Source organism: Anaerolineae bacterium (genome assembly GCA_025062375.1).
In the GTDB taxonomy this organism is placed as follows: Bacteria; Chloroflexota; Anaerolineae; order SpSt-600; family SpSt-600; genus SpSt-600.
In genome coordinates this window covers 1-57488 of the sequence record JANXAG010000005.1, presented here as the reverse complement: position 1 = coordinate 57488, position 57488 = coordinate 1, and the positions used below count along the sequence as shown (strand labels likewise).

Below are 57488 nucleotides of genomic sequence, written 5' to 3'. Positions count from 1 at the left end.
CCTCCTCGCAGGAAAGAGGATAACATGGGGCGGTTACAAAAAAGTTACAAAATGGTTACTTAAGGCGGTCATTGCGGATTTCTTCGTAAAGCTGAATAGTGGCGGGAGAAGGGTCTACCTGAAGTTCTTTCTGGAGTATTTCTGCGCATTGTCTGAAAGTTTTGAGGGCTTGAGCCTTGCGGCCTGTTCGAGCGTAGGCTAACATTGTCCAGCGATAGGCCTGCTCCCAGCAAGGATCACGAGCTAATATAGCCCGACAAACCGTTAAAACCTCTTCCCAGGCCTCTTTCTGAGCCAAAAGTTCGACCACTTTATCGGCAGTGCGCAGGTAAAGGATAAGAATTCTTTCTCTTTCTTCGCTGCACCAGGCTTCGTAAAGGCAATCCTCCAGATAATTTCCCTGATAAAGGGCTAAGGCCCGCTGGTAATGTTCTAGGGCTTTGCTGGGGTCTTGCTTGAAGAGTTTATCTCCGCAAGCTATTTCCTTTTCCATTTCCTCCACATCCAGCCATATATCGGCACCAGGCCTCAACCCATAATGAGAGCCGTCCCGAAGGACATAGGCGGAAGGCGCCCCTTCTGAACGTTCGGGCTCCAAAACCTTACAGAGAGTGCTCAAGGCTACCTTAAAATCTCGTTTAGCTGTTTCAGGCTCCAAGCCGGGCCAGAGCATCTCCAGGATCTGGTCCCGATCCAGCATGGTGTGCCGGTAAGTCAGGAGAAGTTGAAAGAGTCTTCTGGCCTTTTCACGGCGCCATTCCAGCGGGAGTATTTCCTTGTTCCCCCGCCATACTCTGAACGGCCCCAAAGTCTGGATTTTTAACTGATATCCCGGGTGGAATTCCACCTTCTCCAAGCCCATAGTCCGAAGGAGGCGCTCTACGCAGGCAGGATGCAGACCAGAACTGCGGGCATAAAGCAGAATCGGAACCACCATGCGGGGGTCAGGAGGCCCTAAGAGGGTGCGTTTGGTGAGAAGGTAATCATAGCCATGGTTGTGGACCAGGCGAAGGAGTTCTTCGGCATCTCGCCTCAGCCGAGCTTTGTCGTTTTTGTGCCACCATATGAGAGAAAGCCAAAGCCGGGCAACGGCTTCCCCATAGGGGTCACTGCACTCTCTGAAAGCTGTGAGGGCCTGCGTAAGCCAGTCCAACGCCAGGCTATATTCGCCAGCCAGGACATATCCTGCTCCCATAGAAACCCGGATCAGGGCCGTTATCCATTCATCTCCTGCCTGTTGTGCGATCTCTATTCCTTGACGGGCCGCCTCTAAAGCGGCTTCCAGTTCTCCCTGAAAGCCATGAGCTCGGCAGAGGCCCCAGAAAGCTTCTACCTTAAGGCGTGGCACTGCCAAATCTTCGCCTAAAGCGATGGCTTCCTGATAACAGCGATAGGCATGAGAGTAACCATCCGGATTATCCCGGATAAGCCAGGAATGCCCCTGCCGCATATACCCCACAGCGGTCACAAAGGGGGAGTGAAGAAGTTGACCTCTCTTAGTGCCCTCTACAGCGCACTGATATGCAGCTTCAGGTTCTCCTTGGAAAGCTAAAATCAGGGATAAAAGGAGCAGCGTCTCCCGGTGAGCCCGTGGTCTGAGAATAGGCTCCCGACGCTCTCTTTCCGCCTGCTCTTCCAGCAAACGACGGGCTTCATTGAGCCGACCTGTGCGCAGAAGCACCCGGATGGCTAATTCGGCTTCGCCTGGTCCTTCTTCCCGAAGGGTGCGAGCCTGTGCTCGCAGGCGCTCAGCCTCCTCCGGACGGCCCAGATTTAACTGATTTTCTGCTAAGAGTTCCAGAAGACGAGCAAAGCTCTCCCGGTCTTCTTGCCCATCAGCAAGGCGCAAAGCTTCTTGGAGGTATCGCTCTGCCTGGACAGGGTTGACAGTGTCCAGATAAACACGAGCTTTACCCCGCAGTGCCTGGCCAACACCTCTGTTATCACCTCTGAGGCGGTAGCGTTCTTCGGCTTGCTGATACCAGCCGAGAGCTTCATGGAAGCGGCTTCGGAGGCGAGCGATGTCTCCCAGATATATGAGCAGGGCCGGATGAGATGCCAGAACCTTAGGTGGAAGCATTCCGAGCCAATTGGAGAGGACTTCAAGACGCCCAGCCTGCACCATATCTCGGCCCAGGCTTTCCAAGATCGCAGCGGCTTCCTCCCAAGCCTGGGCAGCAAGAAAGTGGTGGACAGCTCTTGCTTCGTCGCCCCTCTGAACAAAGCACCTGGCAGCTCGCATGTGGGCCTGTTGTGCTTCCTGAGGTGATAATTGGTGGTAAAGAAATTCCCGGAACAAATGGTGGTAGCGGAAGAGCCCTTCGCCTAAACTTACAATAAAAAGGCCATTTTCTACAAGGTAGTTTATTATAGAAGCGCTATCATCAGCCTCGCGCAAACAATCGCAAATGGCAGGCGATAAATCCTGCAGCACGGCCGTCTTGAGGAGGAAATCCTGCATTCTCGGTTCTAATTGCTCTAAAACCTCCCGAGCCAGATATGAAAAGAGGCTTTCACTTGGGCCAGTCACCTGCTTAAGGGCTTCGGAAAGGCTGGAAGCGCTGTGCCTCTGAAGAGCCTTTCCAATTAACTGCAGTGCAATAGGCCATCCTTCCGTTCGCTCCGCTAAAAAAGCAATCTCGGAAGAGGTTAGAAAAAGCCTGTATTTTTGAGCAAAAAGAGCCCCTATTTCCTCAGGTTTAAAGGCCAAATCCTCCTGGTGAATCTCTAAAACTTCCCCATGGGCTTTCCACCGGACTAGGGTTGGGAGGTTAAGCACATAGCGGGTTGAGAGGATCGTGTGCAAATCTGGTGGGGAATGAGCGATAAAGCGGTCCAGAAGGCTTAAAGTTTCTGAAGAACCTTTAAGGAAATGGGCGTCATCCAGAATGAGCAGGTGAGGAGAAGCAATCTTTGCCGCCAGCTCATCCAGTAAAATGTCCACAAGCTGAACCAGGGGGAAGTGTCCGCTACTTTCTTCCAGGAAAGCCAGGGCCAGCTCCAGGCTATCGGGGAAAAGGGAGCGGAAGCCGTGAGCCAGGTAAGTTAAAAAAGTTACAGGGTCGCTGTCCTCTCGCTCCAACTGATACCACACGTAAGGGATCCCTTGCCCGGCTAAGCTGGCTAAGGCCGTGCTCTTGCCGTATCCGGCTCCTGCCCGGAGGATGGTTAGGCGGTAATTTAAGGCTTCAAGAAGTTGCTGGGTAAGACGCGGGCGGGCCAGCACCCGTTCTGATAGACGCGGAGGCAATAACTTTACCCTGAGCAGTACTTTTTCCATAACTATTCCCGCCTCCTTATTATCATTATACCACACAATAAAGAGGTGCACGCTTGCCTGCGGTGGGGGCGATATACTATAATTTCTCCGATTTCCAGACAAGGTTGGGCCTATGCACAAAGATTGGGCCATAAAAACTGAAAACCTGTGGCGAATCTTCACAGTGCAGGAAAAGCGCCAGAAACGCCGGAAAGAGGTCATTGCCCTAAGAGAAGTCAACCTGGAAATAGCTAAGGGCGAGCTTTTCGGCCTCCTGGGCCCCAATGGCGCCGGAAAAACTACTTTGATAAAAATCCTCACTACTCTACTGGCACCAAGTTCCGGAAAAGCAATAGTCGCAGGCTTTGATGTGGTCCAGGAGCCCCACAAGATACGCCCAATAATCAACATGGTGTCCGGAGGGGAAACCTCGGGCTACGGGCTGCTTACGGTGAAGGAGAATCTCTGGATGTTCGCTCAGTTCTACGGGATGCCTACATCCGAAGCCAACCGCCGGATTGAGGAACTCCTGCGGCATGTAGGTCTTGCTGAATGGATGCATGTTAAGGTCTCCCAGCTTTCTACCGGAATGCGCCAGAAAATGAACCTCGTCCGGGGCTTTCTTACGGACCCTGAAATCCTCTTTTTGGATGAACCAACCCTCGGGCTTGATGTAAACGCCGCGCGGCAGATCCGGCAGTTCATAAAGGAGTGGCTGCAGGAACATCCCAACCGCACTGTTTTCCTGACTACCCACTATATGCATGAGGCGGAGGAATTATGCGACCGGGTGGCTATAATTGATCAGGGCAGGGTTGTGGCCTGCGATTCTCCAGCGGCATTGAAGCAGCGCCTCCGCCATGAAGCCCTATTCGAATTGGACATAACTTACCCAAACGATTTGACCTCCGACGCACTGGAAGCTATCCCTGGCGTTCGTCGTGCCATATTCTGCGAAATTGATAGTGGGGCAAAACTGGACTTAGTTTTAGAGGAAGATTCAGCTTTAGCTGGGGTAATCCACAAATTGACCGCACACTCCGTTCAGGTGCGCCGTCTAACCAAACGGGAACCCACATTGGAGGATGTTTTTGTGGAACTTGTGGGCCGGCCCTTCAAAGAGGCGGAAGGAAGTGAGAGCTAAAGCCACAGGTTGGAGGCTTTTCCTGAAAACAGTGGTGGCCAGAGCCTATCCGAGGATTATAGGTCAGCAGAGGGAAAAATCCTGGCTTTTCTTTGATGTTTTCCTACCAATGCTGGCAGTTTCAGCTTATGTTTTCATTTACCGCGCTATCGGAGCACCGGAAGAATACGTGGGCTTTGTGGTGCTGGGCGGAGCAATGACTGCCTTCTGGCTCAATGTCCTCTGGAGCATGTCCACCCAATTTTACTGGGAAAAAGAAACGGGCAACCTCTCTCTCTTCATAATGGCTCCGGCCCCCAAGATGGCGATTCTCCTGGGGATGGCCTTGGGAGGTATGTTAGCTACATCCCTCCGGGCCGGAACGATAATTGTCATAGGAAGCTTTCTGTTCAAGGTCCATTATTCTATCTCCAGCCTCCCCCTTCTTCTGGTCGTCTTTTTCCTAACCCTTGTAGCTTTGTACGGCCTTGGGATGATGAATGCTTCCCTTTTCCTCCTGTGGGGACGAGAGGCCTGGCACCTGGCCAGCTTAGCCCAGGAGCCCATTTACCTTCTATCCGGGTTTTACTTCCCCATTAAAAGTTTAGGATTCTGGGTAGCAGTGGTGGCTTCCCTGATGCCTCTCACCCTCGGCCTTGATGCAATGCGCCAGCTTCTTTTTCCATCCGGTGCCTCTTTGGGCTTTCTAAATGTTTACATAGAAGTGGCAGCTCTCGTTTTTTTGAGCGTAATTTTCATTATAGCTGCCCGGCTGTTGCTGGATTATATGGAGAAAAAAGCCATCCGTGAAGGAAGATTGCTGGAGATCCAGCGATGAAGGCCCGACTGCTTTCAGCTTGGCGTTCCTTTTTTATAGCAACGTGGCTTGGCTGGCAGATAGAATCCAACTGGACAGATCCCCTGCTTTTCGCCATTTACTCCATAATCAAGCCCCTGGCCTCCGCTGCTATCCTGGTGGTAATGTATGGGGTAATAACCGGTGGCCAATTCAGAGAGCCCATCTTCCCCTACATTTACTTGGGCAACGCCTTTTACATCTACGTAGGTTCGGTTATGGTGGGAATTTCCTGGGCAGTGATAGATGATCGGGAACACTACCGCACTCTAAAGTATATCTACGTTGCTCCTGTGCGTCTTCCCTTTTACTGGCTTGGGCGCGGTGTGGCCCGCTTCCTGATAGGGTCCTTCGCTGTTCTTGTAACCCTCCTTTCTGGTGTCCTTTTCCTGCATTTGCCCATTAACCCCGCCCAAGTAAACTGGCCTCTTTTCTTCCTGTCATGGGGATTGGGCATAATAATGCTAGCTTTCATGGGGCTTATCCTGGCTAATATAAGCCTCCTTGTGGCCCATCATTTTTTCCTGATCGGCGAAGCAGTGGCGGGAGCCCTGTACCTTTTCAGCGGAGCGGTTTTCCCCTTAGAAGTTTTACCCGCCTGGCTTCGACCCTTAGGGTTCATCATGCCCATAACTTACTGGCTGGAGCTAATTCGTCGGTCTCTTCTCGGAGAAGGGGTGAGGGCTTTTCCAACCCTCGCCTCTTTCAGCAATGGTGAACTCTTGGGAATAATGCTGGGCCTTTCGGGCCTTTTTGGAGCAACAGCTTTCCTTTCCTTCAAAGCTTGTGATTTCCTGGCCCGCGAGCGCGGTCTCATTGACCGCACCACAAACTATTGATAGATTGCCCTTGGGTTTAGCTCCATCCCCGCTTCGTTTGCCACCCGACAAGGTTGATGGTATTATAGGTCTGTAAAAGCTCAGGGAGAAACAAACGATGAAGGCACTGGTTCCCGTGCTCTTGCTTGTTCTAACTCTCATCCTTACCTACCCTCTGCCTCTCCACATGACCACTCACGTTCCAGGGAGCAATATCTGGGCGTTTGACGAATACACTTTTATCTGGAACATCTGGTGGTTCAAACGTTCCCTTCTGGAATTTCGCACCTCTCCGCTTCATACCGATTACATTTTCTTCCCGGTAGGGACAAAGCTGATCCTTTACACCTACAATCTCTTCAACTGCGCCCTGGCCCTTCCTCTGACCTTCTTCCTGCCGCTGCCCTTAGCGAGCAATCTGGTATTGATTTTTACCTGGGTTGTAAGTGGGTGGGGAGCTTACCTTCTGGCCCTCTACCTTCTGCGCCGCTGTGGTCTTAAAGAGTACGCCCGGACTGCAGCTATCTTGGCCGGGGTGTTTTATGCCTTTGCCTCCAACCGGCATATTTACGCGGCCCTCGGCCATTACGACATGGTTAGCACTCAGTGGATTCCATTTTATGCCCTTTTTTTCATCCGCGCTGTAGAGGAGCCAGGGCTAAAAAATTCCTTCATGGCTGGCCTCTTCGCCACCTTGGCCATGCTCTGCGAGATGATTTTCGGCACCTTTTTGTTCATCTTCTCCCTCTTTTACCTGTTTCTGCGTCGGAAGGAGCTCTACCGCCCAGGGCTATTCCCAAGGATGGCTCTCCTGGCCCTGGTGGTGTTGCTTACTTACTGGCCTGTGCTGATACCGGTCCTTCGGGAATTCGTTCAAGGAGAATACGAACTGAAAGGGTGGGGAGATGCCCTGAAATTATCCACTGACCTTGTGGGGTTCTTCACCCCTACAGCCCTCCACCCCGGGCTGGGCTCCGGGTGGGAAAAGGAGCTCAGGTCAGTAATAGAGGGCACCTCTCGTTTCGCTGATGTGAACACGGTTTTCCTGGGTTATTTTTCCCTGGTCCTGGCCACCATGGCTGTACTGAAGATTTCCACCAGGATGGCCAGAGCCTGGGCTGCTGAAAGTTTACTGTTTGCCTCTTTCTGCCTGGGCCCTGTCCTCCAGATTAATAAGCGCTACGTTTTTGATATGGATGGCATCCCCATAACCATACCCATGCCCTTTGCCCTCCTTCATTACATACCCATTTTCCGAGCGAACCGTGTTCCGAACCGCTTCAGTGTTATCTTAACCCTCTGCCTTTCCGTTCTAATAGCCTTTGGAGGGCAGAAGTTCCTGAGCCTTCTCAGGAATCGCTTTTCTCATGAGTTTTCCAGAGCAGCTGGAGGGGTGCTCGCCATCTTGATAATTGTAGAGCATCTGGCTATACCTATGCCCCTGACCGATGCCAGAATCCCTGCGCCGCTTCTGGTGATAGGGCAGGAAAAGGAAGAGTTTACCGTTCTGCAGCTGCCCCTTGGGTGGCGCAACAGTTTCGGGATGGCAGGAGCTGAAAGCACCCAGGCTCAGTATTACCAGACAGCCCACGGCAAAAAGCTTCTGGCTGGGAACATTTCCCGTAACCCTCCTTTCCAGTTTGAGTATTTCTTGCGTTTGCCATTTTTCCAGGCCATCGTTTCCGCCGAAACCTACAGGGAAGTCCCTCCTGAGCTTGAGGCTAAAGCCAGAGCCCAGGCCCCGGAACTCGCCCGCCTCTACGATATACGCTACCTGGTGGTTTTACCCCCCACTCCTGGAAGACCTCCTTACTCTGATACCTACACCAGGACTCTGGAGCTTATGGAAAGGATTTTGCCAACCGAGCTCTATCTGAAAGGCGATGGGGTAAGGGTGTATAAAGTAAAAGCTCCTCTGCTCGCTTCCTCTCTAAAGATAGACTTTGGGACGGAGGAAGCTCTGCCTTACCTTGGGGAAGGGTGGGACAGGAACGAGGAGATTGCAGGCACGACTGCCGTCTGGGCTGTTTCAGAGCGGGCTGTGGTCTTTTTGCCTCCGATGGAGAAGGCCTCTTACGGCCTTAACCTCAGGATCGCTCCTTTCACTTACCCCGCTTCCCCTGAACAAACTGTCAGGGTTTCCCTCAATGGTGTAGCTCTGGGCGAGGCGAGGCTTTCTCCAGGGTGGAATGAGATTTCTTTTGCCGTTCCGGAAGGATCTCTTCTCCCCCGGCTCAACAGGCTTGAATTGCAATTTTCCCACCTGGCTTCTCCCCGCAGGGTCTTCCCCCCCGAGTTCGCTATAGGTTCAACCGGAGTGAATTCCCCCGTTGAGTTAGAAATCCACTCCAGCAAAGGTTTCGCTTTCATAACTGTGGGGGGGAAAAATGCTTCCCTCAACAAGCCCGGGCTTAACATTGCGGTTTTAGATCAAAAGGAAGGGAAAATTCTGGCAATGGGGGTTTTCGGGCCGGGAGATGAGGAAAGCTTTCTCTCCTTTGCGGAAAGAATAGCTCAAGGAAGCATTGTGGTGGGGGCGGTTTGTGAGGGTCTTTGGCCTGCAAATGCCCTGGATGTCCTTCAATCCTTCGGGCTCAGAGGGCCATCAAAAGGTCCTGGCTACGCCTTGGTGGGGGTCAAGGGAAGCCCTTCTGGTTCTGGGCTGGAAAGAGAAGGAGAGGATGCTTACATCAAGCTCGGATACAATCCTGACACCCGCACTCTGGCCGCAGCTGTGGATTTTATCCGTCTGGAAAGGAGGTAACTGGTGAAGCCCCTTTTCTGGATATGGAAGTGGCCTGTTATGCCTTACTCCCTGCTTATGGCACTGGGGTTTCTGGTGAGTTTAGCTTTTTTCATTTGGTCTGGAAAAAGGCGCTGGGGTATTGAAAAGGCTTTAGATGCCTTTATATGGAGCATGTTTGGAGGAGTTATGCTGGGAAGGGCGGGATTTGTGGTTATCAATTGGGAGTATTTTTCGGAAAGTCCTGGGGAGGCCTGGCAGTTCTGGAGAGGGGGACTTGCCTTTCCCTTTGCTCTGGCCGGAGGACTTCTGGCCCTGGCCCTTTTTGCTCGTCTTCAAAGGTTGAATTTAGCAGAGCTTTTGGACATTGCTTCTTTGTCCCTTGCCCCGGCTCAGGCTTTTGGGTGGTGGGCATGCTATGCGGCTGGATTTGCCTATGGAAAAGAGTGGAAAGGCTTTCCTGCCCTTTTCCTGCCCGATGTTTACGGTGTAAAAGCTTATCGCTTCCCGGTTCAGCTTGCGGGGGCCTTCTGGAGTGCCCTGATTTTCGCCTTTTTGCTGGCCATTTACCTGAAGGCGTGTAAAACCGGGAGCGTTTTTCTGATTTATGCTTTCGGGTATTTGCCCTTTGATTTCTCCCTTCGTTTTTTCCGAGGGGATGTCACCAGGATACTGGGGCCTTTGGAGCTGGGTCAGCTGGTTCTGGCTTTTGTGCTCGGCTTTTCCCTAACGCTTTACTTTACTTTCCCCAGATCATCTTCAAAGCTATGAGCAGCAAGGCAAATCCGAAGACTCTCTTCAGAACCTCTTCCGGGAGGTGCACGGCCAGTCTGGCTCCAAGCGGACCGCCAGCTAAGAAGCCCAGGGCCAGGAGGAAAGCGAATTTTAAATTCACAAAGCCCTGCTGATAGTAAGTGTAGGCTGCCAGAATTCCTGCGGGAAGGACAAACATGGCCAGGGTAGTACCCTGAGCGTAATGTTGAGGCATTTTGAACATGTAAACGAGGGCAGGTATTGTTATAACTCCACCTCCTATCCCTATGAGACCGCTGAGGACACCAGCGCCGAATCCTACCGCAAGGCATAGAAGGATGGTAAACATGGAGGTTCCTCCATATAGTTTAACTTCGTGTGAGTTTGTCCAGACATTCTTTCATCCTTTGCCAGTGGCTGCCTCTCCAGTAAATCCGGTGGCAGGTTGGGCATGCGCTGAAGTGTTCGTGGGTTTGAAATACATAGAGAGGGACCTTTTCACGGACGCTCTCTTTGTTAACTGGATTGAGGGGCTCATTGCATATTGGGCAGCGAGAGAAGCTATTTCTTGTTTCAAGTCCGAGTTCTTTGAACACCTGAAGGAGCTGTTCCTCCAGGGAGGAGCTTTTTATAAGGAGAGCCCTTACCCCCCTCCTGCGGGCGAGTTCCTGGTCCCGGGTGAGAAGCACTCTCTCTTCCGCCATAGCCCGGTAAGCCAGCTCATCGTCGTCCAGGTGGGGGAAATAGAGGGTATCGTAGCCCAGGATGCGGAGCCATTTGGCAAGGGAGCCTAACATGCTATCGGCTATAAACTTCATGGTTCTCTCCTCAGGCAAAATTTCCAAAAGGAGGTTGCACTATGTTGAGCCTTTTGAGCCTGCTTCTCCCGCTGGGTTTCGCCCTCGTGGCCATAGGGGGGAGGAAACCACAAGAGGCTAAAGATATTGTTTACATCTTTTTCCTTTCCCTGGCCCTTGGGACCCTTGGCTATTTTGTAAGCGGCTTTGCCCTGGAATTCGGGGGCATAGGCCTCGTCCACAGGGACATAAAGGGACTCGATGGCCTTATCTGGGAATGGTCTCCCTTGGATGTGCGGTGGGGGCCAGGCTGGGGAGCAATAGGCCTTTACGGTTTCTTTCTCAGGGGTGAGGAGCTTTCTCCTGAAGCTTTCGCCCTCTTCCTCCATGGGCTCTCCCTCGTTTCTCTGGCTGTATTTCTCCCCCTGGCTAACCTTTGGGGCAGGGTTAACCGCTTTATACTTTTGTTCATAGGACTGATTATTGCCTTTTTCCTTCACCCTGTCGTAGGGAACTGGGTTTGGGGTGGTGGGTGGCTTTATCACCTGGGGAAAAATGTAGGGCTTGGCCATGGTTTCATTGATGTGCTGGGGGCCTCTTCCCCGCACCTTATGGGGGCCTTTGTCTCTTTCCTGGGAGCAGCTATCCTGGGCTTCCGCCAGAAGCCCGCTCCAGTTCCTGTCATGCCTCCCGTTCATCTTCCTCTTCTGGCAGGCACTGGCCTCGTTCTGGCTGTCATAGGGGCTGGAGCTTTTCTCGCCGGTCACCCTGTGTATTCTGTTTACCCTACCATTTGTGTAAACGTGGGAATGGTGAACGTTCTGCTGGCAACGATGGGAGGAATCCTGGGAGCCTCCATTTATTCTTTCCTTGTCACCGGTTCCGGGGACTTTCTCATGGCCGTTAGGGGAGGGGTGGCGGGTCTCATAGCCGGAGGGACCTGTTCCTTCTTTATCCCTTTCTGGGCTGGATGGCTCGCGGGTCTCATGGTAGGATTCCTCATTCCATTTGTGGTCTACCTCTGGGAGGAAGTTTTCAGGTTTGGGGACCCCTCGGGGGTGATGGCCACAAGCGGTTTGGGAGGAATTGTAGGAATTCTGCTTCCCGCTTTCCTGGCCGATGGCAGGTATGGCGAAGGCTGGAACGGTATTCCAGGAAACTACTTGGGGGTTTCTGGCCAGGGGGTGAGTGGGCTTCTGGTTTTGCAAGGCTTTATCCCGGACTTTCCCCATCAGCTTTATGCTCAGCTAATAGGCCTTGCCGCAGTATTGTTATGGACCACCATAACGGTAATGCCCCTTTTTCTTATCACTCGATATTATACATCAAAGGGGCAGAAAGCAACAACTTAAAACACTGATTTGGAGTTTCAAGCAAAAGTAGCTTCAGGCGCATGAGAATAGCTTGCCTGCGTTTGAGAGGTTCTGTCAGGGCATCATGGGAACTTGGGTTATGAGTTTACCTCTTATGCGTTCAAAGATTTCGTCCAGGCTTCGTCCGGTTATGGTCAGACCGTGGTTCTTTAGCCCCACTATGGCTCTGGAGGGGTCTTGAGCTTGTTTGAGGACGTTAACCACTTCCTGGGCCAGTTCCCTTGTCCCGCAGGGGTAGTTCTGACGGGTGGGGACCACTCCCTCCATCCAGGCATGAGCGTGGACAATGGCTCTCACTTCAGGAAAAGTTGAATAGATGAGGTAATGCTCAATGGCATCAACCGAGGCCCGAACCGTGGGGTCATGATCTGGTGGAACGCTTACTAATATGGTGTTCTTTTCGGGGTTAAAGCCTTTTATCAGGACAATATCTTTCCCGATTCTGGAGAGCTTTGCCTTGTTAACCCCCCTGGCTGTCATCCAGAAAGTAGTTCCTCCAAGTTCCGGGATGTCCTCGCGAGCGCTCAAGTTGCCATAGCTTAAGCCCGTTATGCCGTAGAGGAGGTAGACGTGCCGCAGATCCCGCTCTGATAGGAGTTCGTGGATCGGGAAGGGGGCTGGCAGGATGCCCATTCTGTCCATCTCTCGCCCGTAATGAATGAGCTTTTCCGTCACAGGGGTGCCGTTCCAGTAAGCGGGAGGCAAGTCAGGGATAATTTCGTTCTCTATCACCAGGACGGAGCAGGCCAGAGGCATTAAGTGGCTGTAAACCTCTTCGGGGTCCCAAGGGACTTTGTAGAACCCGGCTTCCAGGGTTGTAAAGTAGATATCGGTGTTTTCGCCCCTGACGTGAGCGTAAAGCACGAGGTTGGAAAGGCTCCGGACCAGCACGGTGTAAGCGGCCCGGTGGGCATTCTCCGGAAGTTCTTCCACCGTGGCCAGGCTTGCCACGAACACCCCTTTTGATTTACGACGATAGGGCCGGGGCTCATTAGCATCCGTCAGATTAAGGATTAATCCGACCTCTGGGTCGTCCTCATGGGAAAGTATATGCCCCTTTGATTGCAAAATGGCCACAATTTTCTCAGCCAGCGCATCTCTAACAGGTTGCTTGTCTCTGGCTACTACCGCAAATTTCATCTCTTCCCCCTTGCTGAGGTTTTTAATTTAAAAAACACTTGAAGGTGCCCTGAGATTTTTGGTATAATTAGGCCACACTCCGCAAGGAGGTGAAAGATGCGAAAATTTAATGCCCGGATTCTGCAGTATTTTACCCCCGATGGCCTCAGAAAAGAGCTGGAAAAAATAGGAGTGGACCAGGAAGGCCTTCAGCTTATGCTTCCCAAAGGTTTCTTCAGGGCTGTGAAGCTGGAAAACGTCAATTACGATATTGCTCACATCCTCAAGCAGGAAATGCTCAGGCTCGGAGGGGAAGGGGCTATATCGGCGGCGGTGTATTTCGGAGCTGCTGCCCCCACCGATGTCATTCTGATGGGAACGGTGGCTCAGCTGGAGGCTCTGGTTTCCTTCCTACGCCAGTTCCCCGATGATACCATAAGAGCCATCGCTGAAGAAATAGAAGGAGCCCTGAAGAATTACCACGGGGGAAGCTTAAAGCCGATGGAGATCGGGGGTAAAAGTTTTGTATGGGGCGAGCGCACCTACGTTATGGGAATAATTAACGTTACGCCCGATTCTTTCTCCGGAGATGGCCTTGCCGGAGACGTGGAAAAGGCCGTAGAGCAGGCTCTCCGTTTTGTAGAGGAGGGAGCCGATATCTTAGACATAGGAGGGGAGTCAACCCGACCCGGTTCTCAGCCCATTTCAGAGGAAGAAGAGTTAAATCGGGTCATGCCGGTTCTCAAGCGGCTGGTCAGGGAGGTAGATGTGCCCATTTCTATTGATACTTACAAAGCCAGAGTAGCACAGGAAGCCCTTGAAGCTGGGGCCAGCATGGTTAATGATGTGTGGGGGTTGAGGATGGACCCCGATATGGCCAGGGTTGTGGCTAAATACAGGGTCCCGGTTGTGATAATGCACAACCGCTCTCAGCCGAAAAATGCTGTTCAAGAGGAACGTCTCGGGGGCCGTTATGTAGGGATAGAGTACCGCGATCTTATGGCAGATATCATCCAGGAACTTGAGTACAGCATAAACCTTGCCCTTGAAGCTGGTGTGGATTTTGACAAGATTATAGTGGACCCGGGTATAGGCTTCGGAAAGACGGTGGAGCAGAATCTGGAAATCCTCCAGCGTCTTGGGGAGCTCAAAGTTTTGGGGAGGCCCATCCTTCTGGGGACTTCCAGAAAATCGGTGATAGGATATGTCCTCAATCTTCCTCCGAGCGAAAGGTTGGAGGGGACCGCAGCTACGGTAGCCCTCGGTATAGCTGCCGGAGCAGATATAGTGAGGGTGCACGATGTAAAAGCGATGGTTCGGGTCGCCAGAATGACTGATGCAATTGTAAGAGGAAGCTTTCGTGAGGCTTAGAGAAACGTTTCTGGCCCTGGCGACAGGGCTGGTTATTTTGTTTTTGCCTGTAAAGTGGTCCGCAGCTCTGCTGGGAGCGACAACGGTAAGCATAATCGTGCTTTTACATCCGGTGGCAGTTTTCCCTCTTTTAGCTCTGAGCATACCCCTGGGCTCTATCCGGGAAATTTCCATAGGCCCGGCCCGGGTTGGGCTAACTGAATTAACGGTAGCGCTGGCAGCAGGGGTATGGCTGGCGAGAAAATCGGTATTGAGGGAAAACTGGCGTGGCTTTGGCCCCTTCTTTCTACCAGCCCTTATCCTCTACGGGGTAATGGCCGTTTCCGTTCTCCAAGCCACTTCTCTCGAATACTCTCTGAAAGAGCTCCTCAAATGGGGTGAAGTCCTTATGGTCTACCTCATTATTTCCACAGCCATTGAAGAGAAAGGTATTCCCTGGATCGTCGGAGGGCTTCTTCTGGCAGGTTTTGTGGAAGGCTCCTTCGGGGTTTATCAGTTTTTGACCCGCTCTGGTCCCGAGCACTTTGTGGTAATGGGGAAATTCGTTCGGGCTTATGGGCATTTCATGCAGCCTAACCCCTTCGGTGGATACATGGGTCTTGTTATGCCTCTGGCTCTGGCGGCAGGCCTGGGTCTGATTCTTGATAGGGGAATTTCCTGGCGGCTGCGCTTGAGTCTGGGATCGGCCTGTCTTGCTGTGGCGGGGGTGACAGGAATGGCTCTGATTATGAGCTGGTCAAGGGGGGCATGGCTGGGGGCAATGGCGGCTCTGGCGGTTTTAGCGGCGCTTATGGATAAGAGGGTCTCCATCGGTTTGGGTCTATTGTTCCTGATTCTGGCTTTGCTTATAAGGCCTCCACTGGAGCCGTTTTTGGCGAGGTTCCGGGATTTGTCCATTTCACCCGGCCTGGAGGATTTGAGGACTGCCGAGATAACCGATGAAAACTATGCCATCATAGAAAGGCTTGCCCACTGGGATGCTGCCCTTAGGATGTGGGGGGACCATTTCTGGTTTGGGGTGGGAATAGGAAACTACGAGCCAGTTTATCACGCCTATGCTTTACCACGCTGGCCTGAACCCTTAGGCCATGCTCATAATTACTACTTGAACATCGCCGCTGAGACCGGATTTATCGGGTTACTGGCTTACCTATTCTTTTGGGGATGGGTCTTTGTTCAAACCCTGCGAGCCCTCAGGTGGATTGCCGGGTGGAAGAGGGCTCTTATGGTTGGCGCCATCGGCAGTTTCATCCACCTGACGGTCCACAATTTCTTTGACAATCTTTACGTCCATGGGATGTACCTTCATGTGGCTGCTGTTTTAGGCGTTGTCTCCCTGCTTATAATGGGCCAGGATGCGGTGCGAGGAAAGAGGAGTGGTTGAAAGGGTGAAAAAGTTACAGGGGTAGTGTTTCCTAAAGGTGGACGGCTTCCACGAGGGCGCGGCGCACAAGAACTTTAACCATGTCTTTGCGGTATTCAGCTGAGCCTCGCAGGAGGCTGGAACGGGGTTGAGCCTCTTCCTGGGCCAGGCGAGCGGCTTCTTCTATATTTTCCAGCGATATTGGAGAACCTTTGAGGAACTCTTCAGCTTTCCGGGCTCTGAAGGGAACCGGGGCCACAGGCCCTATGGCGATGGCAACTCTGGAAAATCGGCCTTCGTCCCAGCCCGCTACCACTCCGACGTTAAGGATTGGAAGTATCAGAGCACGACGGCGGGCAAGCCTCTGGAAAGACGAGCCTTCATTTTCTCCCAGCGGGCGAAATCGCACCCCTTTGACCAGCTCAATGCACGGATTTATACAGCATTCCCCTACGTTTCTGTGGAATTCGGTTATTGGTACCCAGCGGGTGCCGTCCTTAGAGGCTATTTCCACCTCTGCGTCCAAGGCCAAAAGGGCTATGACGGAATCGGCTGCGGGCATAGCGTTAACGAGGTTGCCTCCGATGGTCCCCACATTTCGGATCTGAAGGGAACCAATGCTCCGGCAAGCCCTGGCTAAGAGGCTGGCCCTGGCCTGGATAAGGGGAGATTCCGCCACTTCCTGGTGAGTGGTTGTTGCACCAATCCAGATGTAACCGTCTTCTTCCCTTATGCCTCTGATTTCGGGGATACGGGTTATATCCACAAGAACTCCAGCGCTTACTTCGCCCCTTTTGAGCTGGAGGACCAGGTCTGTCCCCCCGGCGATTATGCGTGCTTCTCCGCCGTAGCGCTCCAGAAGCTCCAGGGCTTCTTCTACACTGCGGGGAAAAAGGTACTCTTTTATCATTGGCTACCTCCTCGTTCCGAGCCTCAGGTTTGGGATCACATCAAGGTCCCAACTGCTTCTCAGCCCTTTTATAAGGTTAAAGTAACCTGCCGCAGCCACCATAGCGGCGTTGTCGGTGCAGAGCTCCGGAGGTGGCCAGCGGACCGGGACGGGGACTAAGGCTTTCATCTTTTCCCGCAGAAGAGAGTTGGCTGCCACCCCTCCTGCCAGAAGGACTTCTTTGACTTTGTAGTTCATAGCCGCCTGGCGTGTTTTTTCCACCAGAACTTCCACCACTGCTTCCTGGAAAGAGGCTGCGAGGTCTGCAACAGGTATGTGAGCTGGAATTTTAACCTCCGGCTTTAGAGATATGTCTTCTCCGTAGCGCTGGATTTCTCTCAGGACGGCGGTTTTGAGGCCGCTGAAGCTGAAATTGTATGTCCCTTTAAGCCAGGCTCTCGGGAACTTGAAGGCCTCGGGGTTCCCACGCTTTGCTTCCCGCTCTATCGCTGGGCCTCCAGGAAAGCCAAGGCCCAGCAGTCTGGCTATTTTATCAAAAGCTTCTCCAGCCGCATCGTCCAGGGTGTGGCCCAGCTCTTGATATTCTCCATGGTCTTTCATGATGAAAAGGGAGGTGTGGCCTCCCGAAACTACCAGGCACAGCAGTGGAAATTCAGAAGGCGGTTCATCTGTGAGCCAGTTGGCATAAATGTGAGCCTCAATGTGGTTTATTCCGATGAGGGGAAGGCCCCTGGCCCACGCAATGGCCTTGGCCACGTTCACTCCCACAAGGAGAGAACCTGCCAGTCCTGGCCCGTAAGTGACCGCTACGCCGTTGAGGTCTTCCCATGTAACCTGAGCTTTCTTGAGGGCTTCTTCTATCACCGGGACTATGGAGAGGATGTGCTGGCGGGAGGCTATTTCAGGGAAGACTCCACCGTAGCGGCGGTGGATTTCAATCTGGGAGGCCACCACGTTGGAGAGGATGAAGCGGCCATCTCTCACCACCGCAGCCGAAGTTTCGTCGCAAGAAGTTTCAATCCCCAGGATCAGCATCTTGCCTTCAATCCTTTACCCCTTCTTTTACCAGACTGGATACTCTCCCCGGGAAAGGGCAGCCGTAAAGTTATAGATGTTAGCCAGTTCCTCCTCTATTATAGCAACAACTTCTCCTCTTATGGCCTCAAGCTCTACTCCAGGCTTGAGGATAAGCTGGGCTGAGGCGATAAGAGGCTGATCTATGGGCCGCCCTATCTGTGAACAAAGCCATACATACACCTCTCTTATCCCCTCTACTCGATGGTAAAGCTGGTCGGCAATGCGGTGGGTTAGGAGATTGTAGATTTTGCCCACATGGCTTACGGGGTTTTTACCAGCAGCAGCTTCAGTGCTCATGGGCCGGTTCAGGGCGATGACTCCGTTCACTTTGTTTCCGCGCCCTACCTGGCCGCAATCGCCTCCTTCTGCGCTGGTGCCCAGGACTGTCAGATACATTCCGGCTTCGCCTCGCCCCGGGACATCAAGGGTGTTGAGGTCAATGATGATGTGGTCAAAATTGAGGTTTCTGCTTTCTACAAAGGCCTTTACAGCTTCCCTTATCTCTTCCTTGCGGGCAAAATACTGGGCTTCGCTTTCCACGAAGCGGTCTACGAAAGCCATGGCGATAGTCAGGGTGAGATGGCGGTTGTAACGGTAGCCCATAACTTTTATGTCCTCTCCGGATTCAGGGAAGCGGGCTTTGAATTCAGGGGAGTTAAGGAACCGCTCCACTTCGTAAACAATGCGTTCGGTCTGGGTCAGGGGAGCATAACCAACGGCAGCAGAGGTATCGTTGGCGCCAATCACTTCCCGGGCAAAGATGTCCACCAGTTCTGGAGAGCCGGGCTTTATTTCATTCTGGTAAACTACATGCTTTTCAGGATCCACAAAGCGCAGGTTCCTGCGGATCCAATTTTTGGCCGTCTCAATGGCTATTTCCCCCACAGGGACTTTCTTCCCCTGAAATTCGTAGATGGCCCTATCACCGAAGATGAGCTTCATTGGCTCTATTACCCTGCCTCCGCCGAGCTTGGGCTCGGTGATTCCGGCCACCAGAAAGCCCTTATCTATGTTGTGGTGAAGGATTTTCCCGAAGGTTTCAGTGTAGGCTTTACACAATGCTACTGAAACTTCCTCCATTATGGCATCGCAGATGGAATCGGGATGTCCTGTTCCTTTGCGTTCCACGAGTTCCACCTGTTGCTCTTCCACTGGGACTGATTTAAGGGCTTCTATCAGGATATTTCTCATTTTTGCACCTCCTTAAGGTATTTATCCTGAAGCCTCCTGGCCACCTCCGCAGCCATCCCGATGACTTTCCCGGCAGTTTCAAGGCTCAAGGAGCCCGTCCCGCAGGAAGGGGTTATCATGGAGGCGTTGATGAGCATCTCCTGGGGGATGCCTTTCTTTATCAAGAGGGACATCGCTTGCTCCAGCTTGGCCACCAGGCTCTCGGGAGTTTCGCGGTTTATTTCCTCGCCAGCGGGGACAATCCCCCAGGCGATTATCCCCCCTCGTTCCAGGAACCGCTTTACCTCTTCCGGATAGAGGGCCAGGTTTTCTGCGTACCCGTAGGCGTCAAAGTTGAGGATATCAATAGAGGTCTCCAGAAGGATGGACCAATCGGTATTGGCGCAGCAGTGAACACCTTTGAGGCCCTTTATCCCCGAAAGGACTTCTTCCACCAGGGATATAACTTGTTCGCGGCTCAGGGGGACAAAGGCCGAACCGAAGGCAGCCATGTAAGGCTCATCCACAAAGATTATGGTGCTGGAGGAAATTTTCCTGAGCTCCTTCTCCTGCCAGGCAGCTTTCAAGCGCAGGTGCTTGGCCACCGCCTCTGCAAGGACTTCGTCGTAAAGGATCGGACGCCGCTCCTGATCCACTACGCTTAGCCCCCAGCTCACAGGGCCTGTAACCTGACCCTTTACCGCTACTACCGGATGGCCCGAAAGGTACTGGTGAGCAGTGGCCAGGCCCTGAGCGTAATCGGGACTTATGGCGCCGTGTTCCAGTTTGTTCTCAAGGTAGGCAATATACAGGGCTTCCAGCTCAGGCTCCAGGTCCCGGGTTTTGTCAACATAAATTCGCCTGTTTTCCAGGTCCAGGACCAAGCCCGGGAATTTTTCCGAGAACTGGACGTACATGTTTTCCAAAAAGCTGCGGCGGGGCAGTTGAGGCCAGTTGGGGACTACAGGGACTTTTTCCAGGATGATGGCCCAGGCTTCCCCGGCACTGGTATGGGGCAGGCTACCTACCGTTGTGAGTTGCCATAAGAGTTTTCTTCTATCCATAAAGGCCTCCCATTAAACCCTTCGCCATAGAAGGTTGTTTCCTTCCACAAAAGCCTCTACCACCCCTTCTTTCTCCAGAGAGGTAAGAGCAGCGTATATAGTGGTTCGGCAGAGGTAGTAATGGGTAAGGTCACGGTAAGCGAAGTTCAGGGCTTGAGCTACCCCTCGCATGAGAGCCGTTTCGTCGCTGGGGGAGCGGAGGAGGTCCATCACTTTTCCCCTTATTTCTTCAAGGCGCCTGCGGTTGGCTTCGGCCAGAGGCGCCGGGTTCTGAAGAGCCTCCCCGTGGCCCGGGATGAAGTATTCGCAGGACCAGAAACTTTCTTCAAATTTCTTAAGGGTGGCGATGGCTGAATCCATATCGGTACAGTAAGGGATGCCGTGTTTGGCCAGGGTTTCCAGGGGAAAAAAGGAATCAGCGCAGAAAAAAGTGTCTTCAAAGATCAGGCCTATCTGCCCCGGGGAATGACCAGGAAGGGGCTGGATTTTGATTTCAAGTTCTTCCAGTTTCACAGTTTTTTCGTTTATAAGTTCATCCACCCGGCATGGTCTGGCAAGGGTGAATTTCCCCTGCAGAGCTTTTACTGGCCACGCCCCACCGAAAAGCCAGAGGGGCTCAAGGATCGGGTTTTCCACTACGGCTGTTTCAAATTCAGGAGCAAAGACTTTAACTCCAAACCTTTCCTTCAAAGCTGCTGCGCCTCCGAAATGGTCAGCGTGAGCGTGGGTTATGATGAGGGCACAGGCTTTAGCTCCAAGTCCTTCCAGCGCTCTTGCCACCTGCCTGGCGGAGTCTCTGTCCAGGCCGCTATCTACCACAATGGCTTTCCCTTCCACAACTGCGAAGCCTACGTTGGAGCCACCGGAAAGAAGCCAGGTGCTTTTCCCCACTTTTTTTAAAGCCATTCAGCTTTCCTCCATAATGCGGCGCAGGTTTAAATCAAAGGGGGGATAGACAATTCCCTTTTCTGTTACAATCCCCGTGATGAAACGATGAGGGGTTACATCGAAGGCTGGGTTGTAGACCGGGAAGCCCTTCGGGGCTACCGGGATGCTTTCTATGTGGGTGACTTCCGTTGAGTCCCTTTCTTCAATGGGAATGTGCTCTCCGGAAGGGATGGAAAGGTCAATGGTGGAGGTGGGAGCCACGGAGTAGAAGGGGATCCCGTGATAGTGGGCCAAAACTGCCAGGTTGTAGGTTCCGATTTTGTTAGCCAAATCGCCATTGGCGGCGATACGGTCTGCTCCCACCAGGACGATGTCCACCTTCCCCTGTCTCATGAGCAGGCCAGCGACATTGTCGGCTATCAGGGTGGCTGGTATGCCAAGTTGCTGGAGCTCCCAGGCTGTGAGGCGAGCTCCTTGAAGGCGCGGGCGGGTTTCGTCTACCCAGACGTGGAGGCGTTTCCCTTGCTCCCAAGCAGTTCTTATGACTCCGAGGGCGGTGCCGTAATCCACCGTAGCCAGAGCTCCGGTGTTGCAGTGAGTGAGGATATTGTAACCGTCTTTTATCAATGTAGCTCCATATGCCCCCATTTTCTTGTTAGTTTCTACGTCCTCTTCGGCAATGAGCAGGGCTTCCGCGATCACAGCGTTTTTTAGGGAGGGCACATCTCCCTGGTGGGAGCGAGCTTTTGCCATCACCCTTTCCAGTGCCCAAAACAGATTAACTGCAGTTGGGCGGGTGTTGCGTAGGACGACGGCGGCTTCTTCCAGCTCCTGGAGAAGTTCTTCGGAGGAAGAAGCGTTGGAGTGAAAGGCCACCAAGGCCAGGCCGAAAGCGGCAGCCACTCCTATGGCGGGTGCTCCGCGGATGTGCATTTCTTTTATCGCCACGGCGAGCTGATGGTGGTCTTGGCATTCTTCCACCACCAGGCGGTGAGGCAATTGCCTCTGGTCTATCAGTTTGACAGTGCCTTCGTGCCATTCAATGGTGCGCAATTTCCCCTCCACCCATGGATAAAAATTAAAGGCACCCTGTTTTTGGGCGCCCAAAGGAACAAAATTCCCTCCACTGGGAGGGAAATCCTGCCGGATTCCACTCTTATCTCCCAGTAATGCCTGGAGGGCATACTGCCGGAATTGGCACCTGGAACCGGCTTTTACCGGTTCTGGTTGCCGGGGCTTCACAGGGCCGGTCCCTCCACCCCTCTTGATAAGAGCGCCCGGATCTTTTCAGTTTTAAAGGAATTTAGCCCAAATTTCGGGGGAATATTAGCACAGGTAACCCCTTTTGTCAAGCTACGCTCCCGCCCTTTGGACTTACGCTCTTCGGCCCCCTCGTGGCCAGGAGCAGGTGATTGTGAGCTCCCCGACGCCTGCATCCGGGCATTCGCTTTTTGAAATGAGACTTCAGCATCGGAAACAGCACCCTTTCCCTTGTTCCCATGGGCCTGGAGGGTTCTATCCTGAGACTCAGGGCGATATGGAGGCGTGGATGAAAGCGATCTCTCCTCCGATCACGGTCCCCAGCACCTCGGTCGCAGGGATTTTTTCAGGGGGTATCCGGAATATATCTTCCGAGAGGATGGAGATGTCGGCTAACATGTTAGGGGCGAGGGTTCCGCGCTTTTTCTCCTCTCCGGCGGCGAAGGCATTGCCCCAGGTATAGGCTCTCACTGCTTCTTCAACTTTTAACCGCTGCTCCGGAAACCATCCTTCAGGCCCTGGCGAGCCGTCAAGACGGCGTCTGGTTACGGCTGCATGAATGCCCAGTAATGGGTCAGGAGGTTCCACGGGGCAATCGGAGCCGAAAGCCAGAATTGTGCCCTCTTCAAGCAGGCTTCGCCAGGCATAGGCCCAGCGGCACCGCTCCTTACCCCAGTACCGCTCGGCCATCTCCATATCTGAAGTGGCGTGGATAGGTTGCATGGAGGCAACAATTCCCAGCTTTGCCAGGCGCGGCATATCTTCAGGGGCAAGGAGCTGGACGTGTTCAATGCGGTGGCGAAGGCGCGGGGCTTTCTCCAGCACATCCAGAACAACCCGGTTAGCTCTATCGCCTATGGCATGGATAGCCACCGAAAGACCGGCTTCTCCCGCTTTCAAAACGAGTGCCTCAAGTTCTTCCCTGGTCAGGATTAAGATGCCAAGATTTTCTGGTTCTTCAAGATAGGGCTCAAGCATAGCGGCCGTCCGAGAGCCGAGGGAGCCGTCGGCGAAGATCTTGACCCCTCCGATACGGAGGTAATCGTCTCCGAAGCCGCTTTTTATCCCTAACTTCACAGCTGCTTCTAAGTTTTCGGCCGGGATGTGGTGGAGGATGCGCATTTTGAGCTTGCCCTGATTCTTCATTTCCTGAAGCAGGGCCAAGGCTCTTTCATCTTCGCAATTGTGGAGTCCCACCAGGCCTTTGCGGATCAGGCTCTCAAGAGCTTCCTCAACTGCCTGCTGGAGGAGAGGGGAGGAGGGAGCTTCCATAGCCTGTCGCACCATCTTCACAGCTTTTTCCTTGAGGATCCCAGTGGGCTGACCATGAGGATCTCGCTCAATTACCCCGCCCGGGGGATCTGGCGTTGAAGGAGTTATCCCAAGTTCCCTGAGGGCGAGGGAATTGAGCCAGATGGTATGGCCGTCCTTGCTGTAAAGGGCCACAGGATTATGAGGGGAAACCCGATCCAGGTCTTTGCAGGTTGGAAAAGATGGGTCAGGCCAGAGGTTCCTATCCCAGCCTCCACCGGTTATCCATTGGCCCGGGGGCGTTGAGAAGGCTTTGGCTGCTACTTTTTCCAGCACTTTCTCCTTGGAATCAAGTCCTGAAAGGTCCAGGCTGATGAGGCGCATGGCATAGCCAAGGAGGTGAAAGTGCCCATCCACGAGGCCTGGAATGGCAGTGGCGCCTTTGAGATCGATAGCTAAACCTTCGGGGCCCAGCAGGGAAAGGATTTCCTGGTTTGATCCTATCCTGAGCACTTTCCCAGCCCTTATGGCAATAGCCTTTCCCGGTGAAGGGCTTACCATATCGTAGACAACGCCGTTGTAAAGGACAAGATCTGCTTCCATATGGCCTCTCCTCAAAGGCGAGCTTTAAGGATTAAAAGGCAGCGGGGGCAAAACTCTGCCTTCTTTACGTCTGTATCCCGAAGGGAATTGGAAAAATGCATCACGCATAGGGGATCTGGGCAGTGAGTGAGTCCCCAGGTGTGGCCTAATTCGTGAACAGCTTCCTTGAGGGCTCGCTCCAGCAGGAGCTGTTCGTCCTCCGGTAAGCCGTAAAAGCTCTGGCGCAGCCTTGCCAGGGATATAACTGCTTCCCTGCCTCCAAGCCTAGCTTGCCCGAAGACAAAATTGAGGCCTCTTGTATAGAGGTCAACCTCTGTAATCCCCAGCACCTTTATCGCCTTCTTGACCTCAAGTTTGCTCAAGTATTCCAGAAAGAAATCGGAAAAGTACTGGCGGCGGGAAGGATTGAAAGCCTCGGCTGGAGTGGGAATTGAGGGTAAAATTTCGCACTCCTTCCCGAAAGTTTTCTTCAAAGCCTCTTTCAGGTGTTCCAGAACCTTTAGCTCCACCTGGCCGAAGGGGACAAGGGCTATCGTCATTTTGTTCCATCCACCTCTTGAAGGGACCTGAGGAGCTCTTGGACTTCAGGGGATGGGTCCCAGGGCGGAAGCTCAAGGGCTGGTTGATGCCTCAGGATCAATTCCACTGTGAGGGGGCTGCAGCCGAGCTTCTGGGCTATCTTGGCTCCCAGGATAGGGTGATAGTAATGGATGTAAAAGGGGCGACGCCACCCATCGGGGACGGCAAGCCATTTGAGAGCTCTGGGGAAGAAAGCTCTGACCAGCACTATGGTCACTCTGTGCCAGAGGCGAATTTCCCCTTCGCCCTTGCCGATATCGTGAAGGAGGGCTGCTTTTAGAAGATCGGGGTGGGTTTTTCCCCTACGCACGAGGGTGTAATAAACATCAAGGCTGTGGCGCTGATCGGCCTGAGGCATGCGGGTAAAGGCCGCCAGCTCCTCAAGGGTCAGATTTTCCCTCAAGACCTTCAGGTCCTCTTCGCCTAAATAGGCTGAAAGAGCCTGGAAGAACTGCCAGGTCCGGTATAAAGCCTGCCTGATGATCCTGACCATGAGGATAACCTCACCTCAGGAGCAGTGAGGTGATGAAGCGGAAGGGTGGGCCCAGGATGCTTCCCAAAATGTTTACGGGGAAGAGGTAATCGATGGCCAGAAGGGCAAAAAGGAGTATAGAGCCATGGACTTCCAGGCGGGCAAGCCGGCGGAGGAGGTTATAAGCAGTGCGTCCCCTGAAGGATCCGACAACCCCCATAACGACATCAAACCCATCGAGAGGAGGCAGGGGCAGAAGGTTAAAAAGAGCCAGGCCGACGTTAGCGAAAACCCCCGCCATAAGGAAAGGGGAAAGATTGAAGGGCACGGGCAGGTGCAGGATTAGAGCCAGGATAGAGGCCAGGAGGAGGTTGGAGAGGGGGCCTGCAAAGGCAATCAGACCCATCCCTGTGACCACAGGTAACTTTCGGATGTTGCGTGGGTTCACAGGGACTGGCTTCCCCCAACCGATACCAAAACCGTAAACGATGGAGACCAAGAACATTAAGGTCCCCAGTGGATCTAGATGAGCCAATGGGTTAAGGGTAAGCCTCCCCAGATAGCGAGCCGTGGGATCGCCGAGCTTGTCGGCGGCCCAGGCATGAGCAAACTCGTGCACTGTGATGCCCAACACAACGAAGAAGAGCAATCCCACTATGTCGACCATGGCTTTTACCTCCCGGGTTAATTTTACAACTTCATTCTCAATTTAGCAATTCAGAGCGTGTAAAAGCTGGTGTCCGCAAGAGGGCCAGGTGGTCTGTTACCTTAAAATTTGACAAAAATCTACCCCCAGTGGCTGGCGTTTTTTAGAGGGTTGTAGTAAAATAGTGGTAATTAGTGGATGATAGTGGTGGATTCCCAGGGCAAATGTTCTCAGGAGAATCAAGGCATTCCATTGATGAAAAAGGCAGGATCATAATACCGGCTAAGTTTCGTCCTTTCCTGCAGGATGGCATGTTCTTGACCCGAGGGCTGGACGGGTGCCTCTTTCTGTTCCCCCTTTCCATCTGGAATGAGATAGTCCAGAAGGTTGAGGAGCTACCCCTTACGAATCCCACAGCCAGGGCTTTCAGCCGCCTTTTGCTTTCAGGAGAAGAATGCCAGATGGATAAGCTCGGCCGAATTCTGATCCCATCCCATCTGAGGGAATTCGCTGGCCTCAATGACGTTGTGGTCATCATAGGGCAGGGAAAAAGAATTGAAATCTGGAGCGAAAAGCGCTGGAACGAACTGGTAGAGCGTTTCCGGAAGGAAGAAATCCCCTTCGCCGAGCAATTCAGGGAACTGGGAATTTAGATGTCACACATTCCAGTGCTTCTGGAAGAGGTGGTAAAAGGGCTGGCTGTAAAACCGGGAGGCCTGTATATAGATGCTACTGTGGGAGAAGGAGGCCACGCTGAAGCCATTCTGGAAGCCTCTTCTCCCGATGGTTGCCTTTTGGGGATTGATGCGGACGATAAAGCTCTGGAAAAGGCTTCAGAAAAGCTGGCCCGTTTCAGAGGGAGGGTAGCTCTGGTCAAAGCCAACTACAGGGATCTGGCCATCACAGCCAGGAGGGAGGGTTTCTTCCAGGTGGATGGAATTCTCTTTGACCTTGGCTTTGCCTTCTTTCAGGTGGAAGATCCCCAAAGAGGCTTTTCCTTTTACCTCAACGGCCCCTTAGATATGCGCTACGATCGGAGCAGTAAGCTCTCGGCTTACCACATTGTCAACCGCACTCCGGAAGAAGAGCTGGCAGATATAATCTGGAGATACGGAGAAGAACCCAGAGCTCGTCGTATTGCCAGGGCTATAGTCCAGGCAAGGCCCATTCGTTCAACCCTGGAACTGGCCAAAGTGGTGGAGCAGGTGGTGGGTTCGGGGAGGAAAATTCATCCCGCCACGCGGGTTTTCCAGGCTATCCGGATAGCGGTTAACCAGGAGTTGGACAACCTTAAGGAAGCTTTGCCTCAGACTATAGAGCTCTTGAAACCAGGAGGCCGGCTTGCGGTGATTTCTTTCCACTCCCTGGAGGATCGCATCGTTAAAGAGTTTTTCCGGCAGGAATCCAGGGACTGCATATGCCCCCCTGAGATGCCTGTGTGTGTCTGCGGACACAGAGCAACCCTGAAGGTCATTACCGCAAAACCGGTGAAGCCTTCTCCGGAAGAGGTAAAAGCTAATCCCAGAAGTCGCAGTGCTAAACTCCGGATAGCTGAAAGGAGGCCGTAGATGAGGAACGAGGCTTTCTCTCTATCGGAGGCCAGGGTTCAAATTACAGGTATTGCCAGGATTGCTGAAAAGACAGGCCTTTTTCTGCTGCTCATTTCAGCTCTGGTGGTGATGGTGACCTGGTTGAGCTTTGCTGCTCGCGCTCAGACGGAAGCTCTGCAGATCGAAGTCCAGGCCCTGGAAAAACAGGTTTTTCTCCTTAAGAAGGAGAACATCGCCCTCCTGGAGCAGGTTACTGAAGCGTGCTTCCTGGCAGACGTTGCTGGCTTTTTCCGTCCCAAGGATTGGGAAGTGCTAGTCCGTGGGCCTTAGGAAGCAAAATGGCTAAGAGGTCACTGCTCCCCGGATTTAAACCAGAACAGCGGATAAAAATCAGCGGTTTAGTTATGGCTTTTATCGCGATCCTCTCCCTGTCCAAATTGGCTCAATTGATGATAAATCCCGCCTCACAAATCCAGAGGGAGGTGGAAAACCTCGTTTATGCTCTGGAAGAACACCCGCCCTCGCCCATCACCAGGGGGCTTATCTTTGACCGCAAGGGTTACCCCCTGGTCCTAAACACCTTGCATTATCGGCTCGCGGCCTACGTGGACCGCATAAGGGCTGAAGGGGCTGAGAGGGATATGATTGCCAGGAAACTGGCTTACATCCTGAACCAGAGCGAGGAGAAGTTGAGGGAATGCCTGGATAAGTATAAAATCAAAGAGGACGGCTCTGTCACGCTAAACTACTACTGTCTTCTGGCCCAGGGGCTTGATAGGGCCCGCAAGAGGGAACTGGAATTGGCTCTGATAGAGGCTTTCGGTGAAGGTGATAAGCTTCCGGGCTGGCTTGGCTTTGAAGCTTTCCCTGCCCGCTTTCACCCCGAAGGGAAGCTGGCTTCTCATGTTCTGGGCACTTACCTACCCGAGGGGGATGTGAAGCTCGGCTTAGAAGCCTCTTACAACGCTTACCTCTCGGGCCAGGAGAAGCCATCCTCGGCCTTGCTGGCAGGGGATGTCCATCTGCCCCTGGCCTCCACAAGCGATGGATGCAGTCTCATCCTTACCCTTGATCGGGATATACAGGAGGCAGCAGAGGAAATCCTGAGGGAGACCATATTCAGCTCTGGGGCTCAAAGCGGATCAATAATCGTTCTTGATGTGGCTACAGGAGAGGTGCTGGCCATGGCTGGCTACCCCGATTTCAACCCCGATTCCCCGGCCGAAGTGCCAGAGAGCTTTCTGGTAAATCCGGCTATAAGCTCCCTGTATGAACCGGGTTCAGTCTTTAAGCTGGTAACCTACGCCGCTGCCCTTGACTCTGGCCTCATAAACCCAAATTCACCCTTCTATGATGAGGGGTTCATAAACGTCGGCGGCCATACCATCAAAAATTTCGGAGGAGTCAGCTATGGAAACGTGGATGCTACAAAGGCTCTGGCTCTATCCATAAACGTGATATCGGTCAAAATAAACCTTGCCCTTGGCCCTCAAGTTTACTATAATTACCTCCGCCGTTTTGGTTTTGACACGCGGACCGGGATAGACCTGCCAGGGGAGAGCAACCCGATAGTTAAGTTCCCCGGGGAGGCAGGCTGGACCTATGTAGAATTAGGGACCAATTCCTTTGGACAAGGGGTGTCTGTTACGCCCATTCAGATGGCAGCAGCCATCGCAGCTATCGCTAACGAGGGCCTCCTCATGCGACCCAGAGTGGTTTCAGGGATGGTTTGTGGCGGGAAGCTCTACCGGATCCCGGTGGAGAAGTATGTGGTGCGAAGGGCTATATCACCGGAAAGCGCGGCCCTCTTAGCTCGCATGATGGAGGGAGTGGTGAAGTACTGGAAAAACTACGCTGATGTTCCGGGCTATTCCGCTGCAGGTAAAAGTGGGACTGCGGAAATTCCCACCCCTTACGGTTACGATAAAACTCAGCCTTCTATCGGCTCCTTCGGAGGGTTTGTCCCGGCCCGGAACCCCAAAGTAGCCATTCTGGTCAGGATTGACAAACCATCGGTTAAGGAGACCGGCATAATGGTGGCTGCCCCGGCCTTCACCAGGCTTGCTTACCGAACTATGAGGATCCTGGGGGTTCCGCCCGATGAGCCGGAAGAGCTTGTAAATAGGTAGCAGGAATGATTGGACTAAGGGAGCTTGTGGAAGCTTTGACAAAAGAAAAGCCCCCGGAAGAAACAGTGCCCGCCTTCCGTTTCTCTGGGGTGGTGATCGATTCCCGCTTGGCCCGAGAGGGTTTCCTCTTCATCGCCCTCAAGGGAGAAAATACCGATGGGCACTTTTTCGTCAAGGAAGCTTTTGACCGGGGAGCGGTTGCGGCTTTGGTAGAAAGGGAACCAGAATTCCCTTGCAGCCTTCTGGACCTCAGAACCAGGCCAGTTCAGTGGCTTGAAAGGAAAGTGGAATTTCCTGTTTGCCTTTTGGTTTCTGAAACCCTCAGAGCCCTTCAGGAAGCGGCCGCCTTCTGGCGGCGTCGGAATGTCATCAGAGTTGTGGGAGTGACAGGGAGCATCGGCAAGACCACCACCAAAGAGCTCATAGCTTCGGTCCTTTCCAGGCGTTTCCGAACCCTTAAGAGCTACGGCAATTACAATAACGAAATCGGCTTACCTTTGACCCTCCTCCACCTGGGCCCTGAACATGAAAGAGCGGTCTTGGAGATGGGAATGCACGCTCTGGGGGATATAGCGTTGCTGGCGGATATAGCCCTTCCGGCCGTAGGAGTTGTAACCTGTGTGGAACCGGTGCACCTTGAAAGACTGGGCACAATAGAAAGGATAGCTCAGGCCAAAGCCGAACTGGTGGAAGCTCTCCCCCCCGATGGAGTTGCTGTCCTCAACTACGATGATGAAAGAGTCCGGGCTATGAAGGATAAGACCAAAGCGAGGGTTTTCTACTACGGCCTTGACCCCCGTGCTGATCTGTGGGCCGATGAAATTCAGAGCGAGGGACTGGCAGGGGTTCGCTTCCGCTTCCGCTATGGAAAGGAAATCCTTCACGCTCGCATTCCCCTGCTGGGAAGGCACAGTGTTCACACTGCTCTGGCAGCAGCTGCTGTGGGACTTGTGGAAGGGCTCTCCTGGGGGGAAATAATGGCGGGCCTTAAGGATACATCAGCGCAGGTGAGGCTTATGGCGGTAAGGGGAATTCGGGATTCTACCATCCTGGATGATACCTATAATGCCAGTCCACCCTCCACCCTTGCGGCTTTGAGTGTCCTTGGGGAACTTGCCGGGAGGCGCATCGCAGTTCTCGGGGATATGCTGGAACTGGGCTCTTACGAGGAAGAAGGCCACCGAAAGGTGGGGAGGAAAGCCGTAGAAGTGGCCTCAATTTTAATCACCGTTGGGCCCAGGGCCAGGATGATAGCTCAGGAAGCTCTGGCCTGTGGCATGCCTCCCGAAAAGGTTCACAGTTTTGATTCCAGAGAGGAGGCAGTGGCTTTGCTCCTGGAGCTCCTGGAACCCGGCGATGTAGTGTTGGTCAAGGGTTCAAGGGGTATGAGGATGGAAGAAATTGTAAAAGCTATCATGGCGAGGGATTGACGAAATGTCCTACGCTCTGGCTCTTGGAACGGTCTCTTTCCTTCTGGCCTTTATCTGGGGAAGGCCCCTGATTGAGCTTTTGAAGAAGTACGGGATGGGGAAAATGATAAAAGTGGACGGCCCCAGCTCCCACATGAGCAAAATGGGCACCCCCACCATGGGGGGGATAATGATTATTGTCCCCGTCCTTCTTATCACCATAATGCTTAACCTTTTCAGCCTTCTAGGCATGACCCTCCTGGGGCGTTCAATCCTGGTGCCCCTGGGCGTTATGGTGGGCTACGGAATATTGGGTGCCATTGATGATTGGGAAGGGATAAAGGGTCGGAGGAAGGGGGAAGGATTGAGGGCCAGGGTCAAGTTTCTGGGCCAGGTAATATTGGCCTTTTTCACAGCCCTCATGATCTACTATGGCCTCGGCCTCAGGGTTGTAGCCATCCCCACAGTGCCCAGGATGATAGACCTCGGGCTCTGGTATATACCCATAGCCATGTTCATCATAGTGGGGACATCCAACGCCGTTAACCTTACAGATGGGCTTGACGGGCTGGCGGGAAGCGTGGCGGCTGTGGCCTTCGCCGCTTACGGAGTTATAGCCTATCTCCAGGGACAAATATATCTGACAAGGTTTTGCTTCACGGTCGTGGGAGCTCTGCTGGCCTTCCTGTGGTATAACTCATACCCCGCTGAACTTTTCATGGGAGATACCGGTTCCTTGTCTATAGGCGCAACTCTGGCAGTGGTGGCTCTGATGACTGGCCAGTGGCTCCTTCTGCCGATAATAGGTTTTATTTTCGTGGCTGAAGTCCTTTCAGACATAATCCAGGTGGCCTATTTCAAGTACACAAAATCCCGGTATGGCCAGGGCCGAAGAGTTTTCAAAATGGCCCCCCTCCATCACCACTTTGAGCTTCTGGGATGGTCCGAAACTCACATAACCCAGCGTTTCTGGCTCATAGCCGTTTTAATGGCCATGCTGGGGATAGCTCTGGCTTTGATTTGAGGGGAGGAATTTATGGAATTTGAGGGCTTGAAGGCTACTGTAATAGGCCTGGCAAGGGAAGGGACCGCCCTCGCTCGCTTCCTGGCAGAAAGAGGTGCCGAAGTAACCGTAAGCGACTTGAAAGGGGAAGAAGAGCTTAAGGATAGAATGATATCCCTTGCTCACCTTCCGATCCGCTTTGTTCTGGGAGGCCATCCTCTGGACCTCCTGGAAGAGACCGAGGTGCTTTTCGTAAGCCCCGGAGTGCCCCTGGAAATCCCTATCGTCCAGGAAGCCAGGAGACGAGGGATTCCTGTAAGCGGGGAGGCAAGACTTTTCTGTGAGCTTTGTCCTGCTACCATAATTGGCATAACTGGCTCCAGTGGCAAGACTACCACCACCGCGGTAACGGGGGAAATGCTGAAAGAGGCCGGAATCCCCACCTGGGTCGGTGGGAACATTGGAAGACCCCTTATAGAACACCTCGGGGAGATCCGGCCTCAGGACCGGATTGTAATGGAGCTATCAAGCTTTCAGCTCAAACTCTTCGGGTCCGATTTTGGCCTTAAGCCGATAAGTCCGCCGGTGGCGGCTGTGCTCAATATAACTCCCAACCACCTGGACCGCCATCCCTCCATGGAAGATTACATAGGAGCCAAAAAGAACATTTTCCTGCATCAGAAAGAGGAGGGGGTGGCCGTTTTCGGCTACGATAATGCCATTTCGCGGGAGCTGGCTTCTGAAGCCAGGGGTAAGGTCTGGTTCTTCAGCCTCAGAGAGCTACCAGAAGGTGCTTTCCTGCGGGATGAAAGGCTTTTTCTCAAAATAGGTGAAACTGAGCTGGAAATCTGTCAGGCCAGGGAAATCAGGATGCTGGGGAGGCACAACGTGGCCAATGTCCTGGCCGCTTCTCTTCTGGCATTCATAGGCGGTGCTGATATTGAGGCCATAAGGTCTGTGGCCACAACCTTCAAAGGGGTTGAACATCGCCTGGAATTTGTGCGAGAAGTCCGGGGCGTTCGCTATTACAACGACTCTATCGCTACCTCTCCTGAAAGGGTGGTGGCGGCCTTGAATTCCTTTGATGGCTCCATAATCCTCCTGGCTGGGGGGAAGGATAAAAACCTGCCCTGGGATGAGATGGCAGAGCTTACAGTGAAGAAAGTCCGGCATTTGGTCATCTTCGGAGAAGCAGCCCCTAAAATTGAGCGAGCTGTGCGGGAAGCTCGCCTTCGCCTCGGCAGTGATAATCCTGAAATCTCCATTTGCACAACCCTTGAGGAGGCCGTTGAAGAAGCCTCTAAAGTGGCGAGGCCCGGGGAAATTGTGCTCTTATCACCTGGGGGGACAAGCTTTGACGCTTTCAGAGATTTCGCTCACAGGGGTGAACGCTTTAAAGAGCTCGTATCCACGCTCTAGAAGGTTGCGAGGATGAGGCATAGGTTCCATTTGGATTACATACTGCTATCAGCGGTGGTGTTGCTGGCCATCATCAGTTTGATGATGATGCACAGCGCTGGTATTCACCTTTTTGCCATTAGAGGCTCTGGGAATCCCGAACGCTTCTTAATCCAGCAGCTTTTAGGACTGCTGACGGGCCTTGGAGCCATGGTGGTGACATCCCTTATGGATTACCGGCTGCTAAAACGTTTCTCAATCCCTATTATGCTGGCGGTCCTTTCCCTCCTGATCCTCGTAAACCTGAGAGGGACAGGGCGCTGGCTCTTTCAGACCCAGGCGGGATTTTCCCTTCAGCCCAGCGAGTTTGCCCGGCTTGGCACCATTATATATGCTGCTCACTGGCTTTCTTCCCGGCGCGAAAGCCTTTCCTCCCTTACCAGAGGCCTTATCCCGTTCGCTGTGATCGTGGGGAGTGTCACGGGCCTTGTTGTCCTCCAGCCCGATTTATCAATGGCAGCGCTCATAGCCATTACGGGAGTAATCATGTTCTTCATAGCGGGCGCCAGTTTCTTCCAGTGGGCCGGTAGTCTCCTTATGGGAGGGGCTGCCGCCATCACAGTAATCCAGATGGGTATCTTCCACTATGCTCAGAAGAGGATTCTCCTCTGGGAGCAGATACAGCGTTTCTTGAGAGGTGAACCCGTTTCCCCTGAATACATGAATGAGCAACCCTTCTACGCTCTTGGAGCTTTTATAAGAGGTGGGCTTTGGGGAAAAGGGCTCGGGCAGGCTTCCATAGCCCCGATTTTAAGGGAAACCCTTCCATCCGACGGCGTCATGTGTCTTGTGGCGGAGGAGCTGGGATTTGTGGGTTGTCTGGCGGTGATAGCTCTGCTGAGCCTTGTGATTTTCAGAGGCCTTTCCATAGCCTCCAGAACGGAGGATCACTTTGGCAAACTCGTAGCTTCAGGTTTTTGCTGGGGGCTTGCCCTCCAGGCTTTTATCCACATGGCAAGCCTTATCGGCCTCATGCCTATGACCGGTATGGGGTTTCCTTTCGTGAGCCTGGGGGGATCTTCCATGGTTGCTTCCATGGCGGGAATTGGCCTTCTCATGAGCATCTCAGCGGGAGAGAAAATAGGAGGAAAGAATGCGGTTTATAATTACCGGAGGGGGGACAGGAGGCCACGTCTATCCCGCCCTCGCTGTGGCCGAAAGGCTAAAAGATAGCCAGATCCTGTATGTGGGGACCGCATCGGGCCTCGAGCAAAAGATAGTTTCCCGGTGGGGCTTGCCCTTCCGGGAAGTTTCATCAGCCCCTTTCCGGGGAATGAACCCGCTGCGCCAGGTCTTGAACCTCATGAAAGTTATGAGAGGTATTTGGGAGGCCTGGAAAATCTTAAGAGAATTTTCACCTCATGCAATTTTCGCTACGGGAGGGTATGTTTCTGTGCCAGTAGTTCTGGCCGGAAGGCTTCAGGGAATCCCTTCCCTTATATACCTTCCGGACCTGGAACCTGGCCTAGCAGTGCGGTTTCTTTCCTTCCTGGCATCCAGGGTAGCTGTCACTTTCCCGGAAGTGCTGAGGTTTTTCCCACCGGAAAAAGCAGTGGTGACGGGATATCCGGTGCGGAAGGAATTGCTGGAGGCTACCGTAGAGGAAGGCAGGAGGTTTTTCGGCCTGGAAAATGGGCTGAAAACAGTGTTGGTTTTCGGAGGGAGCAGAGGGGCCAGAAGCATAAACAGGGCGCTGGTTAATTCCCTTGAGGCTCTCCTGGACTTTTGTCAGGTCCTTCACATTTCGGGCTATCAGGATTACGAAGAGATGAGGGCTGTTGAAAGCTCCCTTCCACCTCACAAAAGGAAGCGCTACAAAGTTTTCCCATACCTTCATCAGGAAATGGGTTTAGCCCTTACTGTGGCTGACCTGGTGGTTTCGAGGGCAGGAGCCGCCACTCTTGGAGAATTTCCAGCTCTGGGCAAGCCAGCTGTGCTGATCCCTTACCCCTACGCAGGTGCTCATCAGGAAAAGAACGCCAGGTTCCTGGAGGAGAAGGGAGCCGCTTTAGTGATCCCGGATTCCGAACTGGGGAAAGCTTTTCTTCCCGCAATCCTAAGCATATTGAAGGACGATGAGCGGCTCAGGATGATGAGGGAAAAAGCTCAGGCCCTCGCTTCGCCCAGAGCTGCGGAGAAACTGACTGAACTTTTGAGGGCAATGGCCTTAGCAGCTTCCCAGAAAAGGCGCAGGCAAGATGATTGCAATTGAAGTTATATTCATAAGTCTGATTTTCTTGTTCGGAATAATAGGGATGGCCCGGGGCTGGATGAGAGAACTTGTTGCTACCGCCAGCATAATAGTAGCCATCTTCATCATTAACAACCTGGTTATAACGCCCCCGGGAGCTCCACCCGAAACCAAGGTCTTTATCCTGACGCAATTTGTAGCCCAGTTATACCGGCGACCGGCTACTGATCCTGTCATTCAACTGGTAGTGAACTTATCCGTCCTGGGGATGGTTACCTTCTTCGGCTATTACGGGCCCACTGCTATGAGGGGTATGGTGCAGGCCAGAGGTTTATTTCAGAGAGCCAGAGTTGGGTGTCAGGAAGCTATTTTGGGTTTCCTGGTAGGGCTTTTTAACGGTTACCTCATAGCTGGCACCATATGGTATTACTTGCACCAGGCCAATTACCCGCTCCCACCGGGCATGTGGAGCGGGCCATTAAGCAGCACAGCGGAACAAATGATTAAATATCTTCCAGCTAACTTTTTCAAAGGCCTGGTGCTTTACGGTATTATGGCCATTTTGCTCATCTTTATCTTCGTGGCGTTCACATGAGGATACATCTGGTGGGAATTGGAGGAGCTGGCCTTTCGGCCATAGCCAGGGTTTTAAAGGGGCGGGGCTACGAGGTTTCCGGCTCCGATAGAACTTTCTCGCCCCTCATGGAAGAACTGGCGAGGGAAGGGATTGTGGTTTTCGCAGGCCATAAAAGGGAAAATGTTTACGGAGCGGGCATGGTCCTTATTTCTTCGGCCGTGCCGGCGGATAACCCCGAGGTTCAGGAAGCATTGGAGCAGGGGATCCCGGTGCTGAAACGACGGGAATTTTTGGGCTGGCTCACTCAGGGCTACAAGGTGGTGGCTGTGGCTGGAACCCACGGCAAAAGCACCACTACCGCCATGATCGCTCAAATCCTGGAAAAGGCCGGGCTCTCCCCCTCCTTCATAGTAGGAGGCATCCTCGCCGGCTCTAACCTTAACGCCCGGCATGGCCAGGGCCAGTACTTCGTCATTGAAGCCGATGAATACGACCATACCTTCCTCGGGCTTAAGCCCTTCTTGGCTTTGATTACGGCTGTGGAGATGGATCATCCCGATTGCTACCCCAGCTTTGATTCCATGAAGGAAGCTTATGTGGAATTTCTCAACCGGGTGGAAGCCGGGGGGTTCATTCTGGGGTGCGGAGATGAGGAAAATGTAATGGAGATCCTGGTTAAAGCAAAGAAACCTGCTATTACCTACGGCTTTAAAGCCAGCAACCTGTGGCAGGCGGAACCCCTGAGCTTAAGCGAAAGCGGTGGTCGCAGCTATGTGGTTAAGACAGGCGATAAAAAGTGGGGGCCTTTCAGCCTGGCGATACCTGGCCTGCAGAACGTTAAAAATGCTCTGGGTGCCATCGCTGCCTGCCATTATCTGGGGGTAGACCCGGAACTATCCGGGTTAGCTTTAAGCTCCTTCCAGGGCTTGAAGAGACGTTTTGAAATTAAAGGCCAGGAGAAAGGCATCATCGTGGTGGACGATTATGCCCATCACCCAACCGAGATTCAGGTCACTCTGGCTGCAGCCAGGGAACGGTTCCCCGGGAGAGAACTCTGGGCAGTCTTCCAGCCGCACACTTATTCCCGGACCAAAGCGCTATTGGAAGAATTTGCTGTCAGCTTCTCTCAGGCCGATCACGTTATCCTCTGCGACATTTACGCCGCCCGGGAAAAAGACGACCTGGGGATATCTTCCAGAGATATTCTGGTTTTAATGGACCATCCCGACGCCCGATACATCGGTTCGCTGGAAGCGGCAGTCTATTACCTTCAAGAACACCTCAAACCGGGCTCTGTGCTTATAACCCTTGGGGCTGGAGATGTTTACCAGGTTGGAGAAAGGATTCTGGAGTGGCTGCGGGGAGCGGGAAGAAATGAGGGTTCTGGATAAAATTATAAAAAACGAACCGCTGGCCCGTTACACTTCCTTCCGCATAGGAGGACCAGCCAGCTTCCTCCTCAGAGCTGAAAGCCTGAGGGAGCTTGAAGAAGGGGTGCGCTTGGCTGAGGAGAGGGAAATACCCTGGGTAATCCTGGGCGGGGGGACCAACGTTCTCGTGGCCGATGAAGGGTTCCCGGGCCTTGTGATAATCAACGCCTGCGATAGTTTTGAGCTGGAGGAAGTAGGCGAGAAGGCCGTCCTCAAGGCCGAAGGGGGAGCTCCTCTGGCCCGCCTTGCTCGTTTGACTGCCAGGAAAGGCTGGGGAGGTCTGGAATGGGCTGAAGGGATTCCGGGAACGATAGGAGGAGCGATCGCAGGGAATGCTGGGGCTTTCGGAGGATGCATGGCGGAAGTACTGAAAGGGGTAACAGTGCTTCTGAAAGGGGGTGAGAAGGCCTTTTTCCAGCCGGAGGAACTGGACTTCAGTTACCGGCACAGTGCCTTCAAGGGGCCTCTCAGGGGAAGCGTTATCCTTGAGGCCCAGTTGAGCCTGAGCAGGGCAGAGGCAAGCGATCTTGAAAAGAAGATGCTTCAATACCATCGGGAGAGAAAGGCAAAGCAGCCTTCGGAACCCAGCGCCGGCTCCGTTTTTAAGAACCCGCCAGGGCACTACGCCGCCAAACTCATTGAAGAAGTGGGCCTGAAAGGCTTCAGGATAGGAGACGCTTGCTTTTCCCCGGTCCATGCCAATTTCATCGTAAACCTTGGCCGGGCCAGAGCCTGTGATGTCCTGCGCCTTATGGAGCTGGCGGTGGAAAGAGTTTACAAAGAAGCTGGTATAAAGCTTGAGCCCGAGTTAGAATTCATCGGGCTTAACTTCCCCTGGAGCTAAGCAGGAGGCAGAAAATGACCCGAAAGCTAAGGGTAGGAGTAATCTTTGGGGGAAGAAGCGGGGAGCACGAAGTTTCCCTCGCCTCAGCCCAATCGGTCATCGCTGCCCTGGACAAGACCAAATACGAAATTATCCCGATAGGTATAACCAAGGAAGGCAGATGGATCGCCTTTGGCGACCCCCTTCAGGCCCTCAAGGCCAATGCTCTTGAAAGCAGCGTCCCAGTGGCTCTTTTGGGAGACCCAACTCAAAAGGCCATCATGAGGTTAGACCTTTCAGAACAAAGCTCAAGCATTAAAACCCTGAAACTTCAGGAGCTGGATGTGGTTTTTCCTGTCCTTCATGGCCCTTACGGTGAAGATGGCACGGTTCAGGGGCTTCTGGAGCTTGCCGGGATACCGTATGTAGGAGCGGGGGTTCTGGCCTCGGCAGTGGGGATGGATAAGCCCACCATGAAGGCCGTTTTCAGGGCCCACGGCCTGCCGGTGGTAAAGCATCTGGTAATAAAGCGCAAGCACTGGGAGAAGGATCCCTACCCCATCCTGGAGCGGGTGGAAGAGGAAATAGGTTACCCCTGCTTCGTTAAACCTGCCAATCTGGGTTCCAGTGTAGGGGTTTCCAAGGCCAAGAACAGGGAAGAGCTGGAAAGAGCCCTCAAAACTGCCGCTCGGTACGACCGCAAGATGCTGGTGGAGGTGGCGATAAATGCCCGGGAAATTGAGTGTAGCGTCCTGGGCAATGACGACCCCATCGCCTCCATACCGGGAGAAGTGGTTCCTCATCGGGAATTTTACGATTACAAAGCCAAGTACATTCCGGGGGAAAGCGATCTTATCATCCCCGCCCCCATTCCCCAAGACCTCGCCCGTTACATACAGGAACTGGCCATAAAAGCCTTTATTGCAGTGGATTGTGCTGGAATGGCCAGAGTAGATTTCTTCCTGGATCGGGATACCGGTGAGGTTTACGTGAACGAAATAAACACAATTCCTGGTTTTACGGCTACCAGCATGTATCCCAAGATGTGGGAGGCCAGCGGAATACCTTACCCTGAGCTTCTGGACAGGCTCATTGAGCTGGCTCTGGAAAGATTTGAAGACAAAAGCCGTTGCGAAACTTCCTACACGCCGGAGGAAGAATGAGGAGGGCTCCCCGCTCGGTGAGGAGGCGTCAACGACGACACTTCCTTTACCGCAATGTTATCCGTCCGATAGCTCTTGCTCCTGCCAGGCTCAAAGCTTTTTCTCCCCATCGGTGGGCGGCGGTGGGAATTATACTTTCCATTATGGCCTTTTTCTTCTATTCAGGCCTCGCCTGGGAATTCTACGATTACCCCGTGATAATCAGAGGTGGAAAAGTTGTAACCTCCGATGTGGTTAAAGCCCTGTGTGGGCTTGAATACTATCACATTTTCTTTGTGGATTCGGACCAATGTCAGAGAAAGCTTGAAGGTATTACGGAAGTTAAAAGGGCCTACGTATCAGTCCACTTTCCCCCGAAAGTGGTGGTGACCGTTGAGGAGCGGGAGCCAGTGATGGAGCTTATAAGCGGGGGCAGATCTTTCCTGGTGGACCGGGAAGGGGTTATTATGGAAAACAGGGTGGGGCCAACGGGCCTCTTCCGCCTTGTGGATGACTCCGGAGGGCCTGTGCGCCCGGGCGATAGGCTCTCCTGGGTGGTTCTTAAAGTGGCCCTGAAGCTTAAAGAGCTTGGGGTGGAAAGAGAAGGGGAATTGCACTATCACCCCAATGAAGGTTTCATCCTCATGGCTAGGGCAGGCTATCCGGTATATTTAGGCTTGGACTTATCCCTCATGCCACTGCGCCTTGAAGCCTTCCGCTATACTTTGGAACACCTTGAAGCCGAGGGGATAAGGCCTGTCTATATAGATGTTAGAGCACCTGATGCACCCGTTTACCTGCGATGAAGTGAGGGGAAGAAGTGGCCAGAATAACTGCAGCCATTGACGTGGGCACGACGAAAGTTTGCACCCTCATAGCGGAGGTAGAAGAGAAAGAGGAGGAAGCCATTATCCAAATCATAGGATTTGGAAATGCCCCTTCCAGGGGTATGAAGAAGGGGAGTGTGGTTAATATTTCTCAGCTGGCTCAATCTGTAATGGAATCAGTGGAGCAAGCAGAGAAACTGGCGGGGCTAACAGTTTCCCGGGCCTACGTGAGCCTGACGGGCTCCCACATCTTTTCCATGAGCAGCCGGGGGATGATAGCTTTACACCGGCGTCCTGGGGGCATAACGGCGGAGGACGTGGCCAGGGTTATAGAGGCCGCCAGCGCTATTTCCATTCCGTATAGCCAGGAGATAATCCACGTTATCCCACGACATTTTACCGTGGATGGTCAGCCGGGAATCCAGGACCCTACAGGCATGGAGGGCTCAAGGCTTGAAGCCGAAGTGCTCATTGTGACCGCTTCGGGGCATGCAGTTAATAACCTGAGAAAATGCCTTAAAGAAGTGGGTATAGAGCCGGAAAAATTCATCCTGGCAGCCCTGGCTTCGGGAGAGGCAGTTCTTACTCCCTCGGAAAAAGAGATGGGAGTAATTTTAGCCGATATCGGGGGAGGCACGACTGACATTGCTATCTATATGGATGGGAGCGTGCTTTTCACCAGTTCTCTGGAAATCGGCGGGAACATGATTACCAGCGATATAGCCTTTGGCCTTCGGATGCCTTTTTCCTCGGCTGAAGAGATAAAGAAAAAATACGGGTGCGCTCTGGCAGAAGAGGTTGGGGAAGACGAAGGGATAGAAGCTATGGTTTTCGGGAGTCCCAAGAAGGAACTTATATCTCGCCGTTTCATGGCTGAAATAATCCAGGCCAGGGTGGAGGAAATGTTTGATTTTTTATATCGCGAAGCCCAGAAAACAGGTTACGCTGGCCTTTTGCCGGCGGGGCTTGTCCTATGCGGGGGCACCGCTGAAATAAAGGGAATTGATGAACTGGGGAAGCGATACCTGGAGATGCCAGTGCGAGTGGGTAAACCTTCAGGGGTCCAGGGTCTTGTGGAAATGCTGGGAAGTCCTGCCTATGCTACGGCTGTTGGGCTTCTGCTCTGGCCAGTTCGCCAGAGAATCCTTAAGATCAGGGGAACCCGTAAATCTTGGAAGGAAAGGGCCATTGAATGGCTAAAGACTCTCTTACCTTACTAAAGGGGGAGGCCTATGGAAAGGATAGGAGAAAGCGGAGAAAACTTCGCCCGAATAAAAGTTATAGGGGTCGGTGGAGGCGGCTGCAACGCTATAAACCGGATGATAGATGTGGGGATTGCAGGTGTTGAGTTCATCGCCGTCAACACCGACAGTCAAGTTCTTCTGCTATCCAGGGCTCCCAACCGGATTCAGATAGGAGAAAAACTTACCAAAGGCCTCGGAGCAGGAGGCGACCCCGAAATAGGTCGCAGGGCAGCTGAAGAATCCATAGAAGAACTCTCCCAGGCAGTAGAAGGAGCCGACATGATTTTCATCACGGCTGGGATGGGAGGCGGAACAGGCACCGGAGCAGCCCCCATTATCGGGAAACTGGCCAAGGAGGCAGAAGCCTTAGTAGTAGGAGTTGTAACCAAGCCCTTTTCCTTTGAAGGCAAAAAGAGAGCCCTCGTAGCCCAGAAAGGGATAGAAGAGCTGGAAAAGGCCGTGGATACCCTTATAGTAATCCCCAACGACCGCCTCCTGGAAGTGGCCGATAAGAAGGTCTCTTTCCGGGAAGCCTTTGCCCTCGCCGATGAAGTTCTCCGCCAGGCAGTTCAGGGGATTTCGGAACTCATAACTAAACCAGGGCTTATAAACCTGGACTTTGCCGACGTTAGAGCGGTTATGAAGGACGGCGGTAACGCTCTTATGGCGATGGGAAAGGCTTCGGGGGAAAATGGGCCTGTAAAAGCTGTCCAGGCGGCCATAAGCAATCAGCTTCTGGATGTGAGCATAGATGGAGCAAGAGGTGTTCTCCTGAACTTTACCGGAGGCCTTGACCTTTCCCTCCATGAGGTCTATGAAGCGGCTGCCCTGGTTAAGAGCAAAGCCCATCCCGATGCCGAGATTTTCTTCGGAGTTGTTCTGGAGCCGGAGATGAGGGATGAGGTTCAGGTAACCATCATTGCCACTGGATTCCACCGGGAAATCAGAGCCGCAGCCCCTCAGGAAAGACCCAAAATTATAAAGTTCCCGGTGCCCGAAAGACCTTTACCCGAAGATAACCTGGAGATCCCTGCTTTCCTGAGGAAAGCCAAACGCTCTTTATAGCCAGCCATGTTCCCTCCACCATCTGAGGGTTTCCCTGAGCCCTTCTTCTATATCAGTGCGAGGGATAAACCCGAGTTCTCGCTGGACTTTGGAGCAGTCCCAGGCGTTGTTGTTGGTGAGAATCCTTATCCGGAAGAAACTTATGAGGGGAGGGCCCTGCAGGGGGAAAAGCCTGTAAGCTATCTCAAAGGGGAAAGCGAAAGCCCATCCTACCTGAATGGGCACCCAGATTATAGAAGTGCCCATAAGGCGAGCCAGTGTCCCCCAGAATTCCTTAGCTCTCCTCAAGGGCCCACCAAGGATATAAGTTTGACCAAGGGCTTCTTTCCGGGTTGCGGCCAGCATTATCCCTTCCACCAGGTCTTTTACATAAATCCGATGATGGTAATTCTGGCCGTCGCCCGGAAGGAGGCGAAAACCCACTTTCAATAGTCTGGCCACTGTGTAGACTCCCACATTCCTTTCGCCTGGTCCATAGACGTAAACCGGTCGAAGGATAACCACAGGAAGCCCTCTGGCCATAAAATCACGGGCTATCCTTTCAGCTTCAGCCTTGGAGCGGCAATATGGATGGGAGCTTGATGTTAGGGGAAAACCTTCATCCTTGAGGCCCGGGTAATCTTCAAGGCCCGTGGCGGCTATGGATGATGTGTAAACCACCCTTTCTACTTTCTCCTCCAACGCCGCTCTGAGGACGTTGGCGGTCCCCAGGACGTTGACCTGATAGAAAAGCTCCCATGGTCCCCAATCGCTCAATATAGCCCCGAGGTGGAACACCAGGCTCACTCCTCTTGTGGCTTCCCTGACCGCATCGTAGTTTCTGAGGTCGCCCAGAAAGGGCTCCACCCCTTTCTCCTTGAGCTTTTGGGCCCTTGTAGGGCTTGTGGTCATACCTCTAACTTCATACCCTTCAGCCAGGAGTTTTTCCACCAGATGGCTTCCGATGAAGCCCGTGGCTCCAGTTACCAGAACTTTCATCTGCACCTCCTTCCGACAAAGTCTCTGGCTAAGTATATATCGCACTTAGAGTGTAGGGAAGTCAACCGCTCTGTTTCAGGGTAAGGTGGCTTGAGTTTGACAAAAAAAACTGAGTGGTTATAATTGGGAATGAACAATTGAATAGCGAAGGTCGCTGGGGGAGCTCGGGGGAGCCGGGCTGAGAGGGCGGACAATCCGTAAGGACCTCCGCCGACCCTGGAACCTGATCTGGGTAATGCCAGCGTAGGGAAGCGACGGTTTTAAAAGGACCGCAGGTCTTTCTACGGCTGGCGGTCCTTTTTGATTTGCCTATAAAAGGAGGTGCGGTATGTCGCCCATTAAGATCCAGAGGCCACCGGAATGGGGAATAGAGCCAGTTCCCCCTCCTCACAGGATAATGGGTTTCATTGATTATTTTGCTCTCTGGTCAAGCCTGGGTGTTGGGCTCCTGGTTTTCCTGGCAGGTTCTCTGCTGGTCCCCGGCCTTGGTTTGAGTCAGGCCATGCTGGCCATTGTCCTCGGCACTCTTATAGGAAATGCTCTTCTGGCCTTGGCTGGCTATATCGGAAGCAGGGAGGCCATCCCCACCATGGTGCTGCTAAGGCCTGTTCTGGGCATAAGGGGCTCTTACTTGCCCACTATCCTCAACATCCTCCAGCTCATTGGCTGGGGAGCCTTTGAAGTCATAATAATGGCTGAGGCGGCTTCCCAGATCACCGAGAAGCTCTTAGGTTTCTCCGCCTTCGTCCCCTGGGTCGCCTTTTTCTCCATCTGGTGCACCCTCATGGCCATAGGCGGCCCCCTTATGGTGGTGAGGGAGTGGATTGAAAAATTCGCTATCTGGCTCGTTTATGGGATAACGATTTACCTCACTTGGTATCTCCTCAGCCGTTACGATATTCCTGCCCTCTGGCGGAAGCCGGGAACAGGAGAGCTCCCCTTTCTTATTGGGCTTGATCTCGTGATAGCGATGCCCATCTCCTGGATGCCCCTTGTGGCCGATTACAACCGCTTTGCCCGAAAGGCTGGAAGTGCTTTCTGGGGAACCTATCTGGGCTATTTCGTGGCTAACGTCTGGTTCTACGCCCTGGGAGCTCTGTTCATCCTGGCTCTGGGCACAAGAGAGCTTATCCCGGCCATCCTCAGCTTGACCGGTGGGATGGTGGCTTTGGTTCTGATCCTGGTAGACGAAACCGACAATGCTTTTGCTGATATTTACAGCGCTGCTGTTTCGGGCCAGAATATCTTGCCCAGAGTTCCTCAATGGGTACTGGTGGTCATAACGGGGCTCATCTGTTTCATCCTTGGGATTACGGTGCCCATAGCTCAATACGAAAACTTCCTGCTCCTCATAGGTTCGGTTTTTGTCCCGCTTTTTGGGGTGCTGGCAGCTCACTATTTCTTCGTAGAAAAGGGGAAGTATAGGACTGAAGAGCTTTATCAGCCCAGAGGAAGCTACTGGTTTGCCGGGGGCTTCAATTGGAAAGGGCTTGTGGCCTGGATTCTGGGACTAGTCACTTACCAGGCCGTAGTGCGGCTTATCCCCTGGCTTGGGGCTTCAATTCCCAGCTTTGTGGTAGCCTTTGCTATCCATTTAGCCTTAAATTTCAGGGAGGTGAAATCATGACTCAGGCAAGGAAAGTGGCCTATGCTGTGGTTCTTACAGCTTTGGCGGTGGCTCTTTCCCCTTTCTTCATCCCCGTGGGCATAACTAAAATCTACCCGATCCAGCACATGGTCAACGTCATAGGCGGGGTTATATTAGGGCCATGGTATGCTCTGGCCGTGGCCACTGCCACAGCCATAATACGCAACGCCCTCCACTTGGGAACAATCTTCGCTTTTCCTGGAGGCATGATAGGGGCTTTCTTAGCCGGATGGGCCTACAGGCTCAGCCGGAACATTTATCTAGCGGCCCTGGCCGAAATCGTGGGAACCGGACTCATAGCTTCAACTCTGAGCGCCCTGATTATCGGCCCCGTCTTCCTTAAGAAAACTATGGCTTTGGGAACCTTTATACTGGCCTTTTCGGCCAGCACTATCGTCGGTTCAATCCTGGGAGTGTTGATACTCCTGGGCTTGAAAAGAGCCGGATTCCACTGGTAAAGGTAAAGGCCTATGAGGAAGCTAACCCTTGAAGAAGCCATTGAACGCATAGGTTTCGGCCGCTTTCAGATCAAATTGCTTTTCATATGCGGGGCTGGGTGGGCTGCTGACGCTATGGAAGTCCTGATCATTTCCTTCGTGATCCCGGCCCTTATGAAGGAGTGGGGGCTCTCAACAGCCCAGGCTGGCTTCCTGGGGACTGCTATATTCCTGGGGATGTTGGCTGGAGCCTGGTTCTGGGGAACTATTTCCGACTACATCGGGAGGAGGCTTGGCTTTCAACTTACGGTGCTGGTGGATTCCGTCTTCGGTTTTCTCTCAGCTCTGGCCCCCAATTTCCCGGTGCTTGCTCTCCTGAGGGCCCTTACGGGCTTCGGAGTAGGGGGAACTTTGCCCGTAGACTATTCCATCTTCGCCGAATACCTCCCCAAGGACAGGCGAGGCCGCTACCTTGTGATCCTGGAAAGCTTCTGGGCTGTGGGAGCCATCCTGGCGGCAGGGCTTGCCTGGCTCATCGTCCCAAGGGTGGGCTGGAGGGCCCTCCTGGCAGTTTCGGCAGTGCCAGGGGTGATAATCTACTTCATCCGCCGCTACGTCCCCGAATCTCCACGCTATCTGCTTATAAGCGGACGGGAAGAAGAAGCCCGCAAAGTCCTGGAGCAGGTGGCCAGGGAAAACGGCGTGCAGGTGGAAATACCTGGGCTCGTGGCCGAGAGACGCCAGACAAAGGTTACTGTCCCCGCCCTCTGGAAAAGTCATCTTGTCCCCATTACACTGATGCTCTGGATAGTATGGTTCACCATTTCTCTGGGCTACTACGGGGTTTTCATCTGGCTTCCCAGGATTTTCGTCGCCCGTGGCTTCACTTTCCTCCAAACTTACGCCAACGTCTTTCTCATGTCTCTGGCTCAGCTTCCCGGGTACTTTTCAGCAGCTTATCTTGTGGAGAAATGGGGTAGAAAACCATCCCTGGCCTTTTACATGGTCATGAGCGGGCTCTTTACCTATCTTTTTGCTGTGGCAACGGGGCTCTCCTCCATCCTCTGGGCCGCAGTGCTCATGAGCTTCTTCTGTCTAGGAGCCTGGGGCTGCCTCTACGCCTACACCCCGGAACTTTACCCAACAGAAGTCCGGACTACAGGCATGGGCTGGGCAAGCGGCATGACCAGGATAGCAGGAGCAATTGCTCCTACCCTCGGAGGTTATCTCCTTTCTTTCTCCCTTACCGCAGCCCTGAGCCTCTACGCTTTCGCTTTCCTTCTGGGCGGATTAGCCACAGCGGTCCTGGGGCGTGAGACCAGAGGTCAACCCTTGTTAGAGGTTATCAGATGAAAAGCCTGAACGAACAAATTGCCGAAGCTCTGGTGCGCATTCGGCAGGATAAACCCCTCATCCACCACATAACCAATTATGTGGTGATGAACGATACTGCCAATGTTACCCTGCACCTGGGGGCTCTCCCGGTCATGGCCCACGCCCCTGAAGAGGTGGAGGAAATGACTTCCAAAGCCTCAGCCCTGGTGCTCAATATCGGCACCCTGACCATCTCCAGGATTGAAGCTATGCTGAAGGCTGGCAAAAAGGCATCGGAAATCGGCATCCCAATAGTACTGGACCCAGTCGGGGCGGGAGCTACACAACTCCGAACTGAGTCAGCTCTGCGGATTATCAGGGAATTAAAAGTGAGCATCGTCAGGGGTAACTCGGGAGAGATCGGAGCCCTTATGGGGCTTGAGGCGGAAGTGAGGGGCGTGGAAAGCATTAGAGGCGTTGAAGACCCTGCCAGAGCCTCGCGTCAGGCTGCTCAGCTCTGGAGGGCCGTGGTGGCCATCACCGGAAAGAGGGACTTTGTTTCAGACGGGGAAAGGGTATTGGGGGTGGACAATGGCCACCCCCTTTTAACCACCATCACCGGTTCCGGATGCATGGCCACCACGGCCATAGCAGCCTTTGCCGCTGTGGAAAAGGATTACCTCGTGGCTGCGGCTGGGGGACTGGCCTGCTTTGGCTTGGCGGCGGAGCTGGCAGCCCAAAGGGCTTCAGGCCCCGCCAGCTTTAAAGTTCACCTCTTTGACGAACTCTTCAACCTCACTCCAGAAATCCTCGCGGAGGGTGCAAGGATCGTGGAGCTGTGATTGAGCTCAGAGATTTCTCGTTTTCCTACGAAAGAGGGAAGGAGGCTGTAAAGGGGGTAAACCTGCGGATAGAAGCAGGTGAATTTGTCCTTCTCTGCGGACCAAGCGGAGGGGGGAAATCCACCCTCCTCAGAGCTCTCAACGGCCTTATCCCCCACTATTTCCGGGGGAAAATGTCGGGCCTGGTGACAGTTGGGGGGCTTGACACCTCCTCCCATCCTGTCCACGAGCTTTTTTCCCAGGTTGGTATTGTTTTTCAGAACCCGGACGCTCAACTTTTCACCGGGACAGTGGAAGGGGAGATGGTCTTTGGGCTGGAAAGCCTAGGCCTTCCTCGCGGGGAAATCGCTGAAAGGGTGGAATGGGTAGCGGAGACCCTGAAGATAAAACACCTTCTGGCTCGACCGCCGCGCCTTCTTTCTGGAGGGGAAAAGCAGCTGGTAGCTATCGGAGCAATGCTGGCTCTGAAACCTTCGGTGCTGGCCTTGGATGAACCCTTCGCCCACTTGGACCCCGTAGGCGCAAGGAGAGTGGCCGAAGCCCTGAGGGAAGTAAACCGCTTAGGTATCACCGTGATAGTGGCTGAACACAGATTGCGCTGTGTCCTCCCATACGTTTCCAGGATGATTGTGGTGGCGGAAGGAAAAATCCAGCTGGATGGGTCACCCCGCATGGTGCTCAAGGAGCCCGTGGAAGAATTGGGGTTAAACCTGCCGGCTCCGGTAAAGCTTTCCCGAAAACTTGGCCTTCCAGAGATCCTGCTCACCGTGGAAGAAGCCCTGCCCTACGTTAAACCGGAAGGTTTAACGCCTTCAAGCTTCTCAGACGAGGGCAACCGGGCTTCCCCAGCGGTAAAATGCCAGGATGTAGACCAGGTCCTGAACGGCCGCAAAATTTTGGACGGGATAAACCTTGAAATTGGGGAAGGGGAAATTGTGGCCATCGTTGGCGCCAACGGAGCAGGCAAGACTACCCTGATAAAACATTTCAATGGCCTCCTCAGGCCCTCCTCAGGGACTGTGGAAGTATTGGGGGTAGATACGCGCAGGATAAAAGTTTCAGAGCTGGCCAGAAGGGTTGGAATTGCCTTTCAGAACCCCGAAGAACAACTTTTCTCCCCTTCTGTTCGGGAAGAAATTCTCGTGGGGCCACGTTTCCTCAAAAAGCTGGACGAAAACTGGGTCAAGGAAATAGAAGAGCTCTTTGGACTGGGGAAGCTTCTGGATAAGCCTCCCCTTTCTCTGAGCGAGGGAGAGAAAAGAAGGGTGGCCTTTGCTTCGGTACTGGCTTCAAAGCCAGAAATCATAATCCTGGATGAACCCACTGCTGGTCAGGATGAATTTTTCCGCCAGCGTCTCGCAGTGCTCTTGAAAACCATGAAAGAAAAAGGCCGCACCACAGTTTTGGTAACCCACGACCTGGAATTTGCCCAGGCGGTGGCAGAAGAATGGGTAGTAATGGCTGAGGGTCAGGTTGCCGGGAAAGGCCACCCACGCCTTATAATGTCCGACCGCCAACTTATGGAGAGGGCCTCGCTTTTCCCTACCGAGAGCTTTCTGCTGGGGTTGATGTGAGGGTGGAACCTATGAAATCCCTGTAACCTCTGGCAAACTCTTCAGGCCCTACCCTGCCTTTGCCCTCAATTTGAATTTCTTTCAGGAGCAGGGCTCCCGAGCCGCAGGCCACTTTTATTCCCTCGTTATCTCTGAAGACCGTTCCTGGCGCATTTTCTGCTGTGGAGGTAACCGGGAGGGCTTTCCAGATTTTGAGGAGCTTGCCCTTCCAGAAGGTGAAAGCGCCGGGCCAGGGGTTGAAGGCTCTCACTTTCCTGGCCAGGACTTCCCCGGAAAGCCTCCAGTCCAAAAGACCTTCCTCTTTCCTGATGGGCTTTGTATAAGTAGCTTCGCCTTCCTGAGGCTGAGGTTCTATTTGCCCGTTGACCCACGCTGGCAGGATTTCCAGCAGAAGTTCGGCCCCGAGGGCAGCAAGTTTGTCAGCGAGGGTGCCGGCTGTATCTTCGGGCGAGATGGGGATAGCCCTGCGGGCCACCACCGGGCCAGTATCAAGGCCTTCGTCCATCAGAATTATGGTAATGCCGGTTTCCTGGTCGCCGTTGAGGATGGCGGCCGGGATGGGCGCTGCCCCTCTGTAGCGGGGGAGCAGGGATGCGTGGACGTTGAGGCATCCATGGGGAGGAATCTGAAGCACAGCCGGGGGAAGAATCTGCCCGAAGGCTGCCACCACAATTACATCTGGGTCTTTCTCCTTTATCCAGTTGATAGCCCCTTCACGCCTCAGGCTTTCAGGCTGAAGAATGGGGATATTGTGGGCCAGGGCCAGCTCTTTAACGGGCGGGGGCTTGAGTTTAAGGCCTCTTCCCGCTGGCCTGTCGGGCTGAGTGATTACTCCCACCACATGGTGGGAAGCCAGCAATTCTTTCAATATCGGGACGGCAAAGCCAGGTGAGCCCATGAAAAGAACTTTTGCCTTCACAGGTAGCTTTCTGCCTCCGAAAACTTCCAGGAAAGCTGTGCTCTATAGGATGGGTGAGGACGAAAGCGCCGGCGGACTTCCTCGGGGGAAACATTTCCCACCACCTTTATTCTGGCGAGATCGCCCACCCCAAGGTTTCTGACTTTGCAGTAGTAAAGGTAACCCACCTCATCCGGGTCAAAACCCATAAGGTAAGTAGTCAGGGAATCCACAGCCAGAGGGTCTGTCCCGGCCAGAGCGATCCGCCAGGGCACAGGGCTGCCGGAGATTGGGCCATTTCCTTCCATTCCCTCAAAACCGTCTATAACCGAAAGATGGGGCCAGAGCACCTTTGCCAGTCGGTACATGTTGAGGTTTATGGCTTCATATCCCTGGTGAATGGCGGCTTTATCGTTCCGGAAAAGGTTCCCCGAAGCCTGTGTTTTGAGCCTCTGAGCCAGAGGGGAAGAGGAAACCCATGAAGGAGTGAAGCGTTTAACCAGATTTACTAGAGCGGAAGTTCCTCCCTGGTCCTGAATCAAACTACCCACGATTATATTCTTGAGGGAAAGAGTCACCACTACGGTGTCGTGGGTTTTTGGAGGAGCTACACTTATGCGGAAATCGCTTTCCAGAACTGTCCTGGCCACCCGCACTTTCATGGGACGCAAGCGATAGTCCAATATCTCCACTTCCTCCCACTCGTCCGCATTTAAATCCATAAGCATGGCATCGTATTCAGAAGCGAGGGGGAGGTAGCCGTAGTTCTTGAAACCCTCAAAGGTAGGGGCGGTAGCAGATCCCTCGGCAATCACGAGAGGGCCCGAATAATGAGCCCGGACGAAATCCAGCACTGCCCTTGTAGCTTCCACGTGGGTCGCAGCCAGCTGATTGGTGGTAGAGACAAAATTCACCTTTACAAGGACAAGCTTCTTGCCCCCCAGGTTTATCTGGTCTTTTATGAGATCCAACGCCAGGGCAACGTTCTGATAACGGTCTTCGCCTCTGACAAGAGCTACCAGTGCTTGATTGAGCAAAGCTTTCCCCTCCTTGTTGGCAATAATTATAGGCTATAAATGGCTGCAGGACAAAACTTCCATTGCCAAAGCCTATCCCAGGTGGTATAATTAGTTTGAGAAAATCGCAATCCAGGAGGAGGAAAATGGTTGAAGTTACGGTAGATAGCATAAGGGTAAGCCTGTTATCTCAACACAGGGTGGTTGTGCTTAAGGAGGTGGGTTCAAACCGCTACCTTCCTATCTGGATTGGCCCCTTTGAAGCCGATGCGATTGCCATTCACCTGGAGGGAGTGCAGGTGGCGCGCCCTTTGACCCACGACCTCCTGAAGTCTGTGATCCACAGTCTTGGGGCTAAAGTTGCCTACGTTGTTGTGGACGATTTGCGCAACGATACCTTCTATGCCCGGATAATCTTGGAAATCAACGGCAACAGAATTGAGGTGGATTCACGCCCGAGCGACGCCATAGCCCTGGCCGTAAGAGCCAACGTCCCCATCTACGTGGCCGATGAGGTGATGGACCAAGCAGCCATCACCCCCGAAGAAGAGATAGTCATCGGGGAGAAAGAAGAAGTGAAGGATGAAGATCTCAAGCCCTTCAAGGATTTCCTGGAGAAACTGGACCTGGATGACCTTGAAGGTTTGGAGAAGATGGATTAAGCATGGTGGAAAGACTTCCTCCGCACAATCTGGAAGCTGAACAATCAGTCCTTGGGAGCCTCCTCCTGGATGGCGAAGCGGTGGTAAAGGTAGCTTCATGGCTTCGCCCTGATGATTTTTACAACAGAGCCCACAGCCTCATCTATCAGGCTATCCTTGATTTGTATGAGCGGCGAGAGCCTGTAGATTTTATAACTCTGTGCGAAGAGCTAAACAGAAAAGGAATCCTTGGGGAAGTGGGGGGTGAGGCTTACATAACCTCCCTCATAAATGCAGTCCCCACCCCCATTCATCTTGAACATTATGCTCAAATTGTGGAGAGAACTGCCACCCTGAGGAGGCTTATCTCAGCCGCTGGGGAAATTGCCTCCTTAGCTTACGACGCTTCAGGAAATGTGGAAGAGGTAGTGGATAAAGCGGAGCAAATAATCTTCGGGGTCTCCCAGCGCCGCCTCCGCCGCGATGTCTTTCACATAAAGCAAGTCCTTGAGGAATACTTTGAACGCATAGAATACCTCCACCGACACCGTGGTGAATTCATGGGTGTGCCTACGGGCTTCTCTCAGCTGGATAAGCTCCTGGGAGGCCTTCAGAAATCCGATTTCATCGTAATTGCTGGAAGGCCTGGGATGGGCAAATCCAGCTTTGCCCTATCCATAGCCCACAACGCCGCCAAACGCTACGGTCAGAGGGTCGCCATCTTCAGCCTGGAAATGTCCGCTGAGCAGGTAGTCCAGCGCCTTCTGGCTGCTGAGACCGGTGTAGATTCCCAGAGATTGCGCCTTGGTCTCATAAGGGATGAAGAATGGCCAAGGGTGGTCCAGGCCATTGGCATCCTCTCGGAAACCCTCATATTCCTGGATGACACCCCAGCTATATCGGCGATGGAACTGAGGGCTAAGGCCCGCCGCCTTCACGCTGAGCATGGCCTTGACCTCATCATTGTGGATTACCTTCAGCTAATGCAGGGAGATTCTCGTTCCGAAAACAGGGTGCAGGAAATTTCTTACATCTCTCGCTCTCTTAAATCTTTAGCCCGGGAACTCAATATCCCCGTGATAGCCCTTTCCCAGCTTTCCCGGGCTGTAGAACAGAGGCAAGATAAAAGGCCTATCCTCTCGGACCTTAGAGAATCAGGAAGCATAGAGCAAGACTCGGACGTGGTGATGTTTGTGTATCGGGAGGAAATGTACAATCCCGAGACCGAAAAGCAGAACATTGCCGAAATTATCGTGGCCAAGCACCGCAACGGCCCAACGGGCGTCGTGCCCCTTTACTTCCGCAAAGAAGTGGCTCAATTCGTAGAGGTGGAACTTCTGCGAGAAGGACTTGATTTTGAGCTTGGTGAGGGGTATGAGGAACTTTAGCAGAGGATTTAGTGGCTTTCCCTCGGGAAAACTCCCGGTAGTTCGCATACCGGACTTGTTCTTCAGCGAGCTCTTCCCTTTCATTGACAATCTCCCAGAACTGAAGGTTACCCTTTACATATTCTGGCTCATAGAACACCGGGAAAATCGGGCCCCTTATGTCAGCTTTGAGGAGATGGCATCGGATCCGGTGCTCCTCAGAGCTCTGGACCTGGGAGGAGCTTCGCCTGAGGAAAATCTGAGAAAGGGGCTGGAAAAGGCTGTTGCTCGAGGTACCCTCCTTCTGGTAAAAGCAAGCGCCGACGGTCAGGAGAAAGAATTCTACTTTCTGAACAGCGAGCGAGGGCGTCAGGCAGCTGAGAAGGCCTCTCGGGGTGAATTGCCTTTGGAGGGCCTTGTGGGAAAGAAGGTAACTTTGAAAGAAGTAAGGCCTGCTATATTTACCCTTTACGAACAGAATATAGGCCTTGTTTCCCCCCTGATAGCCGAAGAGCTTCTGGAAGCTGAAGCCACCTACCCTCAAGGGTGGATTGAGGAGGCTTTCAAAATTGCAGTGGAGAGGAACATCCGGAACTGGAGATACATAAAACGCATTCTGGAAAGGTGGGCTGCGGAAGGGAAGGACGATGCAAAAGCTAAACGATCTCCTGAGGAGGACCGCTACAGCTTCCTCCGGAGCAAATACTCCCGATTCATCAAATATTGAAACTTCCGAAGTTTGTCCCTACTGCAAAGGTAAAGGCTTCTTCGTGAAAGACGTCCCGGTGGGTCACCCCGACTTCGGTAAACTCATCCCTTGCCAGTGCAAGATAAAAGAGATGGAAAAGAAGAGAATGGCCCACCTGGGACGCTGGACAAGCCTCTCTTACCTTCAGCACATGACCTTTGAAACTTTCAAGCCAGAGGGAGTTGGGCTTCCTGAGGAGCTGCGCCTGAACCTCCGACTCGCTTACGAAGCAGCTCTGCGTTTTGCCCAAAATCCCAAGGGATGGCTCCTAATAAAGGGAGGATATGGCTCTGGAAAGACCCATCTGGCGGCGGCTATAGCCAACTACCGCCTCCAGAAGGGCGAACCCGCTATATTTATTGCAGTCCCTGATCTCCTGGATTACTTGCGCACGACTTTTTCCCCGGGCTCCCTGGTGGATTACGATGAACGCTTTGATGAAATCCGCAATGCCCCTCTCCTTATCCTGGACGATCTCGGAGCTCACTCTACCACCTCCTGGGCTCGGGAAAAACTCTTCCAACTCCTCAACCACCGCTACTTAGCCCGCCTTCCCACTGTTGTCACCACTGACCTGGAGCTGGAAGAGATAGACCCTCGCCTTCGCTCCCGCCTGGCCGACCCGGACTTTACTGAAATTATCACCATAAAGGCTCCTGACTACCGGCTGGCAACTTCCCAGAGCTCTTCTTCCCTTTCTGCCTTGGGGTTATATCGCCACATGACCTTTGAAAATTTTGACCTGAGAACTGACGAGGTGACGCTGAGGCCTGAAGAACGCCGCAACCTCAAAGAAGCCCTCCGGATCGCAAAAGAATATGCCAGGAAACCTGAAGGCTGGCTTGTCATTATGGGTAAAACTCCCGGATGCGGCAAAACCCATTTGGCTGCAGCCATCGCCAACTACATAGCCAGCCAGGGCCATCAGGTCATCTTCGTAGTAGTCCCCGATTTTCTGGATTACCTCAGGGCTACCTTCAGCCCTTCAAGCCCTGTCTCCTACGACCAGGCCTTTGAAGAAGTTCGCAATGCTCCTTTCCTGGTTTTGGACGATCTGGGGACTGAAAGCGCTACCCCATGGGCTCGAGAAAAGCTCTACCAGCTGTTCAACCACCGCTATGTGGCTCGCCTCCCTACCGTAATTACCACTTCAAAAGACCTGGAGGAAATAGACCCACGCATACGTTTCCGAATGTTAGATCCGGCCATCTCCACCGTTTTTGCCCTGACTGTTCCGGAGTACTACAAAGGCCGAAGATGACCTTGGGCGATCGCTTCCTCCCGGGAAGGCCCGCAGAGTTTATCGCCGGTGACCCCTTCTGGCCTATGGTTCCAGAAGGGGTAGTTGCTTATTATGCCAGAGAATTAACCTCTCCTGGCTCGCTAATTCTCATCCCGTTTTGCCTGAGCCCCCTCTTGCCCCTTGAGCTTTTGAATTCAGGTTACAAAGTTATCGCCTCAAATTTTAACCCTTTAGCCATCCTCCCCCTCAAAGCCCTTCACGGCCGCTGGGAGGAATTTTCCCCGGCTTTAACTCGCCTTATGGATGCCCCACGTGGGGAAAAACTCCTGCGATATTACCTTCAATCCCTCTATCAAGTAGAATGCCCGGGGTGTGGTGAAAACGTAGAGGCCGATTTTTTCCTCTGGGAGAAAAAAGCTCCGGTGGCTAAAGCTCTTAAGTGCTCCAGATGTGGCACCCAGGGCACTTTCCCTCTCGCTCCGAAGGACCTGAAACCTCTGGAAAACCTCAAGGAGAAGGGTCCCGATTACTGGTACGTCCTGGGCAGACTTTTCCCTCCGGGAGAAATTTCCCCACCCGAAGCTGAGGATTTGCCTCTGGTTTATACCCCGCGCAATCTACACTGTCTGAATGCCCTCTTTGTGAAAATAGAAACCCTTTTCCCCGAAAAATCTTTCCAGTCCCTGGCCTTGAAAACGGCTCTTCTCGTTGCTATGCACCAATCTCTCTCCCTGTATCCGTCCCCTGAGCTCAAGAGAAAACCCACGCGGCTTCATCCTCCTCAAAACTTTGTGGAGATCAACGCCTGGAAAGCTTTTCGGGCTGCTGCCGAAAGCCTCCGCCGTTTCTTCCGCCCCCTCCCCCTGGCCGAACCGGAAGAATTCTTCGGAAAAGAAAAACAGCCTGCACTGCTTCTATCTCCGTGGGGGATAAAGAGGCTGGAAAAAGAGGTGCCTCCTGCTTCTGCTTCTCTCCTCCTCATTGAGCCGCCGCCTCTGGATAGAACCTGGTGGGCCTTGAATTTCCTGTGGGCTGGCTGGCTGATGGGTTCCTCGGCAGCTCAACCCCTTCGGCCCCTTGCCCTTAAAAGGGCTTTCGGTTGGGACTGGTATGAAGAAACCATGAAACAAAGTTTAATCAAACTCAAAGGCCTCCTTAAACCTGGGGGTTTTGCCCTCATCCTGGGCCAGGATATCCTCTACGTCATGGCTGAGTGCCTCATCCTGGCTGGAATCAGGGCAGGTCTACATCCTGAAAGTTTCTCTTTCCGGGAGAAAGACAAAAAACTTGAGGTGCAACTTATCTTCTCCAATCCTCGCGTCGGGAAAGTGGAAACTCCTGCCATTGTCAAAAGAATTGAAGAAATCCTTGAAGAAGCCATACTGGAAATCCTGGAATACTGTGGTGAACCGCTTTCCCTTCCCTCTCTTCGACTGGCTTTGGAATGGTGGATGAGCTCTCGCAAAGCGTGGAACTGGAGCGACCTAAAACGGGAGGAATTCCGGAACCTTCTGGAAAAAACAATAGCTTCCTTGAAAGAAATGAACAAAGTAAAACCCTGGGCTGATGAAGCACTTCTGGGCCTCCACGGCTACTCACCTCTTCACAACCCTTTAAGCGACCGGGCAGAATTAGAGGTTTACAGGCTTCTTTGGGAAAAGGGCTTCTTAACTTTTCTCGAACTTGAAACACACTTCTACGAGCGATTTCCTGGCCCTCTCGTGCCTGAGGCAAACTTCCTGAAAGAATGCCTTAACTCTTACGGCCAGGAGGAAAAAAATGGATGGCGTCTTCGGCTGGAAGACGAACCTGAAAGAAGGGAAAAGGACAAAGAAGAGGTAATGAGCATCCTTCGGGAACTGGGGGAAAAACTGGGGTTTGAAGTGAGGGAAGGGAGCAGGACCCCTTTTGACCTCATATGGGAGGAGAAGGCGGTTTTTGGTGAACTTCCTCGCGTCATTGTTAGCCCATCTTTTGGCTTTCTGGTAGAAAGCACCGCTGCCCTTACTGGCCTTTTCCTGCGACATTTTACCCCGCCTTTTCCTCGTTCTTACGTCGTAATTCCTGGGGGCAGGGCTGCTCTGGTGTGGTACAAACTCAAGAACATGCCTTTGTGGTCGTCTTTAAAGGGCTGGCAATTCATAAAATATCGCCACCTCAGGCGTCTGGCCCAGGAGAAAACCCCGGACCGTTACAGCCTTCAGAAAATCATAGGGCTTGATCCTGTAGTAGAAAGACCTGGGGCTCAGCTTTCATTTTTATAACCCGGATTGAAAGTATCTCAAAGAGCAAGAACCCTCTGGCGAAGCCCCCATCCCGGGGGTATTCCCCAGAAACCTCAAAAAGGGAGCGATCAACCACCCTTAGCATCCCGCCCACGAGTGGGACCCTTAACCGTGGCGAACCCTATGCCCCCGAGGGTGGGGAAAATTGGGGGTC

At 53.1% G+C, this 57488-nt stretch carries 51 protein-coding genes and 2 riboswitches; of the genes, 34 read left to right on the top strand and 17 right to left on the bottom strand.

What is annotated here, in order from left to right; translation table 11 throughout:
• Positions 1–55: 55 nt before the first annotated feature.
• Positions 56–3280: a tetratricopeptide repeat protein gene (locus NZ653_02600; GenBank protein MCS7286022.1), complete on the bottom strand. Its 3225-nt coding sequence runs from the start codon at positions 3278–3280 to the stop codon at positions 56–58.
• Positions 3281–3392: 112 nt separating this feature from the next.
• Between NZ653_02600 and NZ653_02595 the strand changes: the two genes are divergently transcribed.
• The 5 genes from NZ653_02595 (at position 3393) to NZ653_02575 (ending at position 9570) form a co-directional block, all read left to right on the top strand.
• The gene (locus NZ653_02595; protein ID MCS7286021.1) at positions 3393–4403 is read left to right on the top strand and encodes an ABC transporter ATP-binding protein; all 1011 of its coding nucleotides are present in this window, start codon (positions 3393–3395) and stop codon (positions 4401–4403) included.
• The gene (locus NZ653_02590) at positions 4393–5220 is read left to right on the top strand and encodes an ABC transporter permease (GenBank protein ID MCS7286020.1); all 828 of its coding nucleotides are present in this window, start codon (positions 4393–4395) and stop codon (positions 5218–5220) included. The genes NZ653_02595 and NZ653_02590 overlap by 11 nt, the downstream gene beginning before the upstream one ends.
• Positions 5217–6077: an ABC transporter permease gene (locus NZ653_02585; protein MCS7286019.1), complete on the top strand. Its 861-nt coding sequence runs from the start codon at positions 5217–5219 to the stop codon at positions 6075–6077. The genes NZ653_02590 and NZ653_02585 overlap by 4 nt, the downstream gene beginning before the upstream one ends.
• 97 nt (positions 6078–6174) lie before the next feature.
• Positions 6175–8820 carry a hypothetical protein gene (locus NZ653_02580; protein ID MCS7286018.1) on the top strand — a complete coding sequence of 882 codons (2646 nt, stop codon included), beginning with the start codon at positions 6175–6177 and terminating at the stop codon, positions 8818–8820.
• A gap of 3 nt (positions 8821–8823) precedes the next feature.
• Positions 8824–9570, top strand: coding sequence for a prolipoprotein diacylglyceryl transferase (locus NZ653_02575; GenBank protein MCS7286017.1), 747 nt, complete (start codon positions 8824–8826; stop codon positions 9568–9570).
• On the opposite strand, the gene NZ653_02570 is transcribed toward NZ653_02575, so the two are convergent.
• Both NZ653_02570 and NZ653_02565 read right to left on the bottom strand, forming a co-directional pair.
• Positions 9539–9901 (bottom strand): sulfite exporter TauE/SafE family protein, encoded by a 363-nt coding sequence (locus NZ653_02570; protein MCS7286016.1) that lies wholly within the window; start codon positions 9899–9901, stop codon positions 9539–9541. The genes NZ653_02575 and NZ653_02570 overlap by 32 nt on opposite strands.
• A 19-nt stretch (positions 9902–9920) precedes the next feature.
• Entirely contained in the window at positions 9921–10370 is a 450-nt protein-coding gene (locus NZ653_02565) for a Mut7-C RNAse domain-containing protein (GenBank protein MCS7286015.1), read from the bottom strand.
• A gap of 41 nt (positions 10371–10411) precedes the next feature.
• Here NZ653_02565 and NZ653_02560 point away from each other — a divergent pair, with 41 nt between their 5' ends.
• Positions 10412–11701 carry an ammonium transporter gene (locus tag NZ653_02560; GenBank protein MCS7286014.1) on the top strand — a complete coding sequence of 430 codons (1290 nt, stop codon included), beginning with the start codon at positions 10412–10414 and terminating at the stop codon, positions 11699–11701.
• A 75-nt stretch (positions 11702–11776) separates the two neighbouring features.
• Here NZ653_02560 and NZ653_02555 read toward each other — a convergent pair whose 3' ends face one another.
• Positions 11777–12862: a class II aldolase/adducin family protein gene (locus NZ653_02555; GenBank protein ID MCS7286013.1), complete on the bottom strand. Its 1086-nt coding sequence runs from the start codon at positions 12860–12862 to the stop codon at positions 11777–11779.
• Positions 12863–12958: 96 nt separating this feature from the next.
• On the opposite strand from NZ653_02555, the gene folP reads away from it, so the two are divergent.
• Positions 12959–14212: a dihydropteroate synthase gene (gene folP, locus NZ653_02550; GenBank protein ID MCS7286012.1), complete on the top strand. Its 1254-nt coding sequence runs from the start codon at positions 12959–12961 to the stop codon at positions 14210–14212.
• Positions 14202–15596 carry an O-antigen ligase family protein gene (locus tag NZ653_02545; protein MCS7286011.1) on the top strand — a complete coding sequence of 465 codons (1395 nt, stop codon included), beginning with the start codon at positions 14202–14204 and terminating at the stop codon, positions 15594–15596. Before folP ends, NZ653_02545 begins: the two co-directional genes overlap by 11 nt.
• Positions 15597–15627: 31 nt before the next feature.
• On the opposite strand, the gene NZ653_02540 is transcribed toward NZ653_02545, so the two are convergent.
• From NZ653_02540 to NZ653_02495, 10 genes are all read right to left on the bottom strand, one after another.
• Positions 15628–16485 (bottom strand): xanthine dehydrogenase family protein subunit M, encoded by an 858-nt coding sequence (locus NZ653_02540; protein MCS7286010.1) that lies wholly within the window; start codon positions 16483–16485, stop codon positions 15628–15630.
• Between the two features lie 3 nt (positions 16486–16488).
• The gene (tsaD, locus tag NZ653_02535) at positions 16489–17520 is read right to left on the bottom strand and encodes a tRNA (adenosine(37)-N6)-threonylcarbamoyltransferase complex transferase subunit TsaD (GenBank protein MCS7286009.1); all 1032 of its coding nucleotides are present in this window, start codon (positions 17518–17520) and stop codon (positions 16489–16491) included.
• A 27-nt stretch (positions 17521–17547) separates the two neighbouring features.
• A complete protein-coding gene (locus NZ653_02530) occupies positions 17548–18753 on the bottom strand; it encodes a methionine adenosyltransferase (GenBank protein ID MCS7286008.1) in 1206 nt (401 codons plus the stop codon).
• On the bottom strand, positions 18750–19796 hold the full coding sequence (locus NZ653_02525; protein ID MCS7286007.1) for a methionine synthase: 1047 nt from the start codon (positions 19794–19796) through the stop codon (positions 18750–18752). The genes NZ653_02530 and NZ653_02525 overlap by 4 nt, the downstream gene beginning before the upstream one ends.
• A gap of 12 nt (positions 19797–19808) precedes the next feature.
• Positions 19809–20702, bottom strand: coding sequence for an MBL fold metallo-hydrolase (locus tag NZ653_02520; GenBank protein ID MCS7286006.1), 894 nt, complete (start codon positions 20700–20702; stop codon positions 19809–19811).
• Positions 20703–21749: an S-methyl-5-thioribose-1-phosphate isomerase gene (gene mtnA, locus NZ653_02515; GenBank protein MCS7286005.1), complete on the bottom strand. Its 1047-nt coding sequence runs from the start codon at positions 21747–21749 to the stop codon at positions 20703–20705. It abuts the gene before it with no gap.
• 88 nt (positions 21750–21837) lie between these two features.
• Positions 21838–21958: riboswitch (SAM riboswitch) on the bottom strand.
• A gap of 253 nt (positions 21959–22211) precedes the next feature.
• On the bottom strand, positions 22212–23798 hold the full coding sequence (locus NZ653_02510) for an amidohydrolase (GenBank protein ID MCS7286004.1): 1587 nt from the start codon (positions 23796–23798) through the stop codon (positions 22212–22214).
• Positions 23799–23809: 11 nt separating this feature from the next.
• The gene (locus tag NZ653_02505; GenBank protein MCS7286003.1) at positions 23810–24337 is read right to left on the bottom strand and encodes an archaemetzincin family Zn-dependent metalloprotease; all 528 of its coding nucleotides are present in this window, start codon (positions 24335–24337) and stop codon (positions 23810–23812) included.
• Complete coding sequence (locus NZ653_02500; protein ID MCS7286002.1) at positions 24334–24870, bottom strand: HD domain-containing protein; 537 nt, start codon at positions 24868–24870, stop codon at positions 24334–24336. The genes NZ653_02505 and NZ653_02500 overlap by 4 nt, the downstream gene beginning before the upstream one ends.
• A 10-nt stretch (positions 24871–24880) precedes the next feature.
• The gene (locus tag NZ653_02495; GenBank protein MCS7286001.1) at positions 24881–25516 is read right to left on the bottom strand and encodes a site-2 protease family protein; all 636 of its coding nucleotides are present in this window, start codon (positions 25514–25516) and stop codon (positions 24881–24883) included.
• Positions 25517–25719: 203 nt separating this feature from the next.
• On the opposite strand from NZ653_02495, the gene mraZ reads away from it, so the two are divergent.
• From mraZ to ftsZ, 16 genes are read left to right on the top strand one after another with little or no spacing between them, the layout of a single operon-like run.
• Positions 25720–26148, top strand: a complete 429-nt coding sequence (gene mraZ, locus NZ653_02490; GenBank protein ID MCS7286000.1) for a division/cell wall cluster transcriptional repressor MraZ — start codon at positions 25720–25722, stop codon at positions 26146–26148.
• Positions 26149–27063 carry a 16S rRNA (cytosine(1402)-N(4))-methyltransferase RsmH gene (gene rsmH, locus NZ653_02485; GenBank protein MCS7285999.1) on the top strand — a complete coding sequence of 305 codons (915 nt, stop codon included), beginning with the start codon at positions 26149–26151 and terminating at the stop codon, positions 27061–27063.
• The gene (locus NZ653_02480; GenBank protein ID MCS7285998.1) at positions 27064–27375 is read left to right on the top strand and encodes a hypothetical protein; all 312 of its coding nucleotides are present in this window, start codon (positions 27064–27066) and stop codon (positions 27373–27375) included.
• An 8-nt stretch (positions 27376–27383) separates the two neighbouring features.
• On the top strand, positions 27384–29174 hold the full coding sequence (locus NZ653_02475; GenBank protein ID MCS7285997.1) for a penicillin-binding protein 2: 1791 nt from the start codon (positions 27384–27386) through the stop codon (positions 29172–29174).
• Between the two features lie 5 nt (positions 29175–29179).
• Complete coding sequence (gene murF, locus NZ653_02470) at positions 29180–30604, top strand: UDP-N-acetylmuramoyl-tripeptide--D-alanyl-D-alanine ligase (GenBank protein ID MCS7285996.1); 1425 nt, start codon at positions 29180–29182, stop codon at positions 30602–30604.
• 4 nt (positions 30605–30608) lie between these two features.
• Positions 30609–31607 (top strand): phospho-N-acetylmuramoyl-pentapeptide-transferase, encoded by a 999-nt coding sequence (gene mraY / locus NZ653_02465; protein MCS7285995.1) that lies wholly within the window; start codon positions 30609–30611, stop codon positions 31605–31607.
• A 12-nt stretch (positions 31608–31619) separates the two neighbouring features.
• The gene (gene murD, locus NZ653_02460) at positions 31620–33005 is read left to right on the top strand and encodes a UDP-N-acetylmuramoyl-L-alanine--D-glutamate ligase (protein MCS7285994.1); all 1386 of its coding nucleotides are present in this window, start codon (positions 31620–31622) and stop codon (positions 33003–33005) included.
• A 12-nt stretch (positions 33006–33017) separates the two neighbouring features.
• Positions 33018–34217, top strand: coding sequence for an FtsW/RodA/SpoVE family cell cycle protein (locus NZ653_02455; protein MCS7285993.1), 1200 nt, complete (start codon positions 33018–33020; stop codon positions 34215–34217).
• Positions 34138–35256, top strand: coding sequence for an undecaprenyldiphospho-muramoylpentapeptide beta-N-acetylglucosaminyltransferase (gene murG, locus NZ653_02450; protein MCS7285992.1), 1119 nt, complete (start codon positions 34138–34140; stop codon positions 35254–35256). Before NZ653_02455 ends, murG begins: the two co-directional genes overlap by 80 nt.
• Positions 35243–35830 (top strand): hypothetical protein, encoded by a 588-nt coding sequence (locus tag NZ653_02445; GenBank protein ID MCS7285991.1) that lies wholly within the window; start codon positions 35243–35245, stop codon positions 35828–35830. The genes murG and NZ653_02445 overlap by 14 nt, the downstream gene beginning before the upstream one ends.
• Positions 35827–37203, top strand: a complete 1377-nt coding sequence (gene murC, locus NZ653_02440; GenBank protein MCS7285990.1) for a UDP-N-acetylmuramate--L-alanine ligase — start codon at positions 35827–35829, stop codon at positions 37201–37203. The genes NZ653_02445 and murC overlap by 4 nt, the downstream gene beginning before the upstream one ends.
• Positions 37187–38086 (top strand): UDP-N-acetylmuramate dehydrogenase, encoded by a 900-nt coding sequence (gene murB / locus NZ653_02435; protein MCS7285989.1) that lies wholly within the window; start codon positions 37187–37189, stop codon positions 38084–38086. The genes murC and murB overlap by 17 nt, the downstream gene beginning before the upstream one ends.
• A gap of 14 nt (positions 38087–38100) precedes the next feature.
• Positions 38101–39228, top strand: a complete 1128-nt coding sequence (locus NZ653_02430; protein MCS7285988.1) for a D-alanine--D-alanine ligase — start codon at positions 38101–38103, stop codon at positions 39226–39228.
• Positions 39225–40013 carry an FtsQ-type POTRA domain-containing protein gene (locus NZ653_02425; GenBank protein ID MCS7285987.1) on the top strand — a complete coding sequence of 263 codons (789 nt, stop codon included), beginning with the start codon at positions 39225–39227 and terminating at the stop codon, positions 40011–40013. Before NZ653_02430 ends, NZ653_02425 begins: the two co-directional genes overlap by 4 nt.
• A 14-nt stretch (positions 40014–40027) precedes the next feature.
• Positions 40028–41254 carry a cell division protein FtsA gene (gene ftsA, locus NZ653_02420; protein MCS7285986.1) on the top strand — a complete coding sequence of 409 codons (1227 nt, stop codon included), beginning with the start codon at positions 40028–40030 and terminating at the stop codon, positions 41252–41254.
• Positions 41255–41266: 12 nt separating this feature from the next.
• Complete coding sequence (ftsZ, locus tag NZ653_02415) at positions 41267–42343, top strand: cell division protein FtsZ (protein MCS7285985.1); 1077 nt, start codon at positions 41267–41269, stop codon at positions 42341–42343.
• On the opposite strand, the gene NZ653_02410 is transcribed toward ftsZ, so the two are convergent.
• Positions 42338–43321 (bottom strand): NAD-dependent epimerase/dehydratase family protein, encoded by a 984-nt coding sequence (locus NZ653_02410; GenBank protein MCS7285984.1) that lies wholly within the window; start codon positions 43319–43321, stop codon positions 42338–42340. The genes ftsZ and NZ653_02410 overlap by 6 nt on opposite strands.
• Positions 43322–43467: 146 nt before the next feature.
• Positions 43468–43588, top strand: a riboswitch (TPP riboswitch).
• Positions 43589–43649: 61 nt separating this feature from the next.
• On the opposite strand from NZ653_02410, the gene cytX reads away from it, so the two are divergent.
• Genes cytX through NZ653_02385 form a run of 5 tightly spaced genes read left to right on the top strand, consistent with a single transcriptional unit; the run spans position 43650 to position 49136 of the window.
• Positions 43650–44948, top strand: coding sequence for a putative hydroxymethylpyrimidine transporter CytX (gene cytX / locus NZ653_02405; protein ID MCS7285983.1), 1299 nt, complete (start codon positions 43650–43652; stop codon positions 44946–44948).
• Entirely contained in the window at positions 44945–45427 is a 483-nt protein-coding gene (thiW, locus tag NZ653_02400) for an energy coupling factor transporter S component ThiW (protein MCS7285982.1), read from the top strand. Before cytX ends, thiW begins: the two co-directional genes overlap by 4 nt.
• Before the next feature lie 12 nt (positions 45428–45439).
• The gene (locus NZ653_02395) at positions 45440–46759 is read left to right on the top strand and encodes an MFS transporter (protein MCS7285981.1); all 1320 of its coding nucleotides are present in this window, start codon (positions 45440–45442) and stop codon (positions 46757–46759) included.
• A complete protein-coding gene (gene thiM / locus NZ653_02390) occupies positions 46756–47562 on the top strand; it encodes a hydroxyethylthiazole kinase (GenBank protein ID MCS7285980.1) in 807 nt (268 codons plus the stop codon). The genes NZ653_02395 and thiM overlap by 4 nt, the downstream gene beginning before the upstream one ends.
• Positions 47559–49136: an energy-coupling factor ABC transporter ATP-binding protein gene (locus tag NZ653_02385; protein MCS7285979.1), complete on the top strand. Its 1578-nt coding sequence runs from the start codon at positions 47559–47561 to the stop codon at positions 49134–49136. Before thiM ends, NZ653_02385 begins: the two co-directional genes overlap by 4 nt.
• On the opposite strand, the gene fmt is transcribed toward NZ653_02385, so the two are convergent.
• A complete protein-coding gene (gene fmt / locus NZ653_02380) occupies positions 49105–50055 on the bottom strand; it encodes a methionyl-tRNA formyltransferase (protein ID MCS7285978.1) in 951 nt (316 codons plus the stop codon). The two genes, NZ653_02385 and fmt, sit on opposite strands and share 32 nt — an antisense overlap.
• A complete protein-coding gene (locus NZ653_02375) occupies positions 50052–51071 on the bottom strand; it encodes a DUF362 domain-containing protein (protein MCS7285977.1) in 1020 nt (339 codons plus the stop codon). Before NZ653_02375 ends, fmt begins: the two co-directional genes overlap by 4 nt.
• Positions 51072–51196: 125 nt before the next feature.
• On the opposite strand from NZ653_02375, the gene NZ653_02370 reads away from it, so the two are divergent.
• Genes NZ653_02370 through NZ653_02350 form a run of 5 tightly spaced genes read left to right on the top strand, consistent with a single transcriptional unit; the run spans position 51197 to position 57313 of the window.
• Positions 51197–51712 (top strand): bifunctional nuclease family protein, encoded by a 516-nt coding sequence (locus NZ653_02370; GenBank protein ID MCS7285976.1) that lies wholly within the window; start codon positions 51197–51199, stop codon positions 51710–51712.
• Positions 51713–51714: 2 nt separating this feature from the next.
• Positions 51715–53079 carry a replicative DNA helicase gene (gene dnaB, locus NZ653_02365; GenBank protein MCS7285975.1) on the top strand — a complete coding sequence of 455 codons (1365 nt, stop codon included), beginning with the start codon at positions 51715–51717 and terminating at the stop codon, positions 53077–53079.
• A complete protein-coding gene (locus NZ653_02360; protein ID MCS7285974.1) occupies positions 53066–53785 on the top strand; it encodes a DnaD domain protein in 720 nt (239 codons plus the stop codon). The genes dnaB and NZ653_02360 overlap by 14 nt, the downstream gene beginning before the upstream one ends.
• Positions 53706–55067: an ATP-binding protein gene (locus NZ653_02355; protein MCS7285973.1), complete on the top strand. Its 1362-nt coding sequence runs from the start codon at positions 53706–53708 to the stop codon at positions 55065–55067. Before NZ653_02360 ends, NZ653_02355 begins: the two co-directional genes overlap by 80 nt.
• Positions 55064–57313: a hypothetical protein gene (locus NZ653_02350; protein MCS7285972.1), complete on the top strand. Its 2250-nt coding sequence runs from the start codon at positions 55064–55066 to the stop codon at positions 57311–57313. The genes NZ653_02355 and NZ653_02350 overlap by 4 nt, the downstream gene beginning before the upstream one ends.
• Positions 57314–57488: the final 175 nt, after the last annotated feature.

Bases quoted from the DNA above. Each gene is read 5' to 3' on its own strand.
- NZ653_02600 (MCS7286022.1), bottom strand. From the start codon at position 3,280: ATGGAAAAAGTACTGCTCAGGGTAAAGTTATTGCCTCCGCGTCTATCA.
- NZ653_02595 (MCS7286021.1), top strand. From the start codon at position 3,393: ATGCACAAAGATTGGGCCATAAAAACTGAAAACCTGTGGCGAATCTTC.
- NZ653_02585 (MCS7286019.1), top strand. From the start codon at position 5,217: ATGAAGGCCCGACTGCTTTCAGCTTGGCGTTCCTTTTTTATAGCAACG.
- NZ653_02580 (MCS7286018.1), top strand. From the start codon at position 6,175: ATGAAGGCACTGGTTCCCGTGCTCTTGCTTGTTCTAACTCTCATCCTT.
- NZ653_02570 (MCS7286016.1), bottom strand. From the start codon at position 9,901: ATGTTTACCATCCTTCTATGCCTTGCGGTAGGATTCGGCGCTGGTGTC.
- NZ653_02565 (MCS7286015.1), bottom strand. From the start codon at position 10,370: ATGAAGTTTATAGCCGATAGCATGTTAGGCTCCCTTGCCAAATGGCTC.
- NZ653_02560 (MCS7286014.1), top strand. From the start codon at position 10,412: ATGTTGAGCCTTTTGAGCCTGCTTCTCCCGCTGGGTTTCGCCCTCGTG.
- NZ653_02555 (MCS7286013.1), bottom strand. From the start codon at position 12,862: ATGAAATTTGCGGTAGTAGCCAGAGACAAGCAACCTGTTAGAGATGCG.
- folP (MCS7286012.1), top strand. From the start codon at position 12,959: ATGCGAAAATTTAATGCCCGGATTCTGCAGTATTTTACCCCCGATGGC.
- NZ653_02540 (MCS7286010.1), bottom strand. From the start codon at position 16,485: ATGATAAAAGAGTACCTTTTTCCCCGCAGTGTAGAAGAAGCCCTGGAG.
- tsaD (MCS7286009.1), bottom strand. From the start codon at position 17,520: ATGCTGATCCTGGGGATTGAAACTTCTTGCGACGAAACTTCGGCTGCG.
- NZ653_02530 (MCS7286008.1), bottom strand. From the start codon at position 18,753: ATGAGAAATATCCTGATAGAAGCCCTTAAATCAGTCCCAGTGGAAGAG.
- NZ653_02525 (MCS7286007.1), bottom strand. From the start codon at position 19,796: ATGGATAGAAGAAAACTCTTATGGCAACTCACAACGGTAGGTAGCCTG.
- NZ653_02520 (MCS7286006.1), bottom strand. From the start codon at position 20,702: ATGGCTTTAAAAAAAGTGGGGAAAAGCACCTGGCTTCTTTCCGGTGGC.
- NZ653_02510 (MCS7286004.1), bottom strand. From the start codon at position 23,798: ATGGAAGCAGATCTTGTCCTTTACAACGGCGTTGTCTACGATATGGTA.
- NZ653_02505 (MCS7286003.1), bottom strand. From the start codon at position 24,337: ATGACGATAGCCCTTGTCCCCTTCGGCCAGGTGGAGCTAAAGGTTCTG.
- NZ653_02500 (MCS7286002.1), bottom strand. From the start codon at position 24,870: ATGGTCAGGATCATCAGGCAGGCTTTATACCGGACCTGGCAGTTCTTC.
- NZ653_02495 (MCS7286001.1), bottom strand. From the start codon at position 25,516: ATGGTCGACATAGTGGGATTGCTCTTCTTCGTTGTGTTGGGCATCACA.
- mraZ (MCS7286000.1), top strand. From the start codon at position 25,720: ATGTTCTCAGGAGAATCAAGGCATTCCATTGATGAAAAAGGCAGGATC.
- rsmH (MCS7285999.1), top strand. From the start codon at position 26,149: ATGTCACACATTCCAGTGCTTCTGGAAGAGGTGGTAAAAGGGCTGGCT.
- NZ653_02480 (MCS7285998.1), top strand. From the start codon at position 27,064: ATGAGGAACGAGGCTTTCTCTCTATCGGAGGCCAGGGTTCAAATTACA.
- NZ653_02475 (MCS7285997.1), top strand. From the start codon at position 27,384: ATGGCTAAGAGGTCACTGCTCCCCGGATTTAAACCAGAACAGCGGATA.
- murF (MCS7285996.1), top strand. From the start codon at position 29,180: ATGATTGGACTAAGGGAGCTTGTGGAAGCTTTGACAAAAGAAAAGCCC.
- mraY (MCS7285995.1), top strand. From the start codon at position 30,609: ATGTCCTACGCTCTGGCTCTTGGAACGGTCTCTTTCCTTCTGGCCTTT.
- murD (MCS7285994.1), top strand. From the start codon at position 31,620: ATGGAATTTGAGGGCTTGAAGGCTACTGTAATAGGCCTGGCAAGGGAA.
- NZ653_02455 (MCS7285993.1), top strand. From the start codon at position 33,018: ATGAGGCATAGGTTCCATTTGGATTACATACTGCTATCAGCGGTGGTG.
- murG (MCS7285992.1), top strand. From the start codon at position 34,138: ATGCGGTTTATAATTACCGGAGGGGGGACAGGAGGCCACGTCTATCCC.
- NZ653_02445 (MCS7285991.1), top strand. From the start codon at position 35,243: ATGATTGCAATTGAAGTTATATTCATAAGTCTGATTTTCTTGTTCGGA.
- murC (MCS7285990.1), top strand. From the start codon at position 35,827: ATGAGGATACATCTGGTGGGAATTGGAGGAGCTGGCCTTTCGGCCATA.
- murB (MCS7285989.1), top strand. From the start codon at position 37,187: ATGAGGGTTCTGGATAAAATTATAAAAAACGAACCGCTGGCCCGTTAC.
- NZ653_02430 (MCS7285988.1), top strand. From the start codon at position 38,101: ATGACCCGAAAGCTAAGGGTAGGAGTAATCTTTGGGGGAAGAAGCGGG.
- NZ653_02425 (MCS7285987.1), top strand. From the start codon at position 39,225: ATGAGGAGGGCTCCCCGCTCGGTGAGGAGGCGTCAACGACGACACTTC.
- ftsZ (MCS7285985.1), top strand. From the start codon at position 41,267: ATGGAAAGGATAGGAGAAAGCGGAGAAAACTTCGCCCGAATAAAAGTT.
- NZ653_02410 (MCS7285984.1), bottom strand. From the start codon at position 43,321: ATGAAAGTTCTGGTAACTGGAGCCACGGGCTTCATCGGAAGCCATCTG.
- cytX (MCS7285983.1), top strand. From the start codon at position 43,650: ATGTCGCCCATTAAGATCCAGAGGCCACCGGAATGGGGAATAGAGCCA.
- thiW (MCS7285982.1), top strand. From the start codon at position 44,945: ATGACTCAGGCAAGGAAAGTGGCCTATGCTGTGGTTCTTACAGCTTTG.
- NZ653_02395 (MCS7285981.1), top strand. From the start codon at position 45,440: ATGAGGAAGCTAACCCTTGAAGAAGCCATTGAACGCATAGGTTTCGGC.
- thiM (MCS7285980.1), top strand. From the start codon at position 46,756: ATGAAAAGCCTGAACGAACAAATTGCCGAAGCTCTGGTGCGCATTCGG.
- NZ653_02370 (MCS7285976.1), top strand. From the start codon at position 51,197: ATGGTTGAAGTTACGGTAGATAGCATAAGGGTAAGCCTGTTATCTCAA.
- dnaB (MCS7285975.1), top strand. From the start codon at position 51,715: ATGGTGGAAAGACTTCCTCCGCACAATCTGGAAGCTGAACAATCAGTC.
- NZ653_02360 (MCS7285974.1), top strand. From the start codon at position 53,066: ATGAGGAACTTTAGCAGAGGATTTAGTGGCTTTCCCTCGGGAAAACTC.
- NZ653_02355 (MCS7285973.1), top strand. From the start codon at position 53,706: ATGCAAAAGCTAAACGATCTCCTGAGGAGGACCGCTACAGCTTCCTCC.
- NZ653_02350 (MCS7285972.1), top strand. From the start codon at position 55,064: ATGACCTTGGGCGATCGCTTCCTCCCGGGAAGGCCCGCAGAGTTTATC.